General features: G+C 65.9%; 43 protein-coding genes, 1 tRNA gene and 1 pseudogene. 21 read left to right on the plus strand and 24 right to left on the minus strand.

The window, feature by feature from the left end; genetic code table 11:
- Nucleotides 1-216 (minus strand): response regulator (locus MK313_RS08515; RefSeq protein ID WP_287780862.1); only part of this gene is annotated, 216 nt, incomplete at its 3' end.
- Nucleotides 217-373: 157 nt separating this feature from the next.
- Here MK313_RS08515 and fliI point away from each other — a divergent pair.
- On the plus strand, nucleotides 374-1,702 hold the full coding sequence (gene fliI / locus MK313_RS08520) for a flagellar protein export ATPase FliI (RefSeq protein WP_287780863.1): 1,329 nt from the start codon (nucleotides 374-376) through the stop codon (nucleotides 1,700-1,702).
- 8 nt (nucleotides 1,703-1,710) lie between these two features.
- Complete coding sequence (locus MK313_RS08525) at nucleotides 1,711-2,133, plus strand: flagellar export protein FliJ (protein WP_287780864.1); 423 nt, start codon at nucleotides 1,711-1,713, stop codon at nucleotides 2,131-2,133.
- Nucleotides 2,134-2,341: 208 nt separating this feature from the next.
- On the opposite strand, the gene MK313_RS08530 is transcribed toward MK313_RS08525, so the two are convergent.
- On the minus strand, nucleotides 2,342-4,216 hold the full coding sequence (locus MK313_RS08530) for an ABCB family ABC transporter ATP-binding protein/permease (protein WP_287780865.1): 1,875 nt from the start codon (nucleotides 4,214-4,216) through the stop codon (nucleotides 2,342-2,344).
- A gap of 327 nt (nucleotides 4,217-4,543) precedes the next feature.
- On the opposite strand from MK313_RS08530, the gene MK313_RS08535 reads away from it, so the two are divergent.
- The 3 genes from MK313_RS08535 (at nucleotide 4,544) to MK313_RS08545 (ending at nucleotide 7,351) form a co-directional block, all read left to right on the plus strand.
- A complete protein-coding gene (locus MK313_RS08535) occupies nucleotides 4,544-5,473 on the plus strand; it encodes a DMT family transporter (protein WP_287780866.1) in 930 nt (309 codons plus the stop codon).
- 33 nt (nucleotides 5,474-5,506) lie between these two features.
- Entirely contained in the window at nucleotides 5,507-5,878 is a 372-nt protein-coding gene (locus MK313_RS08540) for a hypothetical protein (protein WP_287780867.1), read from the plus strand.
- Nucleotides 5,879-6,109: 231 nt separating this feature from the next.
- The gene (locus MK313_RS08545) at nucleotides 6,110-7,351 is read left to right on the plus strand and encodes an MFS transporter (protein WP_287780868.1); all 1,242 of its coding nucleotides are present in this window, start codon (nucleotides 6,110-6,112) and stop codon (nucleotides 7,349-7,351) included.
- Between the two features lie 6 nt (nucleotides 7,352-7,357).
- Here the strand turns inward: MK313_RS08545 and MK313_RS08550 are convergent, their stop codons facing one another.
- From MK313_RS08550 to fliF, 10 genes are all read right to left on the minus strand, one after another.
- The gene (locus MK313_RS08550; RefSeq protein ID WP_287780869.1) at nucleotides 7,358-9,634 is read right to left on the minus strand and encodes a hypothetical protein; all 2,277 of its coding nucleotides are present in this window, start codon (nucleotides 9,632-9,634) and stop codon (nucleotides 7,358-7,360) included.
- Entirely contained in the window at nucleotides 9,631-10,434 is an 804-nt protein-coding gene (locus MK313_RS08555; RefSeq protein WP_287780870.1) for a MinD/ParA family protein, read from the minus strand. The genes MK313_RS08550 and MK313_RS08555 overlap by 4 nt, the downstream gene beginning before the upstream one ends.
- The gene (locus tag MK313_RS08560) at nucleotides 10,431-11,414 is read right to left on the minus strand and encodes a GTPase (RefSeq protein ID WP_287780871.1); all 984 of its coding nucleotides are present in this window, start codon (nucleotides 11,412-11,414) and stop codon (nucleotides 10,431-10,433) included. Before MK313_RS08560 ends, MK313_RS08555 begins: the two co-directional genes overlap by 4 nt.
- A gap of 87 nt (nucleotides 11,415-11,501) precedes the next feature.
- Complete coding sequence (gene flhA, locus MK313_RS08565; protein ID WP_008945685.1) at nucleotides 11,502-13,625, minus strand: flagellar biosynthesis protein FlhA; 2,124 nt, start codon at nucleotides 13,623-13,625, stop codon at nucleotides 11,502-11,504.
- Nucleotides 13,626-13,657: 32 nt separating this feature from the next.
- Nucleotides 13,658-15,049 carry a sigma-54-dependent transcriptional regulator gene (locus tag MK313_RS08570; RefSeq protein ID WP_287780873.1) on the minus strand — a complete coding sequence of 464 codons (1,392 nt, stop codon included), beginning with the start codon at nucleotides 15,047-15,049 and terminating at the stop codon, nucleotides 13,658-13,660.
- A gap of 54 nt (nucleotides 15,050-15,103) precedes the next feature.
- A complete protein-coding gene (locus MK313_RS08575) occupies nucleotides 15,104-15,985 on the minus strand; it encodes a motility protein A (protein ID WP_008945687.1) in 882 nt (293 codons plus the stop codon).
- 28 nt (nucleotides 15,986-16,013) lie between these two features.
- Nucleotides 16,014-16,364, minus strand: a complete 351-nt coding sequence (fliN, locus tag MK313_RS08580; protein WP_008945688.1) for a flagellar motor switch protein FliN — start codon at nucleotides 16,362-16,364, stop codon at nucleotides 16,014-16,016.
- Between the two features lie 31 nt (nucleotides 16,365-16,395).
- Nucleotides 16,396-17,178, minus strand: a complete 783-nt coding sequence (locus tag MK313_RS08585) for a FliH/SctL family protein (protein ID WP_287780875.1) — start codon at nucleotides 17,176-17,178, stop codon at nucleotides 16,396-16,398.
- A 24-nt stretch (nucleotides 17,179-17,202) separates the two neighbouring features.
- Nucleotides 17,203-18,219, minus strand: a complete 1,017-nt coding sequence (gene fliG, locus MK313_RS08590) for a flagellar motor switch protein FliG (protein WP_008945690.1) — start codon at nucleotides 18,217-18,219, stop codon at nucleotides 17,203-17,205.
- Between the two features lie 65 nt (nucleotides 18,220-18,284).
- Nucleotides 18,285-19,967: a flagellar basal-body MS-ring/collar protein FliF gene (gene fliF, locus MK313_RS08595; RefSeq protein ID WP_287780876.1), complete on the minus strand. Its 1,683-nt coding sequence runs from the start codon at nucleotides 19,965-19,967 to the stop codon at nucleotides 18,285-18,287.
- A 578-nt stretch (nucleotides 19,968-20,545) separates the two neighbouring features.
- Here fliF and MK313_RS08600 point away from each other — a divergent pair.
- The 4 genes from MK313_RS08600 to MK313_RS08615 all read left to right on the plus strand — a co-directional run bounded on the left by MK313_RS08600 (nucleotide 20,546) and on the right by MK313_RS08615 (nucleotide 24,825).
- Nucleotides 20,546-22,963 (plus strand): transketolase, encoded by a 2,418-nt coding sequence (locus tag MK313_RS08600; RefSeq protein ID WP_287780877.1) that lies wholly within the window; start codon nucleotides 20,546-20,548, stop codon nucleotides 22,961-22,963.
- A 113-nt stretch (nucleotides 22,964-23,076) separates the two neighbouring features.
- Nucleotides 23,077-24,195, plus strand: a complete 1,119-nt coding sequence (gene ald, locus MK313_RS08605; protein ID WP_008945693.1) for an alanine dehydrogenase — start codon at nucleotides 23,077-23,079, stop codon at nucleotides 24,193-24,195.
- Between the two features lie 78 nt (nucleotides 24,196-24,273).
- A complete protein-coding gene (locus tag MK313_RS08610; protein WP_008945694.1) occupies nucleotides 24,274-24,513 on the plus strand; it encodes a type II toxin-antitoxin system ParD family antitoxin in 240 nt (79 codons plus the stop codon).
- A gap of 6 nt (nucleotides 24,514-24,519) precedes the next feature.
- Nucleotides 24,520-24,825 carry a type II toxin-antitoxin system RelE/ParE family toxin gene (locus MK313_RS08615; RefSeq protein ID WP_287780878.1) on the plus strand — a complete coding sequence of 102 codons (306 nt, stop codon included), beginning with the start codon at nucleotides 24,520-24,522 and terminating at the stop codon, nucleotides 24,823-24,825.
- Here the strand turns inward: MK313_RS08615 and MK313_RS08620 are convergent.
- The 5 genes from MK313_RS08620 to MK313_RS08640 form a co-directional block, all read right to left on the minus strand.
- On the minus strand, nucleotides 24,822-25,427 hold the full coding sequence (locus MK313_RS08620) for a hypothetical protein (protein WP_287780879.1): 606 nt from the start codon (nucleotides 25,425-25,427) through the stop codon (nucleotides 24,822-24,824). The two genes, MK313_RS08615 and MK313_RS08620, sit on opposite strands and share 4 nt — an antisense overlap.
- Before the next feature lie 128 nt (nucleotides 25,428-25,555).
- Nucleotides 25,556-26,557 (minus strand): Hsp33 family molecular chaperone, encoded by a 1,002-nt coding sequence (locus MK313_RS08625; RefSeq protein ID WP_287780880.1) that lies wholly within the window; start codon nucleotides 26,555-26,557, stop codon nucleotides 25,556-25,558.
- Complete coding sequence (argF, locus tag MK313_RS08630; RefSeq protein WP_040708023.1) at nucleotides 26,554-27,480, minus strand: ornithine carbamoyltransferase; 927 nt, start codon at nucleotides 27,478-27,480, stop codon at nucleotides 26,554-26,556. The genes MK313_RS08625 and argF overlap by 4 nt, the downstream gene beginning before the upstream one ends.
- A gap of 10 nt (nucleotides 27,481-27,490) precedes the next feature.
- Nucleotides 27,491-28,663, minus strand: coding sequence for an aspartate aminotransferase family protein (locus MK313_RS08635; protein ID WP_287780881.1), 1,173 nt, complete (start codon nucleotides 28,661-28,663; stop codon nucleotides 27,491-27,493).
- Nucleotides 28,664-28,784: 121 nt separating this feature from the next.
- The gene (locus MK313_RS08640; protein WP_287780882.1) at nucleotides 28,785-29,621 is read right to left on the minus strand and encodes an ABC transporter permease; all 837 of its coding nucleotides are present in this window, start codon (nucleotides 29,619-29,621) and stop codon (nucleotides 28,785-28,787) included.
- 124 nt (nucleotides 29,622-29,745) lie between these two features.
- Between MK313_RS08640 and MK313_RS08645 the strand changes: the two genes are divergently transcribed.
- From MK313_RS08645 to rpmG, 3 genes are all read left to right on the plus strand, one after another.
- Nucleotides 29,746-30,339 carry a regulatory protein RecX gene (locus tag MK313_RS08645; protein WP_008945701.1) on the plus strand — a complete coding sequence of 198 codons (594 nt, stop codon included), beginning with the start codon at nucleotides 29,746-29,748 and terminating at the stop codon, nucleotides 30,337-30,339.
- Nucleotides 30,340-30,596: 257 nt separating this feature from the next.
- Entirely contained in the window at nucleotides 30,597-32,162 is a 1,566-nt protein-coding gene (locus tag MK313_RS08650) for a S41 family peptidase (protein WP_192813254.1), read from the plus strand.
- A 96-nt stretch (nucleotides 32,163-32,258) separates the two neighbouring features.
- Nucleotides 32,259-32,426, plus strand: a complete 168-nt coding sequence (rpmG, locus tag MK313_RS08655; protein WP_008945703.1) for a 50S ribosomal protein L33 — start codon at nucleotides 32,259-32,261, stop codon at nucleotides 32,424-32,426.
- A gap of 76 nt (nucleotides 32,427-32,502) precedes the next feature.
- On the opposite strand, the gene MK313_RS08660 is transcribed toward rpmG, so the two are convergent.
- A complete protein-coding gene (locus tag MK313_RS08660) occupies nucleotides 32,503-33,138 on the minus strand; it encodes a UbiX family flavin prenyltransferase (protein ID WP_287780883.1) in 636 nt (211 codons plus the stop codon).
- Nucleotides 33,139-33,269: 131 nt separating this feature from the next.
- Between MK313_RS08660 and MK313_RS08665 the strand changes: the two genes are divergently transcribed.
- The 3 genes from MK313_RS08665 to MK313_RS08675 all read left to right on the plus strand — a co-directional run bounded on the left by MK313_RS08665 (nucleotide 33,270) and on the right by MK313_RS08675 (nucleotide 37,554).
- A complete protein-coding gene (locus MK313_RS08665; protein ID WP_008945705.1) occupies nucleotides 33,270-33,440 on the plus strand; it encodes a YdcH family protein in 171 nt (56 codons plus the stop codon).
- A gap of 245 nt (nucleotides 33,441-33,685) precedes the next feature.
- The gene (acnA, locus tag MK313_RS08670; protein WP_040708026.1) at nucleotides 33,686-36,373 is read left to right on the plus strand and encodes an aconitate hydratase AcnA; all 2,688 of its coding nucleotides are present in this window, start codon (nucleotides 33,686-33,688) and stop codon (nucleotides 36,371-36,373) included.
- Between the two features lie 254 nt (nucleotides 36,374-36,627).
- Nucleotides 36,628-37,554 (plus strand): transglutaminase family protein, encoded by a 927-nt coding sequence (locus tag MK313_RS08675; RefSeq protein ID WP_008945707.1) that lies wholly within the window; start codon nucleotides 36,628-36,630, stop codon nucleotides 37,552-37,554.
- An 8-nt stretch (nucleotides 37,555-37,562) separates the two neighbouring features.
- On the opposite strand, the gene MK313_RS08680 is transcribed toward MK313_RS08675, so the two are convergent.
- A complete protein-coding gene (locus tag MK313_RS08680; protein ID WP_287780884.1) occupies nucleotides 37,563-40,283 on the minus strand; it encodes a PAS domain S-box protein in 2,721 nt (906 codons plus the stop codon).
- A 459-nt stretch (nucleotides 40,284-40,742) separates the two neighbouring features.
- Here MK313_RS08680 and MK313_RS08685 point away from each other — a divergent pair, with 459 nt between their 5' ends.
- The gene (locus tag MK313_RS08685) at nucleotides 40,743-41,303 is read left to right on the plus strand and encodes a bactofilin family protein (RefSeq protein ID WP_287780885.1); all 561 of its coding nucleotides are present in this window, start codon (nucleotides 40,743-40,745) and stop codon (nucleotides 41,301-41,303) included.
- Nucleotides 41,304-41,322: 19 nt separating this feature from the next.
- On the opposite strand, the gene MK313_RS08690 is transcribed toward MK313_RS08685, so the two are convergent.
- Nucleotides 41,323-41,398 (minus strand) — tRNA-Ala (locus MK313_RS08690).
- Between the two features lie 113 nt (nucleotides 41,399-41,511).
- Nucleotides 41,512-41,862 (minus strand): RidA family protein, encoded by a 351-nt coding sequence (locus MK313_RS08695; RefSeq protein ID WP_008945710.1) that lies wholly within the window; start codon nucleotides 41,860-41,862, stop codon nucleotides 41,512-41,514.
- A gap of 247 nt (nucleotides 41,863-42,109) precedes the next feature.
- On the opposite strand from MK313_RS08695, the gene MK313_RS08700 reads away from it, so the two are divergent.
- A complete protein-coding gene (locus tag MK313_RS08700) occupies nucleotides 42,110-42,973 on the plus strand; it encodes a universal stress protein (RefSeq protein ID WP_008945711.1) in 864 nt (287 codons plus the stop codon).
- 376 nt (nucleotides 42,974-43,349) lie between these two features.
- On the opposite strand, the gene rnr is transcribed toward MK313_RS08700, so the two are convergent.
- The 3 genes from rnr to dprA all read right to left on the minus strand — a co-directional run bounded on the left by rnr (nucleotide 43,350) and on the right by dprA (nucleotide 49,543).
- Complete coding sequence (gene rnr, locus MK313_RS08705) at nucleotides 43,350-45,629, minus strand: ribonuclease R (RefSeq protein WP_287780887.1); 2,280 nt, start codon at nucleotides 45,627-45,629, stop codon at nucleotides 43,350-43,352.
- Nucleotides 45,630-48,341, minus strand: coding sequence for a type I DNA topoisomerase (gene topA / locus MK313_RS08710; RefSeq protein ID WP_287780888.1), 2,712 nt, complete (start codon nucleotides 48,339-48,341; stop codon nucleotides 45,630-45,632).
- Nucleotides 48,342-48,403: 62 nt separating this feature from the next.
- Entirely contained in the window at nucleotides 48,404-49,543 is a 1,140-nt protein-coding gene (dprA, locus tag MK313_RS08715) for a DNA-processing protein DprA (RefSeq protein WP_287780889.1), read from the minus strand.
- Nucleotides 49,544-49,682: 139 nt separating this feature from the next.
- Here dprA and MK313_RS08720 point away from each other — a divergent pair, with 139 nt between their 5' ends.
- From MK313_RS08720 to MK313_RS08735, 4 genes and pseudogenes are all read left to right on the plus strand, one after another.
- On the plus strand, nucleotides 49,683-50,414 hold the full coding sequence (locus MK313_RS08720) for a vWA domain-containing protein (protein ID WP_287780891.1): 732 nt from the start codon (nucleotides 49,683-49,685) through the stop codon (nucleotides 50,412-50,414).
- Nucleotides 50,414-51,928 (plus strand): helix-hairpin-helix domain-containing protein, encoded by a 1,515-nt coding sequence (locus tag MK313_RS08725; protein ID WP_287780892.1) that lies wholly within the window; start codon nucleotides 50,414-50,416, stop codon nucleotides 51,926-51,928. Before MK313_RS08720 ends, MK313_RS08725 begins: the two co-directional genes overlap by 1 nt.
- A gap of 104 nt (nucleotides 51,929-52,032) precedes the next feature.
- Nucleotides 52,033-53,388, plus strand: coding sequence for a pentapeptide repeat-containing protein (locus MK313_RS08730; RefSeq protein WP_287780893.1), 1,356 nt, complete (start codon nucleotides 52,033-52,035; stop codon nucleotides 53,386-53,388).
- Between the two features lie 192 nt (nucleotides 53,389-53,580).
- Nucleotides 53,581-54,938 (plus strand): annotated as a pseudogene (locus MK313_RS08735) (hypothetical protein); the annotation flags it as partial.

Below are 54,938 nucleotides of genomic sequence, written 5' to 3' on the forward strand. Positions count from 1 at the left end.
CTCGACCTTCGCCTGGCGCAGCCGGCGCAGAACCTCATAGCCATCCATGTCGGGCAGCATGAGATCGAGAATGATGATGTCGTAGTCGTAAAGCTTGCCGATCTCCAGCCCGTCCTCGCCGAGGTCGGTTACGTCCACGATGAAATTCGCCGATTGCAGCATCATCTCGACGCTGCGGGCCACGACCTGATCGTCCTCGACCAACAGTACGCGCATGGCACTCTCCTTCTCCCGTCGTCACGGTTTTCTTCCGCGACAATAAGGAAAGGTTAACATGAAAAATTGAAGGGAACGTTAACGAATTAACAAATTCGCCCCGGCGCCGCCGCTGCGCTACAATGGGTGGCCGATCACGATGGGAGCTGGCAAGCCGATGGAATCGCCGCTGCGGCAATTGCGCGAAGAGCTGGAACGGGTGCCCTCATACACCATGTATGGCAGCGTCTCGGCGGTGCTGGGCATGATGGTCGAAGTGGCCGGCGCGTGCCGGTCGCTCTCCATCGGCGACCGCTGCCGGCTGGTCACGCGGCAGGGCCGGCGCGTGCCGTGCGAGGTGGTGGGATTCCGGGCCGAACGCGCGTTGCTGATGCCCTTCGGCACGCTTGATGGTATCGGCATCGGCTGCAAGGCCGAGCTGGAAAATGCCGAGCCCATGGTTTACCCGCACGAAGGCTGGCTGGGCCGCGTGGTTAACGCGCTGGGCGAACCGGTAGACGGCAAAGGGCCACTGCCGCAGGGCAAGATCGCGATCCCGCTGCGCAACCGCCCGCCCTCGCCGCATGCCCGCCAGCCGATTGGTGAGAAGATCGATCTCGGTGTGCGGGCGATCAACACCTTCCTGTCCACCTGCCGGGGCCAGCGCATGGGCATCTTCGCCGGCTCCGGCGTCGGCAAGTCGATCCTGATGTCGATGATGGCGCGCTTCACCCAGGCCGATGTGAATGTGATCGGACTGGTCGGCGAGCGCGGCCGCGAGGTTGGCGAATTCCTGCACGAACAGCTGGGGGCGGAAGGGCTGGCCCGCTCCGTCGTGGTGGTGGCGACATCCGACGAATCGCCGCTGATGCGCCGGCAGGCGGCGCAGATCACCCTGTCGATCGCGGAATATTTCCGCGACACCGACCGCGACGTGCTGTGCATGATCGATTCGATCACCCGTTTCGCCATGGCGCAGCGCGAAATCGGGCTGTCGACCGGCGAGCCGCCGGCCTCCAAAGGCTATACGCCGACCGTCTTCGCCGAGCTGCCGCGCCTGCTGGAGCGCGCCGGCCCCGGCATCGACAGGGGCAGCATCACCGGCCTGTTCACCGTGCTGGTGGAAGGCGACGACCATAACGAGCCCATCGCCGACGCGGTGCGCGGCATCCTGGACGGGCATATCGTGCTGGAACGCCAGATCGCCGAGCGCGGCCGCTACCCCGCGATCAATATCCTGCGCAGCGTCTCGCGCGCGCTGCCCAACTGCAACTCGCCGGAGGAGAACAAGCTGCTGGGCCAGGCGCGGCGGCTGATGTCCACCTATGAGGACATGGCCGAGATGATCCGCCTCGGCGCCTACCGGCAGGGCACCGATCCGGCGGTGGACGAGGCCATCCGCTATCACGAGCCGCTGGAAACCTTCCTGCGTCAGGACCCCTATGAGCGCGCCGGCCTGTCCGAAGGCTATGACCGGCTGGCGACGATCCTGGAAGCGGTGGAGTGAGCTAGGCCATGAAGGCGCTTTCCACGCTGATCCGCCTGCACACGCATCAGCTTGACGATAAGCGCCGCGCGCTGGCCGAGGCGGAACGCCGGCTGGACAATGCCAGGGGGCAGCGTGCCGCCCTGGACGAAGAGATGGTGGCGGAGAAGGAAACGGCCGCCAAGGGCGGGGAGGGGGCCTATACCTATGGTGCCTATCTCCAGGCGGCCAAACGCCGGCGCGAAGCCATCGATGCCGGGATCGCGGTGCTGGAAAAGGCGGCTGGCGAGGCCCGCGACGCGGTAGCCGAAGCCTTCGCGGAGTTGAAGAAATACGAGATCACCAAGGCTAACCGCGAACGCCGCGAACAGGAGGAGGCCAACCGCCGCGAGCAGGAGTTACTGGACGAGATGGGCCTCGCCATGCACCGCCGCAACAACGGCGAGGGCTAGGCCGTCTCCGGCGCCGCCGCTGCGGCTAATTCTCCTCCCGGCATTTCCCCCATTTTCTCCCCGTCATTCCCGGGCTTGTCCCGGGAATCCAGGTCTCAGCTTACTCGACCGACGATCCAGCAGATTGAGGCCTGGACCCCCGCAACAAGTGCGGGGGTGACGGTCTGAGGTAGGGGGAGAGTCGAGTGCGCCTTGCCGAGTTGTCCGCTCAGGCCGTCTCCGGCTTCGCCGCCGTCATATCCTCCACACCGGCCGGCAGGCCGCGGTCGAGATCGAAGCCTTCCTGCTGGCGCCGCCACATCGCGGCATAGATGCCGTCCCGGTCGATCAGATCGCGGTGCGCACCGCGTTCCACGATCTCGCCGGCCTGCAGCACGATGATCTCGTCGGCATCGACCACGGTGGATAGGCGGTGCGCGATGACCAGCGTGGTGCGTCCCTTGGAGACCTCGCGCAGCGCGCCCTGGATTTCCCGCTCCGTATGGGTGTCGAGCGCGCTGGTCGCCTCGTCGAACAGCAGGATGGCCGGGCGCTTCAGGATGGTGCGGGCAATCGCCACGCGTTGCTTCTCGCCGCCCGACAGTTTCAGCCCGCGCTCGCCGACCCGCGTGGTGTAGCCGTCCGGCAGGCCCAGCACGAAATCATGCACCTGGGCAAGGCGCGCCGCCTCCTCCACCTCCGCCGGTGTGGCGCCGGGGCGGCCATAGGCGATGTTGTAATAGATCGTGTCGTTGAACAGCACGGTGTCCTGCGGCACGATGCCGATGGCGGCCCGCAGGGAGGATTGCGTCAGCTCGCGCACATCCTGTCCGTCGATGCGGATGGAACCGCCATCCACATCGTAGAAGCGGAACAGCAGGCGCGAAATGGTGGACTTACCCGCCCCGCTCGGCCCGACGATGGCGACGGTCTTGCCCGCCGGCACCTTGAAGCTGACATCCTTCAGGATCGGCCGGTCCGGGCGGTAACCGAAGCTAACCTCGCGGAATTCCACAGTGGCGTTGGCGGTGACCAGATCGACGGAATCCGGCCGGTCCTTCACCTCGCGCTCGACGCCCAACAGGCGGAACATCGCCTCCATGTCGATCAGCGACTGCTTCATCTCGCGATAGACGAAACCCAGAAAGTTCAGCGGCATGTAGAGCTGGATCAGATAGCCATTCACCAGTACGAAGTCGCCGACCGTCATGCTGCCATTCTTTACGCCGTAACCGGCCATCACCATGACCGCGACCAGGCCGATGGCGATGATCGCACCCTGGCCCACATTCAGCAGCGACAGGGTGGTGCGGCTCTTCACCGCCGCGAATTCGTAGCGCCGCAGCGCATCGTCGAAGCGCCGCGCCTCATGCGCTTCATTGCCGAAATACTTCACCGTTTCGTAGTTCAGCAGGCTGTCGATGGCCTTGGTGTTGGCCTCCTGGTCGGTCTCGTTCATGGCGCGGCGGAACTTGATGCGCCATTCGGTGATCGACAGGGTGAAGGCGATATAGCCGGCGATGGTCGCGAAGGTGACCAGCGAGAACCAGAAATCGTACAGCACCCACAGGATGCCGCAGACCAGCAGGATTTCCAGGATCGTCGGCACGATGTTGAACAGCATGAAGTTCAAAAGGAACTCGATGCCCTTGGTGCCGCGCTCTATGACGCGCGACAGGCCGCCGGTCTGCCGGTCCAGATGGAAGCGCAGCGCCAGGTCGTGCAGGTGCTGGAAGGTCTTCAGCGCGACATTGCGGATGGCGCGCTGCGCCACCCTGGCAAACACGAAATCGCGTAACTCGTTGAAGCCGGAGGAGGCGACACGCACCAGGCCGTACAGGACCAGCAGGCCGACCGGCACGGAAATCGCCGCAAGGTCGGGATTGGTCAGCGCATCGACCGCCAGCTTATAGACATAGGGGATATAGACGGTGGCGATCTTGGCGATGACCAGGAACACGATGGCCACGATGACGCGCGCCCGCATGCCCGGCTCGTCCTTCGGCCAGAGATAGGGCGCAAGCGCGCGGATCGCCTTCGCGTCCGCCTTCAGGTCGGAACCGCTGCGCGCGGCGGATGCTGCCGCGCCATGGGCCTGGGTCATGTCGATTTCCGTTCGATGGGTTTTCTCCTAAGTGGGGCTTCGCGGCGGATTTGGATAGTGTTTTTTGCTCTGCGCGTCATGGTCGCTGCATGACGGATGCTAACTTGTCGTGACAGTAGAAGCCCCTCTCAAACCGTCATTCCCGGGCTTGTCCCGGGAATCCAGGCTTCGGCTCGCTTCGGCATCGATCCAGCAGGCTGAACCCTGGACCCCCGGTACAAGACCGGGGGTGACGATTGGAGTATGAGGCAACGCCTGCGCGTTAATCTTTCATGGCGGTCTGCCCCCGCCCTTTCCCTGCCGTGCCGGGCGTGGCACAAGGGCGCCATGACCGACAAGCCAGCCCCCCTGCTTTCCGCCGCCGAGACCGAGGAGCGCGCCAATGCGGCGGGCGCCCTGTTCATGCTGGCGTCGATCTTCGCCTTTTCGGTGATGGATGCGACCATCAAGTGGCTGGCCGTCACCTACCCGGTCATGCACATCGTGTTCTTCCGCAATTTCTTCGCCTTCATCCCCATCGCACTGATGCTGGCCGCCCGGAAGGACCGGCTGGCGGCGCTGCGCACGCGCAACTGGAAGGGCCATCTGATCCGCGCGGCGCTGGGGCTGACCTCGATGATCCTGTTCTTCAACGCCTTCGCGCTGATGCCGCTGGCTGAGGTGGTGGCCATCGCCTTCTCCGCGCCGCTCTTCATCACCGCCCTGTCGATGCCGCTGCTGGGCGAGCGGGTGGGGCCGCGCCGCTGGTCGGCGGTGGTGGTCGGCTTTATCGGCGTGCTCATCATCCTCCGGCCCGGTACGGAGCTGTTCCAGCCGGTTGCCTTCCTGCCGCTGATTGCCAGCCTGTTCCTGGCGCTGGCGATGCTGCAGGTCCGGCTGCTGACACGCACCGAGACCAATATCGCCCTGATGACCTACATGACGACGGCCGGCGCGCTGGCGACGGCGCCCTTCCTGCTGTCTGGCTGGGTGCAGCCGACCGGGTTCGACTGGGGGCTGTTCGTCGGCATGGGGATCATCGGCGGCACGGCGCAATATCTGCTGACCCAGGCTTTCCGCAAGGCGCCGGCCTCGCTGATCGCGCCGTTGGAATATTCCGGCATTCTGTGGGCCGGGCTGTTCGGCTACTGGCTGTTCGGCGAGCTGCCGGACCGCTGGGTCTTTGTCGGCTCGGCCATCGTAATCGCCAGCGGGCTTTATATCCTGCACCGCGAGACCAGGCTGGGCCGCTTGCGGCAGAAGCCGCAAAAAGGGTAATATTCCTGCCGAATACAGGGGTTGGGGGATCGCATGACAAAAATGCCGGTGCGGCTGTTCTCAGCGCCGTTGTTCCTGGGCGGAGCGGTGCTGTTGGCGGGCCTGTCCCTTGGCGGGCCGGCGGAGGCCGTATGCATCCGCAACCAGCTGACCGAGCCGGTGCGCGCCACGCTGGCCGGGGCCTATGCCTGGGAAGCCAGAATCATGCCCGGCTATGAGCTGTGCACCGAACGCACGCTGGATGCCGCCAGCGTCGAACGCGCCAAGGGCACGCGGCTCGCCATGTCCATCGTTTCCGACGTAACCGCTGGCCGGCGCTACTGCGACGGCTCGGTGAAGCACGCCGCCCTTGTGATGCTGTATGTGGAGCGCGATGGCCGTACCATGCGCTGCGATGCCTATTGAGGCGATTACCCACTCAATTTGAAAAAGAGTATGTCGCGCCCGGTACTGTTTCGCCCGGCGTTTTGATTTCATAGTGCCGCCAGTTTCGGGGCCAGTTTTAGGGCCCGTTTCGGCGGCGGAATTGTCACCACCACAGTATGGGGTGCATTCCGGCCATTCCGGCTGACCGCTAGTTGCGGCCGGCAGAACCGATAAGATTAGTTTGGGATTTTCTTCGCGGGGGAGCGGACGATGTCGGAAAAGATGGTGGAGTCGGGACGGGGCTGGCAAATGCCGTTGTTCGCCATCCTGCTGTGCGGCAGCCTGATCGTTGCGCTGTCCTTCGGGGTGCGCTCCGCCTTCGGCATTTTCATGGTGCCGATCTCCGGCGAGCTGGGCTGGGGGCGCGAGATCTTCGCCCTGTCGATTGCCTTGCAGAACCTGCTCTGGGGTCTGGGGCAGCCCTTCGCCGGCGCGCTGGCCGACCGGTTCGGCCCGATGAAGGTGGTGATTGGCGGCGGCCTGCTCTACAGCGCCGGCGTCCTCATCATGTCGGTATCGACCACGCCGATGCTGTTCCACCTCTCGACCGGCGTGCTGGTCGGCTTCGGCCTGTCCGGCACCGGTTTCTCCATCGTGCTGGCCGCTGTCGGCAAGGTGGTGGCGCCGGAGAAGCGCTCCTGGGCGCTGGGCATCGTGACGGCGGCGGGTTCTTTCGGCCAGTTCGCCATGGTGCCGCTGGGCCAGGCCTTCCTGTCCGCCTATGGCTGGCAGACCACGGTGCTGATCCTCGGTATCAGCTCGCTGGCCATGCTACCGCTGGCTGGCGCCTTCTGGGGTATCGGCCAGCGTGGCGGACTCTCGGCCGGGCCGGCCAGCACCCAGAGCCTGGGCGAGGCGCTGCGCGAGGCCAGCCGGCATCGCGGTTTCCTGCTGCTGACCGCCGGCTTCTTCGTCTGCGGCTTCCATGTCGCCTTCATCGCCGCGCACCTGCCGTCCTTCGTCATCGACCGGGGGCTGGACCCGCGGATCGGCGCCTGGGCGCTAGGCCTGGTCGGGCTGTTCAACGTCATCGGCTCCTACACGTCGGGCGTGCTGGGCGGCAAGTACAGCAAGAAGTACCTGCTGAGCATGCTCTATGTGACGCGCTCCGCCGTCATCGTGCTGTTCATTTCCTTCCCGATGACCGAGACCACGGTGCTGATCTTCGCCGCCGCGATGGGCCTCTTGTGGCTGTCCACCGTGCCGCTGACCTCCGGCATTGTGGCGCAGGTGTTCGGGCCGAAATACATGTCGATGCTGACCGGTATCGTGTTCTTGAGCCACCAGATCGGCAGCTTCCTTGGCGTGTGGGGCGGCGGCTACCTGTATGACACCACCGGCTCCTACAATGTCGTCTGGTATTGCTCGATCGCGCTCGGCATCTTCGCCGGCATCGTGCACTGGCCGATCGACGAACGCCCGCTGGACCGGCTGTCGCCCGCCAAGGCGTAAGAAACGCTACGCCTCGATCTCGCTGTGCACCTCGATGATCTCGTTGTGCTCGACGAAGGGCAGGGGCGGGAAATGCGGCGTCGCCTGAAAGCTGACCTGGCCTTTCAGGCCGACCCGCTCGGCGGTTTCCTCGAACAGCCGGACGATCTCCGCCTTGATGTCGCGTGGCAGGGCGCGGTGGGTGCGCACGATCAGGTCCAGCCTTTCCGTGCGGGCCAGCCCGTCGAGCTGCAACGCGCCCAGCTTGCTGAGGTCGAGGTCGATGAGGAAACGGTGGCCTGATCCGCCCTCCGCGCCGCCGTCGCCTTCCTCCGTGGGATCGCGCATGAACAGCCGGATTTGCTGCAAATCGCGCCCGTCGAACAGCGGGATATAGAAGCCGCGCCATTCATTGCCGGCGGCATCGGTGCCAGTGCGTGTCATCTGCCCCATATCGTCGCTGAGGCGCGACAGCAGCGGGCTGCGCCCGTCGCGCCCACCCAGCGCGCGGGCCGTCTGATCGCCCATCCAGCTCCGCACATCGCCGCCGCGCAGCGCCGCCATGAAGAACAGCAGGGCGCCGGCCAGCTGCGGGCCGGGCTGCGGGATGGCCGTCTGCAGCAGGGTCTGGGCCAGGGCGGGATTGGTCTGCGACAGCTGGACGAAGGCCTCATTCAGGGCCGGCCACGCTCTGCCAAGGCTTGCTGGCTGTCCTCCTGCCGCCGCCGTTCCGGTGGCGTTGCCCGGTGGCAGGCCGAGGGCCGCGCGGGCGGTGGCTTCCGCATTCCCGAGGGCGCTGGGCGACAGGCCCAGCGTGACGCCGGTTCCGGTTGGCAGGCCCTGCGCGCCCGGAATGGTGACAAGGCCGAAGCTGGTCTGCAGCAGCGGCTGGCCTGCCGCCGTGCTGCCGACGACCGTGGCGGTAATGGTCGCGCCGCCGGTGGGCAGCGGCTGCAGGCCGGGGGGTGGGGTGGGCGTCTGGCCCGCTGTCGCCTGACCAGCCTGTGTTACTTGCCCCGCTGCCGCACCCTGTACTGCTCCCTGTGTCGTTTGTCCTGCTGTTGTCCCTTGTGCCTGCGCCGGTTGCTGGATGGCATTCACCGTGACGGCGATGGTGCTGCCGGCCGGCAGGGCCTGCAGGATCTGGGCGGCGGGCGCGCCAGCGGGCAGCGCCGTGAGGCTGGCGCTTGTCGAGGGCGCGGTCAGGGAGGGGGGCAGCGCTGGCGTCTGGACCGGCTGACCCGCCGGGGGCGGTGTCGGGCCGGCTGCGGCGGGCGCGCCTGCTGACTGAGTTGCGGCTTGTGGCGTTGCGGCTGGCGCTGCTGGTGCCGCTGCTGTTGGCGCCGAAGGCGTAGTACTGCCGGCCTGAGTGGGTAGCGGCGCGGATGCCGGCGGCGTTGCAGGAGTGACGGTGGATGCCGGTGTCGGCGTGCCAATTGCGGGTGCGCCAGTCGTGGGAATGGTGGTGTTCGCGGGCGTCGTTGCCGGCGCGGTCGTAGCCGGAGGCGCCCCGGTAGCAGCTTGCGCTGCCTGCGGGGCTGCGGCCTGTGCTGGCGCGGGCTGCGCAGGCGCGGCCTGCGTTGGCGTGGTCGGGGAGGCTCCCGGAATCGTCTGCCCCTGGACCGGCGTCTGCCCCTGCGCCTGGCCCTGGCCGGTCAAGGTCTGCACCAGCAGGGCCTGGACCGTCTGCCCGGCCTGCAAGGGCTGCGGTGGCTGGGTGCTGGCCGCAATGACGGGGGAGGAGGCGACGGAAACCGCCGGCTGCTGGGCTGCCGGTTGTGCCCCCTGCTGGGGAGCGGGCGTTGCCGTTCCGGTCTGCGGTGTTCCGGCCGGGCTGGCGGGTTGCGTGGGTGTGCCACCCGGTACCTGCCCCGCACCCTGCGCCGGTACGGAAGGTGTTTGTGCAGCCGGCTGCTGGCCTATCTGCTGGCCCGGTTGTTGTGCCGGTTGCTGGGCAGGCTGCGCGGGCTGTTGCGGCAGCGGCTGCTGAGTAGGTTGCTGTGTAGGGGCCGCCCGTCGGTCAACCGACAGGACCACCACCTGCTGGCTGTCGCCGACGGCGCGGACCTCCATGGTCAGCGCTGTGCCGGGCCGGAAATTGGCCGCCGTGCGCAGTGCCACGGCCCCCTGCTCGGTGCGGACGATGAGATTGCCCTGCTTGTCGCGGCCTTCCACCGTGCCCTTGACGACAGTGCCCGGATCGGCCGCCTTCAGCGATTCCGGCGCATTGACCAGCGTGCCGACGGTCGCCGCCGGCGCCGTACCGGCGACTCCGACGGGCGATGTCGGCGGGACGAAGCTCATTGCGGCTCCAGCAGGCTTTCCAGCAGTTTCTCGACGTCACGGGCAGCGTCGCTGTTCGGCGAGCGCAGCAGGATCGATGTCTGGTTGCGAATGGCGTCGGCAACCTTGCGGTCGCGCCGGATGATGCCGGCCAGCGGCGGCGAGGCCTTCAGGAAGCTCTGGCAGGCCTTCAGCAGTGTCTGATAGGTGCGCTGCCCCTCGCCGACCGAATCAACCATGTTCACGATGATGCGGACATCGGCGTTGGGGTCGCCCTGCAGGGTCAACTTGATGAAGGCATAGGCGTCGGTCAGCGCCGTCGGGTCGGCGGTGGTGACGACCAGCGTCGTGCCGGCCCAGCCGGCCAGCGTGCGCACCGTGCGGTCGATGCCGGCCCCCAGATCCAGCACCACCCGGTCATAGCCGAGGGCAAGCTGCTGCAACTCCTCGCCCAGATGGGTGAGGCGCGGGACGGGCAGGGCGGCAAGGCTGCCGGAGCCGGAGCGGCCGGCGATCACTGAGAAGGAGGCTTCGGGATGCGGGGTGATGGTCTGGCTCAGCGTCGCCTTGCCTTCGATGAAGGCGCCAAGATCGCGCTTGGCCATCAGCCCGAGCTGGACATCGATGTTGGCCAGCCCGAGGTCGCCGTCGAACAGCAGCACGCTTTCGCCGCTGAGCGCCAGCGCATGGCTCAGTGTCACCGACAGCCAGGTCTTGCCGACCCCGCCCTTGCCGGAGGCGATGGCGACCATGTTCTGCGTCTTGCCCAGGGCACGGGGCAGGCGAACCGGGTCGGAAACGGGAGGTATGGCGTTGCTCATGCGAAGACCCTGTCACCAAATGCCGGGGTACTGATCCCCCTTTCCTGAGAAAGCAACAAACGTGCCAGCGAAACCGGGTTCAGAGGCGCCAGCCCCTCGGCCACGCGCGGCGAGGTGCTGACATGGGAGAAGCGGAACTGGCCGATTTCCGCGGCCACCAGCATAAAGCCAAGACGGCGCGCGAGATCGAGCCGCGTGGCGATCAGTCGGCTGGTGCCCAGCGTCTTGAACATCTCGGCAATTTCTGCCGCCTCATGCACATCGCCGCCACCGGGCAGCACCAGCATAGGATCGGCCTCGGCCGCGTCGATCAGGTTCTTCAACTCCTTGAGCTCGGCCGGGTCGAACGGATTGATGCCGGCGCTGTCGATGAGCTGCAGATATTTCCCGCGTTCCGCGCAGTAGCGTTTCAGGTCGCCCGGATTGTCCGCCGTCTGCAGCTTCAGTTTAAGAACGGAGGTCAGTGCGGAAAGTTGCTCCACGCCGCCGGCCTTCACCGTATCGGTGGTGATGACCCGCACCGTCCGGCGCGCCAGCACGCAGCGCGTGGCCAGCTTGGCGACGGTCAGGGTCTTGCCCGCACCGGGCGGGCCGATCAGCATGATCGGGCGGCGGAAATCATTCTCCGGCATCGGCGCGAAGCGGAACTGGCTGTCCAGCGCGCCGGCCAGCGCCAGTGCCGGATCGTCGGTGTTGAGGCCGGAGGCCGCGCGCAGCAGCCGGTCGGCCAGCCGCCCCGGCACGCTGTGCTGTTCCATCGCCTCCGAGAGAATATCGCCGAGGTCAGCCACTTCCGGGCTGTGATGATGATGGTCGTCCAGCGGGTCCAGATCTTCCACGATATCAAGCGCGGCGGTGACGCGCACACCACCTTCCTCGCCCTTCTGGGTGGAAACGATGATGGCATCCTCGCCGAGTTCGTCGCGGATGATCCGCATCGCCTCGGCCATCGACGGAGCCTTGAAAGTCTTAAGACGCATGCTTCGTCCTGGCCCTCCGGTGTGCCGGCCGCCTGTTCCTGATCACGCTATCCGGGATAGCGCGAGGGGCAGCCTGACACGCCAATCTCATATCTGTCCCAGGGTCTTGATCTTGGCCTTGGGGTGAATCTCGCTCTGCGACAATACCACGGTCGCCGGTCGGAACCGTTCGATTATCGACCGCACATAAGGCCGAATGGCCGGGCTGGTCAACAGTACCGGCGCCTCGCCCAGTGCCGCCAGCTGCTCGAAGGTCTGGCGGATGGCGCCGATGAACTGCTGCAGCTGGCTGGGTGGCATGGAAAGCTGCTTGTCGTCGCCCTGGCCGACGATGGATTCGGCGAAGGCCTGCTCCCAGTCCGGCGACAGGGTGACGATCGGGATATGGCCTTCCTCGTTGACATACTGCTCGCTGATCTGCCGGGCGAGGCGGGAGCGCACATGCTCGGTGATCATGGTGATGTTGCGCGTGTAGGTGCTGGCCTCCGAAACGCCCTCCAGAATCGTCGGCAGGTCGCGGATCGAAATCCGCTCCGACAGCAGGTTCTGCAGCAGGCGCTGCAAGCCGCCCACGGAAATATGCGTCGGCACGATGTCGCCGATCAGCTTCTGATGCTGGCCCGACAGCTCGTCCAGCAGTTTCTGGGTCTCGGTGTAGGACAGCAGGTCCGCCATGTTGTCGCGGACGATCTCGGTCAGATGCGTGGTGATGACGGTCGGCGGATCGACAACGGTATAGCCGCGGAACATCGCCTCCTCGCGGTGGCTCGGATTGATCCACATGGCCGGCAGACCGAAGGTCGGCTCGCGCGTGTTCTCGCCTGGCAGGTCGATCTTCTGGCCGCGCGGGTCCATCACCAGCAGCATGTTGGGGCGGATATCGCCGCGCCCGGATTCGATCTCCTTCACCCGGATCATGTAGGTGTTGGGCGGCAGCTGCAGATTATCCTGAATGCGCACGGAGGGCATGATGAAGCCCATCTCGCTGGCCAGCTGCCGGCGCAACGCCTTGATCTGCTCCGTCAGGCGCTGGCCATCGGTGCTGTTGATCAGCGGTAGCAGACCGTAGCCCAGCTCCAGGCGGATCAGGTCGATATGCAGCGCCGTGGAGATCGGCTCCTCGGCGACCGGCATCTCCGCCGTCTCGGTGGCGACGGCCTCGGCCTTGCGCAGCGTCTCGGCCTTCTTCTGGCGGGTCAGCAGATAGGCGGCGCCGCCGGTGATTGCGGCCAGCAGCGCGAAGGGCAGGAAGGGCAGGCCAGGCAGCACGCCCAGCACCAGCATCAGGAAGGCAGACAGGCCGAGCGCCGTCGGATAGCCGCCCAGCTGCTTCATCAGCTGCTTGTCGGCAGTGCCCGGCGTCCCCGACTTGGAGACCAGCATGCCGGCGGCGGTGGAGACGATCAGCGCCGGAATCTGGCTGACCAGCCCGTCGCCGACGGTCAGCAGCGTATAGGTCTGCGCCGCCGCGCTGAAGCTCATGCCCTGCTGCGCCACACCGATAATCATGCCACCGATGACATTGATGAAGGTAATCAGCAGGCCGGCGATGGCGTCGCCGCGCACGAATTTAGAGGCACCGTCCATGGCGCCGAAGAAGCCGCTTTCCTCCTCCAGCTCCTTCCGGCGGGTGCGGGCCTCGTCCTCGTTGATGAGGCCGGAGGACAGGTCGGCGTCGATCGCCATCTGCTTGCCGGGCATGGCGTCCAGGCTGAAGCGCGCGCCGACTTCGGCGATACGGCCAGCACCCTTGGTGATGACGATGAAGTTCACGATCACCAGGATGCCGAACACGATGACGCCGATGACGAAATTGCCGCTCATCATGAAGGAGCCGAAGGCGGCGATCACATCGCCCGCAGCCGTCGGCCCGGTATGGCCTTCGGCAAGGATCAGGCGGGTGGAGGCCAGGTTCAGCGCCAGCCGCAGCATGGTGGCGATCAGCAGCACCGTGGGGAAGGCGTTGAAGTCCAGCGGCCGGTGAATGAACATCACCGTCATCAGGATCAGGACCGAGAAGGTGATCGACAACGCCAGCGCGATGTCGAGCAGCCAGGTCGGCATGGGCAGGATCAGCACCGACAGGATGCCGATCATGCCCAGCGCAACGGCGATATCCGGGCGGTTTACAATGCCGCCATAGCGGCCGAGCAGCGCCTGTATGCCGCCGCCGGAGCCTCCGCCCGAATCCTGTTGCGAGGTGTCAGCCATGCCTCAGCCCGTCATCCAGTGGCGGTGCGGCGTCATGCGGTTTCCGCTTCTCCGGGCATCGGCACAGGCACGCCCTCTTCGGTATATTGCCGCAGCTTGTTGCGCAGGGTGCGGATCGAGATGCCCAGGATGTTGGCCGCATGGGTGCGGTTGCCCAGGCAGTGCTTCAGCGTGTCGATAATCAGGTCGCGTTCGACATCGGCGACGGTACGGCCGACCAGCTTGCCAAGGCCGAGCGCTTCCACCGTGGAGCGGGTGTCATCGTCGCCATCATCCGTCGCGGCCTGGAAGGAAGGCACCTCGGCGACCGGGGCCGTTCCCGGCTGTTCGCCGGTCAGCATGATCGCCTCCGGCCCGATCTCGGTGCCGCTGGCCAGCAGCACGGCGCGGTGCAGGGTGTTTTCCAGCTCGCGCACATTGCCCTTCCAGTGATGGCCCTGCAGCCGCGCAATGGCCTTGGCCGACAGCGGGCGAATGTCGATGCCGTTGGCTTCCGAATATTTCTTCACGAAATGCTCGGCCAGAACGTGGATGTCCTGCGGGCGCTTGCGCAGGGGCGGCAAGGCCAGGTTGAAGACGTTCAGGCGGAAATAGAGGTCTTCGCGGAAATTGCCGTTCTTCACCTCCTCCTCCAGATTGCGGTTGGAGGTGGCGATCAGCCGGACATTCACCTTCACCGGTGTGGTGCCGCCGACGCGGTCGATCTCGCGCTCCTGGATGACGCGCAGCAGCTTGGCCTGCAGGCGCGGGTCCATCTCGCTGATCTCGTCCAGCAGCAGGGTGCCGCCATTGGCTTCCTCGAACTTGCCGATGCGGCGCGCGACGGCGCCGGTGAAGGCACCCTTCTCATGGCCGAACAGTTCGGATTCCAGCAGGTTCTCCGGGATGGCGGCGCAGTTCAGCGCGACGAATTTCTGGTCGGCCCGGCGGCTCTTGCTGTGCAGGTAGCGGGCCATCACCTCCTTGCCGGTGCCGCTCTCGCCGGTGATCAGTACGGAGGCGTCGGACGGGGCGATCTGTTCGGCCAGCTTGATGACCTGCGCCATCGCCACATCCTTGAAGATGACAGCGTTGGATTCCTCGGCGACGGCCTCCAGCACGGCGGCGATCAGGGCGGCGTCCGGCGGCAGCGGCACATATTCCTTGGCGCCGGCCTTGATTGCCCTCACGGCGGTATCGGCATCGGTGCCGATGCCGCAGGCAACCACGGGAATCGTGATGCGTTCCGCCTTCAGGCTCTCCATGAAGCGGGCAATCGGCAGCCTGACATCGATCATCACCAGGTCAGCGCCCTGGCCGGCGCGCAGCGCCTGCAGCCCCTTATCGATGGTATCGGCGTGGCTGACCTTGGCACCGCGGGTCAGCGCGATCTGGCTTGCGGCCGTCAGATGCCCTTCAAGGGCGCCGAGAATGAGCAAACGCATACCTAACTCTCCATTGACCCCGGTTGCCCCCGGAAGGGCCTGGGATGCCTTCGTTCAGTCGAACAAATCGATGCGCTGCGCGGGCGGCAGCACGGTATTGATCTGCATTTCCGTCCGGCGCGGATGCTCCTGCCGGGCGATGGAGGCGGCGCCGATCAGATAGATTTGCGAGACCATCTGATCCTCGCCCATGTTGCGCTCCAGCTTGGAGGCCAGCGGCGCGAACACCATGTAGGCCAGCACCGCGCCATAGAAGGTGGTCAGCAGGGCGACAGCCATGGCCGGCCCGATGGAGGACGGATCGCTGAGCCGGCCCAGCATCTGCACCAGGCCGACCAGCGTGCCAATGAGACCCATGGCCGGTGCGACTTCCGCCGCCTTGCGCAGCATGCCGGCGGTCTGTGTCTGGCGCATCGCGGTGGCCGCCATCTCCTGGCGCATGATGCGCTCCACCTCATCAGCCGGGGAGCCATCGACGACCATCTGCACCGCCTTGTGCAGGAAGGGTTCGCGCTGCATCTCCGACAGCCCGCTTTCCAGCGCCAGCACGCCCTTGGCGCGGGCGATCTCCGACAGGTGCAGCATCCAGACAGCGGCCGACTGCGCGTTACGCGCCGGGCGCAGCAGCACATTGCCGATCACCTCATGCGCGCGCAGCGCATCACGCAGCGAATAGCACACCAGCGTCACGGCGAAGGTGCCGCCAAGCACGATCAGCACCGACGGGATATCGAGAAAGGCGGCGGATGAACCGCTGATGCTCATCGCCGCGAAGATCATCCCGAAACCGCCGACCAGGCCCAGGATGGTCGCGAAATCGACGACCATGCGCGATCCGGGCGGCACGAGATCGGCCCGGTTCGTCGCCATCCTGATACCGGCAGCGGGCGCAGCCCTTCCGGCGGCGGCTTCCGTCTTGCTGGAAACATCCGACATGCACGAAAATCCTTACGTCAGATGCGGATCAGCTCGACCGGTCGGACTTGATGATTTCCGTCATAGTCACGCCCAGCCGTTCATCGACAATGACCACTTCGCCGCGTGCGACGAGCCGGTTGTTCACATAGATGTCGATGGCTTCGCCGACCTTGCGGTCCAGTTCGACCACCGCGCCGCGGCCTAGCTTCAGCAGCTGGCTGACCTGCATGGTGGCCTTGCCCAGCACCGCGGAGACCTGGACGGGAATGTCATAGACCGCCTCCAGATCGCGGGCGGAACGCTGGATATCGTCGTCCTGACTGCCGCCATCATCGTCGGCGAAGGGCTGCTCCTGACCTTCCAGTTCGGAGAGTTCGAGATCGTCGTCGTCAGCCATGTCTGTCTCCCTGGCTATGCGGCTTTAGGGGCTATTCGGCCTTGGGGCCGGGCGTTTCGGGGGATGGCTCGTCGCCGGTCGGGGCCGGCATGTCGTCAGCCATCTCTTCGGGTGTTTCAGTTTCGGGCGGTGGGGAAAGCTCGCGCGGCGCGCGCCCCAGCGTGCGTTCCATCGCGGCGCTCATCCGCCGCCAGATGTCCCGCTGCAGCCGTTCCGCACCGCCTTCGGACCATTCCAGCCGGCAGTCGCCTTCCGAAAGCTCGGCATCCGGGCGGACCGTGATCTGGCCCTCGAAGGCATTGTCGGCGGCGATTTCTGTCATCCTTGTCTGCACCTGTTCGGCCAGATCGGGATGGACGCGCACGATGATGCGCGGCTCGTCGCGCAGGGAGCCGAACACCTCGGCGATCATCGCCTCGATCTCCGCCATGCCGCCGCTTTTTGCCAGGGTGGGCGACAGCTGGCGGACCATCGTATAGGCCAGCTCGGTCAGGTCGGCGGACAGCGCATCCAGCGCCGCCCGATGCGCAGTCTGCAACTGCCGGAAGCGGTCGCCGACACTCTGCCAGCTGTCGGCAAGCCGCTGCTCGACGCCGGTCATCGCCTCGGCGCGCCCCTGTTCGACGCCGCGCTGGAAGCTGTCAGTGGCGACCTGGTCCAGCTCTTCCTGGCTGTAGCTCGGCGGCGGCGGTTCGGCGGCTGCCTCGGCAGCTTCCTGTTCCGCCTTCTTCTGCGCCGCGCGCTCGGCCTCACGCCGGCGCTTCAGCTCCGCCGGGTCGATGTCGAAGTCGCGTTCGAACAGGAAGGGTTTCATGCCGTGTGCTGTGCTTCCGGGTCGTTAGTAGATCAGCTGATCGTCGCCGCCGGACTCGGCGATGACGATTTCGCCACGGTTGGCGAGGTCCTTCGCCAGCTGCACCATGTAGGTCTGTGCCTCCTCGACCTCCTTCAGGCGCACCGGGCCCATGCCCGCCATGTCTTCGCGCATCAGCTTGGCGGCGCGTTCCGACATGTTGGAGAAGAACAGGTCGCGCAGGTCCTCGGTGGAGCCCTTCAGAGCAAGGCCCAGCTTGTCCTTCTCCGCCGTGCGCAGCAGGGTCTGCACGCCGCCCGGATCGAGCCTCGCCAGATCCTCGAAGGTGAACATCAGCGACTTGATCTTCTCCGCCGCGTCGCGGTTGCGTTCTTCCAGCGCCGTGACAAAGCGCGTCTCTGTGGCGCGGTCCAGGCTGTTGAAGATTTCCGCCATCATCTCGTGCGGATCGCGGCGGTTGGACCGTGCGAGGTTGCTCATGAACTCGGTGCGCAGCACGCGCTCGACGTCGTTCAGAATGTCCTTCTGCACCGATTCCATGCGCAGCATGCGCATCACCACTTCCATGGCAAAGTTTTCCGGCAGCAGCGCCAGCACCTTGGCGGCGTGCGCCGGGTTGATCTTCGACATGACCACGGCGACGGTCTGCGGATATTCGTTCTTCAGATAGTTCGCCAGCACCAGCTCGTTCACATTGCCGAGCTTGTCCCACATGGTGCGGCCGGCCGGGCCGCGGATTTCCTCCATGATGTCGCCGACCCGGTCGGGGTCGAGGACCTTGGAGAGCAGGCGTTCCGTAGAATCGAAGCTGCCGACCAGCGAGCCGGTGGAGGAAATCTGCTCGGCGAACTCGACGAACAGCCGTTCCACGATGTTGGAGCTGACGGTGCCGAGATTGGCCATGACCTGGGAGACTTCCTTGATCTCCTCGTCCTCCATCAGGGCGAAGATCTTGGCGGCATGCTCCTCGCCCAGGCTCATCAGCAGGATCGCTGCCTTCTCGGGGCCGCCCAGCGAGCGGTAGTCTTCTCTTACGCGCATCGTCTCATTCTCCCGGCCGCGGCCTGATGTCACGCGGCCTCATGGTTGCCCATGGCCAAACGGGGTCAGTTCTGTTCCTGGTACATCCAGTTGCGGATGATCGAGACCGCCTCGTCCGGATGCTTGTCCACGATCTCGCCGATCTTGCGCAGCGAGGAGGCGCGCACGCGGCCCTCGACACGGCTGATATCGATCATCGTGTCCAGCATATCCTCCTCTTCTTCTTCCGGCAGGGCCAGCGCGCCCATGCCTTCCGGCGCCATTTCCATGCCGGGCATGCCAGGGCCGGCCAGGGCGGCGGTCGCACCGGACTGGTCGCGCAGCATGCCGGTCGGGCCGCTGAGGATCGCACCGGCGGCCGGCAGCGATTCGAACAGGCGGCTCAGCACCGGGCGGACGACCAGCAGGATGACCAGCAGGCCGACAACCGCCAGCACGATGATCTCGGCAAGCTGCAGGAAGTCGTTCTTGGACAGGCCGAACAGGGTGGAATCCGCCCCCACGCCGATATCGTCCAGCGGCGCGAAGCGCATGTTCACCACTTCGATCTGGTCGCCGCGATTGGCATCGAAGCCGATGGTCGAGCGCACCAGCGCCTCGATCTGCTGCAGCTGCTGCTCGTTGCGCTCCTGATAGACCGGCTCGCCGCCATCGCCGCGTGTATAGGTGCCGTCCACCAGCACCGCCACGGTCAGACGGCGCACATTGCCGGTCTCCCGCACGATGTTCTGCACGGTGCGGGTGATCTCGTAATTGACGGTTTCCTCGGTCCGCGAATCGCGGCTGCTGGCGCCACCGCCGGGCTGGCCCTGCTGCGCTTCCGGCAGGTTGGTCTGCACGGTGACCGCCTGGTTGGCGCCGCTCTCGGTGCTCTCCCGGCTTTCATCCACATTCTGCGTGGAGCGCACGACCTGGCCGTTCGGATCATATTCCTCGCGGTTGGTGACGATGCGGTCGAAATCGAGGTCGGCATGCACCTCGGCGCGCACCTTGACATAGCCGACTGAGCGCTCCAGCAGCATCTCGATGGCGCGCGCCGTGCGGCTTTCGTAGGCGATGCGGCGTTCCTCGGCAGTGGCCGCCAGATGGTTCGGGTCGTTCGGGTCATCAACGCCGCGCGCCAGCAGGCTGCCCTTGTCATCGATGATCGACACCTTGGTCGGGGTCAGCCCCGGCACCGCCGCGCCGACCAGATACTGGATCGCCTTGATCTGCTCGCGATCGAGGCGCTGCGCGCCCTGCATGCGCAGCGCGATGGAGGCGCTGGGCTCCATGCGTTCGCGGCTGAACAGCTCGCGGCGCGGCATCACCAGATGGACGCGCGCCGAGCGCACGCCACGGATCGAGCCGATGGTGCGGGCCAGCTCGCCTTCCAGCGCGCGCAGCTGGTTGATGTTCAGGACGAAATTGGTGGTGCCGAAACCGTCGGACTTGTCGAAGATCTCATAGCCCATCGAGCCTTCGGTCGGCAGGCCCTGCTGGGCCAGCGCCATGCGCAGATTGTTGATCTGGTCGCCCGGCACGTAAATCTCGCTGCCATTCTGGCCGCGCAGCTCGAACTGCGCGCCGCTCTGCGACAGGTAGTTCACCACCTCGCGGGAATCGCCTGGCTCCAGTCCGGAATAGAGCAACTGCATGCTGGGCGAGGCCAGGCGGCTGGTCAGGAAGAATAGGAAGGCGATGAGGGCAACCGCAACGCCGCCGAGAACGGCGAGGCGCACAGCACCGAGATTTCGGAAGAATTGCATAATTGGGTTCACGGTTCGCCCTTCCTCGCCGCTATGGCCCCTTGTCTGTTCCCCATATCGGGGGGAGCCTGATCGTCTCTGACCCTGCCATCGCCGGGATGACCCGGCTTCAGTTCTGGCTTTGCTTTCCCGGTCACGCTTTCCTGACCGCCGCGCCCGCTCTCGTGGCTCTTGAGGGGCGCTCGGTCGCGTTATCCAGCCGCGATATCGGTGATCCAGACGGCTGCAGATCCGGTATTCAGCAAATTACCTAAAATTTTAATTATAATGAAGTGATTTGCGTGCCCCACGAACCAGCTTTTGCTGATTTTACCCCAACTGTTGCAACTAGGCAACTTTTGCCTAGAGCAGATATAGCAGATGAATCAGTGAAAGAACAATCCTTTATGGGGCGTTTCTTGAATATTGCATGAATTCAGCGCGACAAGGATTCCGGTCGGAAGGGAGCGGCAGCTATCCTGTGACCATCGGATACGCATTGGAGGGGGGCCGCTGTCTCTGGTCTTCACCGGCGGCTTGGGCCATATTTTGGCAGGCCACGGTCGAAGACCGCACAAAAGAGCGAGGGAGTGACGGGCATGGCGGGCAAGGCGACGCAACTGGCGCTGGTTTCCGGTGACAAGAAGGACGCGCCGGCAGACAAGCTTGCCTATCTGAAGGCGCTGGAGCGCCGCGTGCTGTGGCTCTCGCACTGGATGATCCATAACGCCAACCATGTCCGCCCGTCGCGCGACGGGCTGAAGGTCGGCGGCCATCAGGCTTCTTCTGCTTCGGTGGCAACGCTGATGACGGCGCTGTATTTCGATATTCTGCGGCCTGAGGACCGGGTGGCGGTGAAGCCGCATGCCAGCCCGATCTTCCACGCCATCCAGTATCTGATGGGCCGGCAGGATCGCGACGCGCTGGAGAATTTCCGGGCGCTGGGCGGCGCGCAATCCTACCCGTCGCGCACCAAGGACAAGGACGAGGTGGATTTCTCCACCGGATCGGTCGGTCTTGGCGTGGCAATGACGCTGTTTGGCTCGATCACCCAGGATTATGTGCGCCAGCATTTCCCGGAGCGGGAGAAGGCTGCCAAGCCGGGGCGGATGATCGCCGTGATGGGCGATGCCGAGCTGGACGAGGGCAATATCTACGAGGCGCTGCTGGAAGGCTGGAAGTACGACATCCGCAACACCTGGTGGGTGATCGACTATAACCGCCAGAGCCTGGACGGCGTAGTGAACGACCAGCTGTTCCAGAAGATCAAGGGCTTCTTCGCCGCGGTTGGCTGGAAGGTCGTGATGATCAAGTATGGCAAGCTGCTGGAGGAGGCGTTCAAGAAGCCCGGCGGCGAGGCCCTGCGCAACTGGATCGACGATTGCCCGAACGATCTGTATTCGGCGCTGGTCTTCAAGGGCCAGAATGGCGATCCCAGCGGCTGGCGCAAGCATGTGCTGGCGGATCTGGCGGGTCATAACGGCATCCCGCAATTGCTGGCTGAATATGACGATGAGGGCCTGCACCTTCTGATGACCAATCTGGGCGGCAATGACATGGAAGCCGTGCTGGAAGGCTTCGCCCAGGCCGAGGATGACACGCCGCACTGCTTCATCGCCTACACGATCAAGGGCGCGCAGACCCCGCAGGCCGGCCACAAGGACAATCATGCCGGGCTGATGAGCGTGGAGCAGATGGCCAGCTTCAAGAGCCAGATGGGCATCGCCGACGGCGCCGAATGGGAGGCGCTGGACGACCGCGATCTGCCGGTGGCCAAGCTGCGCGACTTCATCGCCAAGGCCCCGTTCAACCAGCCGGGCAGCCGGGTGAAGGAGAGTGCGCGGGTCGCTGTGCCCGATGACTTCCCCACCGTGAAGGCTGACAGGATTTCCACCCAGGCCGCCTTCGGCCATATCCTGAACGCGCTGGGTAAGGGGCGCAGCGACCTGGCAGGGCGGATCGTCTCGACCTCGCCGGACGTCACCGTCTCCACCAACCTCGGCGCCTGGGTGAACCAGCGCGGCATCTTCAGCCGCCGGGCGCGCGACGACATCTTCCGCGCGGAAAAGGTGGTCTCGGCGCAGAAATGGGCGCGCTCGCTGACCGGCCAGCATATCGAGCTGGGCATCGCCGAGAACAATCTGTTCATCATGCTGGCCGCACTTGGCCTTGCCGGGCCGCTGTTCGGCGAGAAGCTGCTGCCGGTCGGCACGCTGTATGACCCGTTCATCGCGCGCGGCCTCGATGCGCTGAACTATGCCTGCTACCAGGATGCGCGCTTCATGCTCGTCTCCACCCCGTCGGGCATCACCCTGGCGCCGGAGGGCGGGGCGCACCAGTCGATCTCCACACCGCTGATCGGTATGGGCCAGCCGGGCCTGACCTATTTCGAGCCGGCCTATGCCGACGAGCTGGCGGCGGTGATGCGCTGGGGCTTTGGCCATATGCAGGCGGCGGATGGCGGCTCGCTCTATCTGCGGCTCTCGACCCGAGGGCTGGAGCAGCCGCAGCGCAGCCTCGATGCGGATTTCGCAGCACAGGTGGTGGCCGGCGCCTACTGGCTGGTCGAACCGTCGCCGGACTCGGAGGTGGCCTTGGTCTATTGCGGCGCGGTGGCGCCGGAGATCATGGAGGCGCACTCTGCGCTGGCCGAGGATATGCCGGGCCTCGGCGTGCTGGCCGTCACCTCGCCGGACCGGCTCTACAGCGACTGGAACCGGCAGACCGAGGCGCGCCGCAAGGGCCAGAAGGTACAGCCGACGCATCTCGACAGGCTGCTGGCACAGGCGCCGGCGGCAGCGCTGGTCACGGCGCATGACAGTCACCCGGCCGCCCTGTCCTGGATTGGCGCGGCGGCAGGGCGTCCTGTGCATGCGCTTGGCGTTACCAAGTTCGGCCAGTCCGCCGATCTGCCCGATCTCTACCGCGTGCACGGGCTGGATGCGGAGGCGCTTATCGATGCGGTGGCGACGGCCTGCCTGGGTCGTATCGGGGGGCGTCTCGGGGGAAGTCTCTAAGCAAAGGGTTGCATACTCTATCGACCGCTGCCCTTGGCATTCAGCAGCCGGAATGCTACCCATAACCTGTAACTGATCCTTACAAATAAGTCAGAACAAGGGAGCTGCCTGCCATGCTTGTCGGTGTGCCGAAAGAGGTGAAAATCCACGAATACCGGGTCGGGCTGGTGCCGGCCTCGGTGCGCGAACTGGTCGAGCATGGCCATCAGGTGATGGTCGAGACCATGGCCGGGCACGGCATCGGCTTCGACGATGCGGATTACGAGGCGGCGGGCGCCAGCATCGCCGGCAGTGCTGCGGACATCTTCGCCAAGGCCGACATGATCGTGAAGGTGAAGGAGCCGCAGCCCGCCGAATACAAGATGCTGCGCGAGGGGCAGGTGCTGTTCACCTACCTGCATCTGGCGCCCGATCCCGAGCAGACCAAGGGGTTGATGGAGTCCGGCTGCATCGCCATCGCCTATGAGACGGTGACCAACCAGCGCGGCGGCCTGCCGCTGCTGTCACCGATGAGCGAGGTTGCCGGGCGCATGTCGATCCAGGTCGGCGCGCACTGCCTGGAGAAGGAGCGTGGCGGTGCGGGCGTGTTGCTGGGCGGCGTGCCGGGCGTGCCGGCGGCCAAGGTGACCGTGCTGGGCGGCGGTGTTGCCGGCACCAATGCGGCGCGCATGGCAATGGGCATGGAGGCGCATGTCGTGGTCATCGACAAGAGCCTCGACCGGCTCTACCAGCTTGACGAGCGCTTCGGCTCCGAGCTGCACACCATCTTCGCCACCCGCGACGCCATTGAGCAGCATGTGCTGTCCAGCGACCTTGTCATCGGCGCGGCGCTGGTGCCCGGCGCGGCAGCGCCCAAGCTGGTTACCGCCGACATGGTGAAGCGGATGAAGCGCGGCTCCGTGCTGGTGGACATCTCCATCGACCAGGGCGGCTGCTTCGAGACCTCGCGCCCGACCAGCCATGCCGAGCCGACCTATGTGGTGGATGAGGTGGTGCATTACTGCGTTACCAACATGCCGGGTGCCGTTGCCCGCACCTCCACCGTGGCGCTGAACAACGCGACCCTGCCCTTCGCGCTGGCGCTGGCCGACAAGGGCTACCGCAAGGCGCTGGCGGACGACGTCCATCTGCGCAACGGCCTGAACATCCATACGGGGCGGGTCACCTACAAGGCCGTCGCCGACGCGCTGAAGCTGCCCTACACCCCGGCTGAGGACGCGCTGGCGCTGTAGCAGCCTGAGAATTGAGCCCTGAGAATTGAGCGGAGTACCAAATTCTGGTACTCTGCTGGCGATCAGGAGGCTTTTGCCATGTCCCGCAATACATCGGTATCTCTGGGCCCGCATTTCGCGGCTTTCGTTGACCGCCAGGTCGATGAAGGCCGGTACGGTTCCGCAAGCGATGTCATTCGCGCCGGCCTGCGCTTGCTGGAAGAGCGCGAGGCCGGCCTTGCCGCACTTCGGGCCGCCCTCATGGAGGGGGAGGAAAGCGGTGTTGCCGCGCCGCTGGATATCGAGGCGTTTCTCGCCGACCGGCGGCAGGACCGATAGGCCGGTATGGCTTATGTCCTGACGCCGAGGGCGCGGCGGGATCTGGCGGATATCTGGCGGTTCACGAACGGACGATGGGGCGAGGCACAGGCCGACGCCTATGTCCGGCAGATTGCCGAGTGTTGCCAGCGCCTCTCAGAAGGGGCGCTGATCGGCAGCGACGTCTCTGCGATCCGGCCCGGCTACTGGAAATTCCGGGTCGGTTCGCATGTGCTGTTCTACACAAAACCTGCGGAACAGCGTTTGGAACTCGTCCGCATCTTGCATCAGCGGATGGACATCACCGCCATCTTTAGCGCACCCCGACTCTAGCGCAGGAATCGGCCGAGATGGGTCTGGACGTTGCGGGTCAGCGTGGCGTCCAGATCGCGCAGGGTGGTCTCGGTCAGCTCGTACCAGGCGCGTTCGCGGTCATTCAGCGTGATGTCCTCCGGCACGGTGCGGCTCCGCTGGACGCGCGCCTCCGCCATGCCGATCCGCGATCCGCGGTTGTCGAGGATTTCCAGCACCGCTTCAGCGGTCGCCGTGTAGCGCTCCGCCTGCTCGTTGGTGAAGGTGCCGCGCAGGCCGGTGGTGGTGCGCAGCTTCTCCTCGACGATGCTGGCTTCCTTCACGCGCAGCACCGCCCGGTTGAACTGGGTGCCGGAGGCCGTCAGCCGGTCGCTCGCCCAGCGTTCCATCGTGCGGCCGGGATTGACCGGCACCAGATGCTCGACATGCGGACGCGACAGCGGCTCGCGATATTCGTTCACCACCTCGATGGAGCCGACATCCAGCCCGATCTTCTGCCCGCCCTGGAAGGTGATGTCGGCATAGCGCGGCGCCGGGTCGGGCGTGGCGCAGGCGGCCAGCACCAGGGCCAGGAAGCCGATGGAGAAGAAGTCAAGGGAGCGTGACAGGGTGGGGCGGAACATGGCGGATTCCTCAGAGATTCGCGGGCATCTGCGCGGCATCGGGCGTGGTTGCGGGGAACCTCTCCGGCGCGCGTTGGGCCAACAATGGGGTGGCGGCCCTGTTCTGGCAAGATGCGCCGTGAGGCACGCTAGTGCCGGGTCGCGTCCGCCAGCGCATCCAGATCGGAATCGTCGTACCGGTACGCGCGATTGCAGAACTGACAGGTAACGACCACGGCGCCGTCCGGTTCCTTCATATCGTCCAGCTCGGCACGCGGCTGGGCGCTGAGCACGGCATCGACCCGCTCGCGCGAACAGCGGCAGCGGTCAGTCACGGCATGCGGCTCGAACACCCGCACGCCATCCTCGTGGAACAGCCGGAACAGCAACTCATGCGGCGACAGCTCCGGGGCCAGCAACTCCTCGTTCCGGGCGGAACTGGTCAGGATGACGATGCGGCGCCAGCCATCCTCCGCCTCATCCTCGGTCAGCGACTGCCAGATGCGGTCGGCCTCACTGGCGCTGCCGCCCTCGGCCGGCATGCGCTGTACCATCAGCCCGGCCGCGCGCCATACGCTGCCGCCACCGGGCAGGGCGACGCGCTCGCAGGCGGTTTTCAGGCAAGTCTCGATCTGCTCGGAATCGCGGAAATAGGTATGGGCGCAATCGGCCAGCGTGGCGCCCGTCAGTTCGACGATGCCCTGATAGCGGTCGGTATGCGCGCCCTGATCGACCGTGAAGGCGAGGTGGCCCGCCCCCAGCAAACCCGGCACCGATCGTTCGATGCCGGCGCCGCTTTGCGCGCGTGCCGCTGCCGCCGAGGCGAAGCGGTCAGCATCGAACTGGGCATAGCCACGAAGATGCCCATCCGAGGTGACGTCGGCCACCAGCAGGCTGATCGGCCCGTCGCTCTGGATCTGCAGGGTGAAGACGCCGTCATATTTCAGCGCGCCGGCCAGCAGCACCGCCAGCGCCAGCGCCTCGCCGAGCATGCGGGCGACCGGCTCGGGGTAGTCGTGTCGCCGCAGCACGGCATCGACCTCACCGCCCAGCCGCGCCATGCGCCCGCGCAGGCCCAGCGATTCGATCTGGAACGGCAGCAGCATGTCGTCGGTCATGCCCGGCATGCCGCCGCCGGCATATGCCGTCACGTCAGGCACCAGCGCAGGATGCCCTTCTGGCCATGCAGCCGGTTTTCCGCCTCATCCCAGACCACGGATTGCGGCCCGTCGATGACCTCCGCCGAGACCTCCTCGCCGCGATGGGCAGGCAGGCAGTGCATGAAGATGGCCTCCGGCTTGGCGTGGCGCATCAGCTCCGCATTCACCTGATAGGGCTTCAGCATATTGTGGCGGCTGCCCGCATCCGCGTCGCCCATCGACACCCAGGTATCGGTGACCACGCAATCGGCCCCCGCGACCGCCTTCTCGGCATCGTGGGTGACAGTGATCCGGGCACCCTGCGCGCGGGCCCACTCGATCAGGCCGGCATCGGGGGTCAGCATTTCCGGGCAGGCGATGCGCAGCTCGAAATCGAACCGTGCAGCGGCATGAATCCAGGAGGCGGCGACATTGTTGCCGTCGCCGCTCCAGGCCACGACCTTGCCCTTGATCGGCCCGCGATGCTCCTCGAAGGTCATCACATCGGCCATGATCTGGCAGGGGTGGCTGCGGTCGGTCAGCCCGTTGATGACCGGCACGCTGGCATTGTCCGCCAGCTCCTGCAGGATCGCCGGGCTGAAGGTGCGGATCATGATCGCATCGACATAGCGCGACAGCACGCGCGCCGTATCGGCCATGGTCTCGCCACGAGAGGACTGGATGTCTGCGGTGTTCAGCAGGACGACATCGCCGCCCAGCTGCTTCATGCCGACCTCGAAGGACACGCGGGTCCGGGTCGAGGGCTTCTCGAAGATCATCGCCAGCGTCTTGCCGGCCAGCGGCTTGTCGGCTTCCTCGCCGGCTTTCAGCGCTTCCTTCATGGCACGGCCGCTGTCCAGGATCTGCCGCAGGGTGCCTGTGTCGATCAGGTCTAGATCGAGAAAGTGCTTGGGTTGGGTCAACAGCTTGTTCATCGTCCGGTCCTCAGCCCGCCAGCTTGCGGGCGGCCTTTTCCATCATCTCCATCGCCTCGCCGACCTCGGTATCGCCGATGGTCAGCGGCGGCAGCAGGCGCAGCACATTGTCGGCGGCGCCGACGGTCAGCATGCCTTGCTCGCGGAAGGCGGTCTGCACGTCGCCGTTCGGCATCACGCATTTCAGCCCCAGCATCAGGCCGGCGCCGCGCACCTCCGCGAAGACGGTGGGGTGGCTGGCGACCAGCCCTTCCAGGCGGGTCCAGAAATCGCGGCCGACGCGCTCCACCTGGGCCAGGAAGGCCGGGTCGTTCACCACGTCCATGACTGCATTGCCGACCGCCATCGCCAGCGGATTGCCGCCGAAGGTGGAGCCGTGCGTGCCATAGGTCATGCCCTTGGCCGCCTTCTCGTTGGCAAGGCAGGCGCCAATCGGGAAGCCGCCGCCGATGCCCTTGGCGACGCCCATGATGTCCGGGGCGACGCCGGCCCATTCATGGGCGAACAGCTTGCCGGTCCGGCCGACGCCGCACTGCACCTCGTCAAAGATCAGCAGCAGGCCGTATTCGTCGGCCACGGCGCGCAGCTGCCGCAGATAGTCCAGCGCCGCAGGGCGGATGCCGCCTTCGCCCTGCACCGGCTCCACGATGATGGCACCGGTCTCCGGCGTGATGGCGTTGCGCAGCTCGTTCATGTTGCCGAAGGGCACATGGTCGAAACCGCCAGCGACCGGGCCGAAGCCATCCAGATACTTCTTGTTCCCGGCGGCGGCCAGCGTCGTCAGGGTGCGGCCGTGGAAGGCTCCCTCGACGGCGATGATGCGCACACGCTCCGGCTGGCCATTGGCAGAATGGTACTTGCGCGCGACCTTGATCGCGCACTCCATCGCCTCGGCGCCGGAATTGCCGAAGAACACGGTATCCGCGAAGGTCGAATCCACCAGCCGCTGGGCGAGCTTCTCCTGCTCCGGCACGCGGTACAGGTTGGAGACATGCCACAGCTTCTCGGCCTGCGCCTGCAGCGCCTTCACCAGATGCGGGTGGCAGTGGCCCAGCGAGTTGACGGCAATGCCGGCGGCAAAATCGAGATATCGTCGGCCGTCCGTCGCGTACAGATACGCCCCCTTGCCATGCGTAAAGCTGAGGTCAAGCCGGTTGTATGTGGGCATGACGGCAGGAAGCATCGATTTATCCCTTCCCATCGGTAAAAGGGTTGCAGCGCGACGGAATTTCGCGAAAGGGCGCGAGTATCCGCGCCCGCCCCGCCCATGTCAATTACAGTTGCGTTGCTTTATTAGGTAGCGCTCAAGCTTTCAGCTTGTAGCCGCTTTTCAGCATCGCGTAGCTGATCGCCAGCAGCACGAGGTTGCAGCCCGTCATGACCGCAATGCCGACCAGCGGCGGGGCGTCGGCATGGTCGATGAAGCCGTAGCGGAAGCCGTCGATCATGAAGAAGAACGGGTTCACATGGGCCAGCTCGTACCAGATGCCGGGCAGCCGCTCGGTCGAATAGAAGGTGCCGGACAGGAAGGTCAGCGGCACGATCACGAAGTTGGTGACGGCGGCGATATGGTCGAACTTGTCCGCCCAGATGCCGCCGATGATGCCCAGCAGCGACAGCAGCAGGGCGGCGGACAGCGCATGGAACAGCACATAGGCCGGGTGCGCGATGCTCACCGGCACGAACAGCCACATCGCCAGCAGGGTCGAGCAGCCGACCGCCAGCCCGCGCGTCACGCCGCCCAGCGCATAGCCGGCGGTCAGTTCTGCCGGCCCCAGCGGCGGCATCAGCGTATCGACGATGTTGCCCTGCACCTTGGCGACAACGAGGGAGGAGCTGGTGTTGGCAAAGGCATTCTGGGCAATCGCCATCATGATCAGGCCCGGCGCCAGGAATTCGGAGTAGGGGACGCCGCCGATGACCATGTCGCCCCGGCCCAGCGCCAGGGTGAAGACCAGCAGGAACAGCAGTGAGGTCACCATCGGCGCCGCCACCGTCTGCACGAACACCTTCAGGAAGCGCCGTACCTCCTTCTGGTACAGCGTCCACAGGCCGAGCCAGTTGACGCGGCCGATGGCCCTCGGGGTAACTCCCTTGGGTGCGCTGCTGGGGGTGATTTGGTGCGGAGCAGGATGCGACATGCTGGCTCTCGGTTGCGGGTCCGACAGAGACGGAGGCGCAGAAATAGTCCTTCCGGCCGTGCGGGACAACCCGTCCTGCCGTCGCCATCTGGCCGGAGCAGAAGGAAGATGGCAGCATGGCGGCATGACCGACAGCGCCCCCAAGCCGAACAGGCCGGCCCGGAAAATTCCTCGCAAGCCCAGCCCGGCCTCGCTGGAGCGCGCCGCCTTGCACTATCTGGAGCGATTCGCCAGCTCGGCGGAAAATCTGCGCCGGGTGCTGCTGCGCAAGGTGGAGCGGGCGGCCCGCCATCATGAGGATATCGACCGCGAGGCGGCGGCGGGCTGGATCGACGATCTGATCGCCCGCTATCGCCGCGCCGGCCTGCTGGATGACAAGGCCTATGCCGAGGCGCGCACCACCAGCCTGCACCGGCGTGGCGCATCGGCGCGCAAGATCAGGCTGAGCCTGGCGCAGAAGGGGGTGGCGGCGGACACCGTCGATGCAGCGCTGGAGGAGCTGGACGAACGGGTGGAAGGCGATGCGGAGATGCAGGCCGCCATCGCCCTCGTGCGGCGACGGCGGCTTGGTGTCTATCGTGCAGCCAGCGTGCGTGCAGACTACCGTGACCGCGACCTTGCCGCCCTGGCCCGGGCAGGATTTTCCTACGATATCGCGCGCCGGGTCATCGAGGCGGAGGATGAGGGCGCCCTCATGGCCCTGGCAGAGGCGGAATGAGCACCCCCGTCTGCGCGAAGCTGTGGTTTTTGCGGTAAATGCAGGAATCCTCTGGCCATCCGGTCTGGTTTGCGCGAACAATATTAGGAAGCGGCGTGCAGGCGCCTGACTATGGCGAATATAGCCTTTTCAGGTGGCTTGCTTCTTGCTTGGTGGTCATGCGGCCGGTGCGGCCCGATCCGAGGGTCAGCCGGCTGACGGTTGTTGGATGCCCATGAGGCTGTGTTTTGATGGTCGGATGCTTTAGGCGCGTGAAGATGATGGCGGTCGTTTCGACCGTGCTTCTGCTGACCAATTCCTGCGCCGGGCCGGCGCATATGGCGGAGCCGCCACGCGATTTCCTGGCCCGCGATGCCGCACGCGTTTTCACCGCCGGTTACGACAATATCGGCGAATATTATCTGGAGCCGGTCGATCTCGGCAGCCTGGCCGTGCATGGCATGCAGGGCCTGACCCAGCTCGACCCCAGCTTTGCCGTCACGCCGCTGAACGACCGGTTGCAGCTGACCGTTGGTCGGGCGGTGATCGGCGAATTCCCGGTGCCGCCGGAAAATGATTCTGTGCGCTGGGGGATGCTGACCGCCGCCGTTATCCTGGCCGGCCGCTCATCCTCTCCGGAACTGGCGAAGGTGGAACCGGAACGGCTCTACCGCACTGTGTTCGAGGCCAGCCTGAAGGATCTCGACCGGTTCTCGCGCTATGCCGACTACACGACCGCGCTCGATAACCGGGCCCAGCGCGAAGGCTTCGGCGGTATCGGTATCTCGCTGCTGCCGGACGACAGCCAGATCACCATCGCCAATGTGATGAAGGACACCCCGGCCGACCAGGCAGGGCTGCGTGCCGGCGACCGGATCACCAGGATCGATGGCCTGCCGACCGAGGGCATGAGTGTGCATGACGTGGTCAGGCACCTGCGCGGCGGCATTCACAGCCCGGTCGATCTGGGGCTGGCGCGGCCGCGCGGCCATGGCGCCGATGCCACGGTCGATACGCTGCATGTCACGCTGCGCCGTGCCCGTATCGTGCCGACCACGGTCAGCCTGGAGCGGGTCGATGATATTGCGATCATCAAGCTGCACGGTTTCAACCAGGATACCGCGTCGAGCCTGAGCCGCGAGATGGCGGAGGCCTGGCGTTCCGCCGGGGCAAATCTGTCCGGCGTGATCCTCGACCTGCGCGGCAATCCGGGCGGGCTGCTGGATCAGGCGGTGTCGGTGGCCGACCTGTTTATCTCCAATGGCCAGATCGTCTCGACCCGCGGCCGGCATCCGCACAGCCTGCAGCGCTATGACGCGCGCAGCGACGACATTGCGCAGGGGCTGCCGCTGGTGGTGCTGATCAACGGGGCCTCGGCCTCCGCCTCGGAAGTGGTGGCCGCCGCCCTGCAGGATAGTGGGCGGGCGGTGCTCATCGGCTCGCGCTCCTTCGGCAAGGGCTCGGTGCAGACTGTTGTTCGCCTGCCAAATGACGGCGAGATGATGCTGACCTGGGCCAAACTCTTCGCGCCGTCCGGCTATGCCTTGTCTGATTATGGCGTGCTGCCGTCGGTCTGCACCGCCAGCTATACCGACGATCCGGCGCAGGTGATCAGCGACCTCCGACGCGGTGCGGTGCGCCCGGCCAATCTGCTGGTCGCGCGCCGGGTGGTCTCGGAACTGGATTCCCGGCGCCAGCAGGAGCTGCGCGAGGCCTGCCCCTCGAAGCCGGCACATAACGAGAAGATCGACATGGATGTCGCCCGGCTGCTGCTGCGCGATGGCGAACTGCTGGGCCGCATGCGCGACATGTCGGTCATGGCGGTGGCGCTGAAGGCGGATTGAGCCGCGCCATTTACGCTGCATAAGGCTTGACAGGAAGTTTCCGGCCTGTATGTTCTCGGCCTCTCACGCAACCCAAGCGAAATGGGATCTGCCGTCATGGCGAAGTCGAACACTCTGCTCATCAAGCTCGTCAGCAGCGCCGACACGGGCTTCTTCTACGTTGCGAAGAAGAATCCGCGCACCATGACGGGTAAGCTGGAACTGAAGAAGTATGATCCGAAGGTGCGCAAGCACGTCGTGTTCCGCGAATCGAAGATCAAGTAAGCGCGTCCATCCGCGCTTTCTATGAAAGGCCGCCTTCCGGGCGGCCTTTTTCGTTTTCTGGGTCGTTTCTGGGTACTTACACGCCCTTGCGGTGGCGCCGCGGCTTCTCATCGGACGGCACCTCGCCCCAGCGGCGGACGGCACCAACCTCCAGCCCGAACAGGTCCAGCACGCGGCCGACGCTGTGATCGACCATGGCCCCGATATTCTCCGGCCTGGCATAGAAGGCCGGGACCGGCGGCGCGATGATCCCGCCCATCTCGGTCACGGTCAGCATGTTGCGCAGGTGCACGGCGGTCAGCGGCGTTTCGCGCACCATCAGCACCAGCCGGCGCCGTTCCTTCAGCACCACATCGGCGGCGCGGGTCAAAAGGCCCGAGGTAACGCCGCTGGCGATCTCTGCCAGCGTCTTTACCGAGCAGGGGGCGACCACCAAGCCCAGCGTGCGGAAGGAGCCGCTGGAAATCGCCGCCCCGATATCCTCCTGCGGGTGCCAGTAATCCGCCAGCGCCTGAACGTCGCGCAACTTCCAGTCGGTCTCGTGCGCCAGCGTGATCTCCGCTGACCGGGACATGACCAGATGCGTCTCGACCGGATGGTCGCGCAGCAGCTGCAGCAGCCGGATGCCGTAGAGGACACCGGATGCGCCCGAAATACCGACGATGAGGCGCTGCTTTTCGAGAGGCTTTTCCAAGGAGCTTTCCATGGTCATCACCTAGCGCGGAACCGTGCCCGGGTCCAGCCTGCCGAATAGGGCGGAAAGCCCGATTGTGACGCTTGCACAGGAGGCGTACCATACCCACGTCGAGTTTGTAGAGTTCCTGCGAACCAAGGAGGTTGGATATGGCAACAGCCGATAGCCGGATCGACGCCCTGAAGGTCAAGCATCAGCAGATCGACAACACGCTCCAATCCGAAGCCAGCCGACCGTTTCCCGACGACAATGCCATCGCCTCGCTGAAGAAGGAAAAGCTGAGGCTCAAGGACGAAATCACCCGACTGACGCGCCATTAGCGCAGCGCCTGGCCCCTGAAGGGGCCGAACGCTCCTTCAGGGATGCCGACCCGATATCGGAATACGCGATTTCGCGCATAACGGACTTGCGGGAATGCCGCCAAAACAGTACCGGTAGCGCGTAATCCCGTCGCGTTCGGCTGGACTCTGCCGGACAGTCCGTTAATGTCTCGCCCGACGCTACGCAAAGGATCGCGGAAGCGGTATTCTATGCCGTTATCCGCCCCGATCCGCAGCCATGGAGAATCGCGACCGTGACAGGCACCGACACGCTGAAAACCCGCCGTACCCTGGTGGTTGATGGCGATGAGTACGAATATTACAGCATCGAAGCGGCCCAGAAGGCCGGGCTGGGCGATGTTTCCCGCCTGCCGATGTCGCTGAAGGTTCTGCTGGAGAACCTGCTGCGCTACGAGGATGGCCGCACCGTCACGGTCGATGATGTGATGGCCATGGGTGCCTGGCTGAAGGAGCGGAAGTCCACGCGAGAGATCGCCTATCGCCCGGCCCGCGTGCTGATGCAGGACTTCACCGGCGTGCCGGCAGTGGTCGATCTGGCCGCGATGCGCGATGCCGTTGCCGCGATGGGCGGCGATCCGCGCACAATCAACCCGCTCTCGCCGGTCGATCTGGTCATCGACCATTCGGTGATGGTGGATAATTTCGGCACGATGACCTCCTTCGAGGAGAACGTCGATCACGAGTTCCAGCGCAATGGCGAGCGCTATGCCTTCCTGCGCTGGGGCCAGAAGGCGTTCGACAATTTCCGCGTGGTGCCGCCGGGCACCGGCATCTGCCATCAGGTGAACCTGGAATATCTCTCGCAGGTCGTGTGGACCGGCAAGGACGGCAACCGCACCGTCGCCTATCCCGACACGCTGGTCGGCACCGACAGCCACACCACCATGGTGAATGGCCTGGCCGTGCTGGGCTGGGGCGTGGGCGGCATTGAGGCCGAGGCGGCCATGCTGGGCCAGCCGGTGTCCATGCTGATCCCGGAAGTTGTCGGCTTCAAGCTGACCGGCAAGCTGCGCGAGGGCATGACCGCGACCGACCTGGTGCTGACCATCACCCAGATGCTGCGTGCCCGGGGCGTGGTCGGCAAGTTCGTGGAGTTCTATGGTCCGGGCCTCGACAATCTGTCGCTGGCCGACCGTGCCACCATCGCCAACATGGCGCCGGAATATGGCGCCACCTGCGGCTTCTTCCCGATCGACAAGGAAGCGCTGCGCTACCTTGCCTTCACCGGCCGCGACGACAAGCGCGTGAAGCTGGTCGAGGCCTATGCCAAGGCGCAGGGCATGTGGCGCGACGAGAAGTCGCCCGATCCGGTCTTCACCGATTCGATGGAGCTGGATCTGGACACGGTGCAGCCCTCGCTGGCCGGCCCGAAGCGCCCGCAGGACCGCGTGCTGCTGTCCGACGCGGCGGCTTCCTTCGGCAAGGCGATGGCGGAAATCGGCGCCAGCGGCAAGCAGGTGCCGGTGAAGGGTGCCGACTACAAGCTGGAGGATGGCCGCGTGGTCATCGCCGCGATCACCAGCTGCACCAACACCTCGAACCCGTCGGTGCTGATCGCCGCCGGCCTCGTCGCCCAGAAGGCGCTTGCGAAGGGTCTGAAGGCGAAGCCGTGGGTGAAGACCTCGCTGGCGCCGGGCTCCCAGGTGGTGACCGACTATCTAGAGGCCGCCGGCCTACAGAAGTCGCTGGACCAGGTGGGCTTCAACCTGGTCGGCTATGGCTGCACCACCTGTATCGGCAATTCCGGCCCCCTGCCGGAGCCGATTGCGAATGCCGTGGATGAGGGCGACCTGCTGGTCTGCTCCGTCCTGTCGGGCAACCGCAATTTCGAGGGCCGCGTGCACCCGCAGGTGAAGGCAAACTATCTCGCCTCGCCACCGCTGGTCGTCGCCTACGCGCTGGCCGGCACGATGAAGCTGGACCTGACCACGGAGCCGCTGGGCACCGGGTCGGATGGCAAGCCGGTGTATCTGAAGGACATCTGGCCGTCGAACAAGGAAATCCAGGACGCGATGGAGAAGTCGCTGACCGCCGAGATGTTCAAGCGGCGCTATGCGAACGTCTTCCAGGGTCCCGAACAGTGGCAGGCCATCGATACGCCGGAAAGCCTGACCTACAGCTGGGATGACCGCTCCACCTATGTGAAGAACCCGCCCTACTTCAAGGGCATGTCGAAGACTGTGGAAGGCGGTTTCTCGAACGTCTCCGGCGCCCGCGTGCTGGCGCTGCTGGGCGATTCGATCACCACCGACCACATCTCGCCGGCGGGGTCGATCAAGAAGGACAGCCCGGGCGGCAGCTACCTCATGGAGCATGGCGTCCCGCCGGCGGAGTTCAACTCCTACGGCGCGCGGCGCGGCAATCACGAGGTGATGATGCGCGGCACCTTCGCCAACATCCGCCTGAAGAACGAGGCGGCCGGCAACACGCAGGGCGGTTTCGCCAAATATGTGCCGTCGGGCGAGGTCATGTCGATCTACGACGCCTCGATGAAGTATCAGGCCGAGGGCACGCCGCTGGTCGTGGTGGCCGGCAAGGAATACGGCACCGGCTCCTCGCGCGACTGGGCGGCGAAGGGCACCAACCTGCTGGGCATCAAGGCGGTGCTGGCTGAGAGCTTCGAGCGTATCCACCGCTCGAACCTGGTCGGCATGGGCGTGCTGCCGCTGCAGTTCAAGGATGGCGACACCCGCAAGACCCTGGGCCTGACCGGCGACGAGATCATCGACATCTCGGGCATCGGCACGGGCATCAGCCCGCGCATGGATGTGCCGGTGACGATCCGCTACGCCGATGGGCGCACGAAGCAGATCACCGCACTGTGCCGGATCGATACCGCCGACGAGGTCGAGTATTTCCGCAATGGCGGTATCCTGCACTATGTGCTGCGCAACATGGTGAAGGCGGCCTGATCGGCGTCATCGCCTCAATGAAATGAACAGGAGGGCGCCGGCTTGCCGGCGCCCTTCGCTTTTTTGCTTGTAGTGGCGCTGCGGGATTTACACTTCTTTAAAGTAGCCAGGATTATTATCCGCCTGATCCGGCCCGGAAATGCCGAGCCGGAGGCGTGAAGTGCCGTTTTTTCTTTATGTAGTAGGGGGAATAGGCTAACCCTACCATTCATAGCGGCTGACGCATTTATCCACCACCCATTGGCGACGCCCGCATGCAACATCTCACTGTCGAGCACAGCACCATCTATCGCTACGCGCGTCCCGTGCGGTTCGGCGAGCACCGGCTGATGTTCCGCCCGCGGGACAGCCATGATATCCGGCTGATCTCGACCGGCATCAAGATCACGCCACCGGCGGAAATCCGCTGGCTGCACGATGTGTTCAACAATTCCATCGCGATTGCCTCCTTCTCCGACATGGCGGACACGCTGGAATTCGTGAGCACCATCACGCTGGAGCATTATGGCGGCGATTATCCGGACCTGACGCTGGCGCCCTATGCGCGGATTTTCCCCTTCACCTATTCGGGGGAGGAGATGGCGGATCTCGGCCGCACGCTGGAGCGGCATTACGAGGACCCGGAGCATGAAGTGCTGGAATGGGCCCGCCAGTTCCTGAACCGGGAAGGCGAAACCCACACCTACGATATGCTGATCGCGATGAATTCGGCGATCAATGCGCGATTCTCCTACGCACGGCGCTACGATCTCGGCACCCAGCCGCCGCTGGAGACGCTGCGCAAGGGTAGCGGCAGCTGCCGGGACTTCGCGCTGCTGATGATGGAAGCGGTACGCAGCCTCGGCCTCGCCGCCCGGTTCGTCTCCGGCTATCTTTATGATCCGGTTCTGGATGGCGGCAGCGAGTCCATGGTCGGTGCCGGCGAGACGCACGCCTGGGTCCAGGTCTATCTGCCGGGTGCCGGCTGGGTGGAGTTCGACCCGACGAACGGGCTGATCGGCGGCGCCAACCTGATCCGCGTCGCGGTGGCCCGCGATCCGTCCCAGGCGGTTCCGCTGCAGGGCTCCTTTTTCGGTGCCGCCAGCGACTTCATCGATATGGAAGTGAAGGTGACGGTCACTGCCCGCCAGGCAGGGCAGGGGGCTTCCCCGACATCACGGCCGCTGGTGGCGACGCTCTAGAGGTTTCCTCAGTTCTGGGCGGCGGGCACGAAGGTGCGTTCCGCCGGGAAGCGGACGGTAACGGTGGTGCCGGTGCCCGGGGTGCTGTCCAGCACCATGCTGCCGCCATGCAGCTCAACCATCGACTTTGTCAACGGCAGGCCAAGGCCGGTGCCGTCATATTTGCGGTGCAGGCTGCTGTCGATCTGGGTGAAGGGCAGCATCGCCTTCTTCAGGTCGGCTTCGCTCATGCCGACGCCGGTATCGGCGACCTTCATGACAATCCCGCCCGCCTCAAGCTGAGCGGACAGCGTCACCGTGCCACCCGGCCCGGTGAATTTGATCGCATTGGACAGCAGGTTCAGCAAAATCTGCCGCAGCCGCTGACGGTCGCCCCGCAGGCCGGGCGTATCCGCCGGCAGCGACTGCTCCAGCGTCAGTTCGGCGCCCTGCAGGCGCGGTTGCAGAAGGCGCGTGCAGGATGCGAACAGCTCCGACAAATCAACCACCTCGTCGATCATGTCGATCTTGCCGGCCTCGGCCTTGGACAGGTCGAGGATGTCGTTGATGATACGCAGCAGGTGATTGCCGCTGTCATTGATGTCGGTCGCATATTCCCGGTAGCGCGAATCGCCCAGCGGCCCGAACAGCTCGTCGCGCAGGATTTCCGAGAAACCGATCACCGCGTTCAGCGGCGTGCGCAGCTCATGGCTCATATTGGCCAGGAACTCTGACTTGGCACGGCTGGCGGTCTCGGCGCGGTCCTTGGCCTCATAGAGCTGGATCTCGGTCATCTTGCGGGCGGTGACATTGGTCAGCGCGCCGACCGTGCGATAGACACCCTCCGGCCCGCGCAGCCCGGCGCCGCGGTCATGTACCCAGCGGATGACGCCATCGTCGCCGTGAATACGGTATTCGCAGGAGAAGCGCTGATTGACGCCCGCCAGATGCGCCTCCCAGGCATGGCGGTAGCGCGGCAGGTCTTCGTCATGCACGCGCTCCAGCCAGTGTGCCCGGGGGATCACCGCCTCGTCGCCGAGGATGCCCGCCACCTCCCGGAAGCGCGACGAGACAAACAGCACGTCGCCCTGGCTCTGCACCCACTCATAGACGCCCTCATTGGCGCCGGCCAGCAGCAGCGCGTGCCGCTCCTCGCTGCGCCGCAGGGCCTGTTCGGCCAGCTTGCGTTCGGTGATGTCGGTGGCGCCGCCGATCAGGCGGATGACACGGCCACTGTCCGGGTCGATGTCGGGTCGGGCATAGACACGCAGCCAGCGCATGACGCCGCTGGGGTCGATGATGCGGAATTCGTCGGTGGCCGGGTGCCCTTCCATGATGCGCTGCCGGCGCTGGCGCAGCATGCCGATATCTTCCGGATGGGCGTGGTTGCCCCACCAGACGTCCGGCACCTTGTCGGCCAGGGGGATGAAATTCTCGCCGCCCAGAGAGCCTGCGTGCCATTCCAGATTGGCCGTGCCGTCCGGGTCGATGCGATAGGAATAGACCAGGTCAGAGGTCAGCTCGGAGATCACGCGGTAGCGGTGTTCGCTGGCATCGCGCAGGGCCTCGTCGCGCTTGCGGCCGGTGATGTCGCGGCCAACCCCGCGATAGCCGGTGATTGTGCCCGCCTCATCGCGGATCGGCACGCCCGAGGCCTGGACCCAATAGCGCGCGCCATCCGACCCCAGGAAGGAATATTCCAGGTCCTGGAACGCCTCCCCGCGATCCATATGCGCCTGCACCTTCCCGACGAAGTCGGTGTCTGCGTCAATGGAGGCCAGCAGGTCGTGCCGGCTGTGTCCCAGCAGCGTTTCCTTCGACCAGTTGCGTTCGGCAAATGGTCCGGTCAGCCGGCGGAACTCCAGGAAAGTATAGGTCTGGGTCATGTCGGTTTCCCAGAACCAGTCCGCGCTGCACTGCGCGAAATCCTGGAAGCGCTCCTCGCTGAGCTTCAGGTTCTGCTCGATGCGGTAGCGTTCCGTGATGTCAGTATAGAGCGTCACAAAGCCACCATCGGGCAGCGGCGTGTCGCGGATTTCCAGCACCGTGCCGTTCGGCCGCCGGCGCACGAAGATTCGCGCCTTCGCCTCGCGTACGCTCGCCACCCGTTTGGCGACGATGGCGTCGATCTCGCCGCTGCCATGTTCGCCGCGTTCGGCATTCAGGCGCACCAGCTTCTCGAACGGATCGCCGATGGCGAACTGTTCCGGTGTCAGGTCCAGCAGCTCAAGGAACCGCTTGTTGAAGCTGGTCAGCCGCATGTCGCCATCGATGATGGCGATGCCCTCCGCCATATGGTCGAAAGTGGCCCGCAGCATCGCGGCATTGCGGTCCGACACGGCCTGCGAGCGCGCGGTGTCGGTAACATCCGTGCAGACGCCGCGATAGCCGGTAAACCGGCCTTGCGCGTCGAAGCGCGGGTTGCCGTTGGCGCGAATGAAATGCCGTTCGCCCTTCGGGTCGATATACAGGAAATTGAAGTCGCGGAACGGCTCGTGCGCATTGGCCGTCGCCAGCTGGCGCTGCCAGAGCGGCAGGTCGAAGGCCGCGTTCAGGACGTCGAAGACGGAACGGCCATAGACCTGCTCCGGCGGCAGGCCCAGCACTTCCAGGCCGCGGCTGGAGATCATCGTGAACCGGTGCTGCGCGTCGGTCTCGTAGATCCAGTCCGCGACCACATCCAGGAAGTCGCGCAGCCGGTTTTCCACGGCCTGCAGCTGGTTGCGCAGCAGGGCGTTCTGGCTCGCCAATTCATCCAGATGCGTTACCGGATATATCGATACCGACTCCGTCACACGAGGACCCTTTCGCCCGACCGCGGGCACAAATCAATGGCACCGGGACTCTGCCCGGAATCATACATGAAAGGGACAATAGACGGTATTTCTTAACAAAGACTTAGCCAAATAGATTGGGGTACCGCGCATTGTGACAGGGCTGCGGCAGCCGGCCATAAACTTGCCGTGCCACCCCCTTATCCCTGCCATTCCGGAGGCCTATCCGGGACAGGTCATGCGCCGCACGGGCCGGCAGTTCGCCCAAACAATGGCCGGGCGGCGGCAGGACATCATCATGCGAGAGAGGGAAGTGACATGCTGGATGCGCTGCGCCGTCGCAAGACGGAAGACAAGAACGATTCCGACGGAAGGCAAGAGGCTCAGAGCCCCACCCCGACCACCTCATCCGCCCCGACACAGAAGGCAACAACCATGGAAAACAGGAAGCCCGCCAGCCCGACGGGTGGTTACATGCCGGTACCGGATCGCCGACCGCCGGCCATCCCGAAGCCCTTCGGCGGTTCGTCCGCCGACAATGAGGAGGAGGGCAGCCGGCTGATCGTCGGCCGGAATATCCAGCTGAAGGGGGAAATCACCGCCTGCGACACGCTGGTCGTCGAAGGCCGGGTCGAGGCGTCGATGAACAGCCGCATGATCCAGGTGTCGGAGGCGGGCCTGTTCGACGGCGAGGCGACGGTGGAAACGGCGGAGATCGCGGGACGCTTCGAGGGCAGCCTGACCGCGCGCGAAAGGCTGCTGGTACGCTCCACCGGCAAGATCACCGGCAAGGTCCGCTATGGCCGTGTGGAGATTGAGGATGGCGGCGAGATCGCCGGCGAGATTGGCGTGCTGTCGACCGATGCCCGGGAAAAGTCCGGCGCCACACCGGCGTCACCAGGGACGAAATCGGGCGATGGGGCCGCTGCGTCGGCCCGGCCACCGGTGCCGAATGGCGCAGATTCTCCGCTTGGCGCAAAGGCCAGCGTCGGCTGATAGCGATGGTGCGGGAAAATGGTGGAGCCGAGGGGAGTCGAACCCCTGACCTCTAGAGTGCGATTCTAGCGCTCTCCCAACTGAGCTACGGCCCCGCCGGTGGGAAGCGGCGATATAAGAGAGATCGTCCGCCCCTGTCAAGCGCCCCTGTTAAGAAGGGCGGTGCGGCAGAATCCAAAGAACTGCCGCACCGCCGTTTTCACTGCCGTCAGACGGCGGCGACGACGCCGATCTCGACCCAGAAATCCGGGGTGGCGAGGTTGGATTCCACGCAGGCGCGCGCCGGAGTGTTGCCCTGTGCAACCCAGGCATCCCAAACCGCGTTCATCTCATTGAAGAAACGCATGTCGGTCAGCCAGATGGTGGCGGACAGCAGCTTCGTCTTGTCGGTGCCGGCCTCGGCCAGCAGCGCGTCGATGCGGTCCAGGATGTTCTTGGTCTGCTCGGTGACCGACTTGCCCGGCGCATCGATGGCGACCTGGCCGGCGAGATAGACGGTGTTGTTATGAATGACGGCCTGGCTCATCCGCGGGCCGGCCTGGAGGCGCTTGATGCTCATGTCGCGTATCCCTTGCTTGGTGATGGAACGGCGGGCGGCGCCGGGAGGCGCCATGCCGAGGAAAGTGGCCGCATGGTGCGTCAGGCCGGCGCGCCATGCAACCGCTGTCGGGAGTATGCGCGCATGCATGTGGCGAATTCTCCGGTGATGCGTCGGACGAATGGCGATATGCTTCCCCTAACCCCATGTGGGGATTCCATGTGGGGAATGGCCGGGGAACGGACCAAAACAATCAAGGAGCGGCGACATGACCTTTCGCAACATTCTGGTGCCGATCGAGGATAGTGCACTGCTCCCCTCCATGCTGCAGTGCGCCTTCCTGACGGCGAAGCGCTTTGCCGGCAGCATTGAGGGCATGCCGATCCGCCGTGCCCTGCTGGAGGTGGTGGCCGTCGGCCCTGACGGGTTCGTCGGCGCGACCGCGCATCTGGTCGAGGATTTCGAGCGCGACGAGGCGACCCGCGCGCAGCGTTGCAAGGACAAGTTCACCGGCTTCATGAAGGATCACGGCATCACGCTGGTGGAGCCGCTGACCGCGATGGAGGACGTTACGGCAAGCTGGAACGAGCAGGGCGCGCCCGGCGATGCCGTGGTCGGCAATCGCGGTCGCCTGTTCGACGTGATCGTCGTTGGCCGGCCCGCCCGCGACACGTCCACGCCGCGCATGAGTACGCTGGAGGCCGGGTTGTTCGACAGCGGCCGGCCGCTGCTGATCGCCCCGCCCTCGGCCCCGCAGGCGCTGGGCGAGACCGTCGTGATCGCCTGGAACGGCAGCACCGAGACGGCGCGCACCATTGCCTTTGCTGATGCCTTTCTTAAGGCGGCGAAGAAAGTCGTCGTGCTGTCGGTCGAGGGCGCCATGGTGCCCGGCCCAACCGGGGCGGAGCTGGCGCAGTACCTCACCCGCAAGGGCATCGCCGCCGAGCACAAGGACATCCTGAACCCGGACAAGCCGGCCGGCGAGGTGATGCTGCGCGAGGCGATGGCAGCGGGTGCCGACCTGCTGGTGAAGGGCGGCTACACGCAGAGCCGCGTGCGCCAGATGATCTTCGGCGGCGCCACCAGCCATATCCTGGCAAACGCCGAGATCCCGGTCTTCATGGCGCACTGAGCGGGCTGGAGAGGTTTTTGAAGCCCCCTTGTAAACCCTCTCCCCTTGCGGGAGAGGGTGGTGAGCGTCAGCGAACCGGGTGAGGGGCGGCTCATTGAGCTGCCCTATGCTTCGAGACGTCTGCTCCAAGTGCCTTGGCGCAGACTCCTCAGCATGAGGTCACCAAGAGGCGTCGCCTTTTTTCCAACAATGACCTCGTCCTGAGGAGCGCGCTTCAGCGCGCGTCTCGAAGGACATGGGTGGAAAGCTGTTCCCCCTCACCCAGCTTCGCCTAATCTCGCCATTCGGCTCGATAAGGCTGCGCAACCCTCTCCCGCGCAAGGGGAGAGGGGTAAACAGGCTTAGGGGAGAGGGAAAGTTAGCGCTTCCGCGCTTTCTACCGCCCGCGTTTCGGTGCCTTCTTGCCACCCTGCCGGCCGCCCTTGCCGCGCGCGGCTGGCGGCTTGCCGCGCTGCATCTTGCGGACGGATTTTTTGCCGGTCAGCGGGCCGCCGGCAGCGCCTTGGGTGCCGCCGCCCAGCAGCTCGAACAGCAGGCCACCGGTCACCTGATCAGCCTCCGCCAGCCGCACCTCGACCCGGTCGCCCATGGTCAGCGTCAGCCCGCGTGCCCGGCCGATCAGCCGGTGATGCGCCTCGTCATGATCGTAATAATCCGCCGGCAGGGTGCGGATCGGGATGAAGCCGTCCGCCCCGGTCTCGTCCAGCGTGACGAACAGGCCGAAGCGCGTCACACCGTTGATGCGGCCCTCGAAGCTGGCGCCCACCCGGTCGGCCATGAAGGCGGTGACGAAACGGTCGATGGCGTCACGCTCGGCATGCGCGGCGCGGCGTTCGGTGATCGAGATATGCTCGCCCATCTCGTTGAAGCGCGGCAGTTCCTCGTCAGACAGGGCACCGGTGCCGAGCTTCAGGCCGCGGATCAGCGCGCGGTGCACCAGCAAGTCGGAATAGCGCCGGATCGGCGAGGTGAAATGCGCGTAGCGCTGCAGGGCCAGGCCGAAATGCCCCAGATTGTCCGGGCTATAGACCGCCTGCGCCTGGGAACGCAGCACGAGCTGGTTCACCATCTGCTCGTTCGGGCCGCCCTTCACCTGCCGCAGGATGCCGTTGAACTGCTTCGGCGTCATGACCTGGCCCCGGGCGAGGTTCACCTCGATGCCGTGCAGCACCTCGCGCAGCCCCTCCAGCTTTTCCGGGTCCGGTTCGTCATGGACGCGGTACATGCAGGGCAGGCGTAGGCTCTCGATGGTCTCCGCCGCGCAGACATTGGCGAGGATCATGAATTCCTCGATCAGCTTGTGGCTGTCGAAGCGGTCGCGCAGACGGATCGCTGCCACCCTGCCATCCTCGCCCAGCACCACCTGCCGTTCGGCGAGGTCCAGCTCCAGCGTGCCGCGTGCCCGCCGTGCCTCGTCCAGCGCCTTGTAGGCGCCGTAGAGCGGCTTCAGCACGCTGTCCAGCAGCGGGGCCGTCGTCTCGTCCGGGCGGCCGTCCATGGCCGCCTGCGCCTGCTCGTAGGTCAGCCGTGCGGCGGAGCGCATCAGCCCGCGCACGAACCGGTGCTTCAGCTTCCGGCCCTTCGCATCGACCCACATATGGACCGCCATGCAGGCGCGGTCCTCGTGCGGGCGCAGCGAGCACAGATCGTTGGACAGCGCCTCCGGCAGCATCGGCACCACCCGGTCGGGAAAATAGACCGAATTGCCGCGCTCGAAGGCACTCTTGTCCAGCGCGTCGGCGGGACGGACATAATGCGCCACGTCGGCGATGGCGACCATAAGGTGCCAGCCGCCGGGATTGGCCGGGTCGGGATCGGGCTCGGCAAACACCGCGTCGTCGAAGTCGCGCGCATCCGCACCGTCGATGGTGACCAGCGGAATGCCGCGCAGATCCTTGCGCTTGCCCAGTGCGACCGGCTTCGCCTTTTCCGCCTGTTCCAGCGCGGCGGCCGGAAATTCCGTCGGGATGTCGTTGGTGTAGATCGAGATCAGGCTGATCGAGCGCGGATTGCCGGTCGAGCCCAGCAGCTCGATCACCTTGGCGCTGTGCAGCCCCAGGCGCGGCGCGCGGATGATCTCCGCCAGAACCAGGTCGCCCGGCTTGGCGCCGGCGGCGTCGCGCTTTTCTATGCGGTATTCCTGGCGGTGCTTGCGGTCGGTCGGGCGCAGCACGCCGCCATCGCCGGACAAATCATAGACGCCCAGCACCCGGTTGGCCGGCCCGCCAAGCTTGCGGATGACGCGGCCTTCATAGAGGTTCGGGCCGACGCGGCGCAGCCGGGCTAGCACCCGCTCGCCGGTGGCGACGGACGGGCTGCCCGGCCGGTCCGGGGCCAGCAGGATGCGCGGCGGCTTGCCGGGCTCCTTCCAGACGGCGGGCGCGCCGACCGGCTCGCCATCGGAATCGATCTCCGTCACCTCGACCACGGCGATCTCGGGAAGGCTGCCCGGCTTCGCCACTTTGCGCTTGCGGCCCCGGTCGATGGTGCCGTCCGATTCCAGCTCGCGCAGCACCTTCTTCAGCAGCATCCGGTCATTGCCGGTGATGCTGAAGGCCCGCGCCACCTCGCGCTTGCCGACCGGCACCGGGCTTTCACGGATGAAGGTGGCGATCTGCTCGCGCGTGGGGAAGGAGGGGGGCGGTTTCTTCGCCACCTAGTCGGCCTTCCAGGGCGGAGACTGCCCCTCATCGCCGGCGGCATCAGCTTTCTTTTTTGCGGCCGCTGTTTTTGCCGGTGCCTTCTTTGCCGCAGCCTTCTTTGCCGCAGCCTTCTTTGGCGCGGCCTTCTTCGCAGCGGGGGCTTTCTTGGCGGCGGCCTTTTTCGGTGCCGCCTTCTTGCCCTTGGTGCCCCCCTTGGCGCCCTTGGCCGGCCCCTTGGCGGCCAGCAGCTCGATGGCCTGGTCGAGGGATACGGCGTCGGAGTCCATGTCCTTCTTCAGGTTGGCGCGCACCCCGTCATGCTGCACATAGGGGCCGAAGCGGCCCTTGTGCAGGGTGATCGGCTTGCCGGTCTCCGGATGTTCGCCCAGCGCCTTGGCGGCACTGCCCTTCTTGGTGGCCAGCAGATCCATCGCGCGGTTCATGCCGATGGTCAGCACATCCTCGTCCTTCGGGATGTTCACATAGGTCGAGCCGCGTTTCACATAAGGGCCGAAACGCCCGATGCCGGCGCTGATCGCCTCGCCCGATTCCGGGTCGGCGCCGATCTCGCGCGGCAGGGAGAGCAGCGACAGCGCGCGCTGCAGGTCGATATCGGCGGGCGAGACGCCCTTGGGCAGGGAGACCCGCTTCGGCTTCTCCTCCTTGCTCACCGCCTCGCCCAGCTGGATGTAATAGCCGTAGGGGCCCTTGCGCACGGTGACCGGCAGGCCGGTGCCGGGCTCGCTGCCCAGCTCCCGCGTGCCGCCATCGGGCAGGCCACCCTCGGCGCCGTCGCCATCGCCCGGTACCGCCAGCGGCCGTGTGTAGCGACATTCCGGATAGTTGGAGCAGCCGATGAAGCCGCCATTGCGGCCCAGCTTCAGCCCCAGCCGTCCGGTGCCGCAGGTCGGGCAGGCGCGCGGGTTCTTGCCATCGCCATTGTCGGGGAAGAAATGCGGCCCCAGATCGGCGTCCAGCGCGTCCAGCACCTGGGTGATGGTCAGTTCCCTGGTGCCGTCGATGGCGCTGTGGAAATGGTTCCAGAAGTCGCGCAGCACCTGCTTGTAGTCGATGCGCCCGCCGGAAATGTCGTCGAGCTGGTTCTCCAGCTCGGCGGTGAAATTATACTGGACGTACCGTTCGAAGAAGTTCGACAGGAAGGCGGTCACCATCCGGCCACGGTCTTCCGGCACGAAGCGGCGCTTGTCGAGCCGGACATAGTCGCGGTCCTGCAGCACCTGCAGGATGCTGGCATAGGTAGAGGGCCGGCCAATGCCCAGCTCCTCCAGCTTCTTCACCAGGCTGGCCTCGGAATAGCGCGGCGGCGGCTGGGTGAAATGCTGGCTCGGCGTGACCGTGCCCAGGCCCATCGCATCGCCCTTCGCCATCGGCGGCAGCAGGCGGCTCTCATCATCCTCGGCCGGCTCGTCCCGGCTTTCCTGATACAGCGTCAGGAAGCCGTCGAAGGCGACGATGGAGCCGGTGGCGCGCAGGGTGACCTTGCCGTCCAGCGTCGTGATGTCGGCCGCCGTCTGGTCCAGCAGGGCGCTTTCCATCTGGCTGGCGACGGTGCGCTTCCAGATCAGCTCGTACAGCTTCAGCTGGTCGCCTTCCAGCGTGCGGGCAACGTCCTTCGGCCGGCGGAACAGGTCCGTCGGGCGCACCGCCTCATGCGCTTCCTGGGCGTTCTTCGCCTTGGTGGAATAGGCGCGCGGCACCTCGGGGACGTATTTGTCGCCATAGTCGCGGCCGATCAGGCTGCGCGCGGCCCCCACCGCCTCACGGCTGATCTGCACGCCGTCGGTCCGCATATAGGTGATGAGGCCGACCGTCTCGCCGCCGATATCCACGCCCTCATAGAGGCGCTGGGCGACCTGCATGGTGCGGCTGGCGGAGAAGCCCAGCTTGCGCGAGGCTTCCTGCTGCAGGGTCGAGGTGGTGAAGGGCGGCTGCGGGTGCCGCTTGACCGTCTTCTTCTCCAGCTCGGCGACGGCATAGCGGCCCTGGCCCGCCTCGATGGCGGCGACAGCCCGCGCGGCGGCGGCCTGGTCCTTCAGCTCCATCTTGCCGAGCTTCTTGCCGTCCAGCTGGGTCAGGCTGGCGGTGAACTTGTCGCCGGCCTTCGTCGTCATCTCGGCGGCGACCGACCAGTATTCCTGCGGCCGGAAGACTTCGATCTCGGCCTCGCGCTCGCAGATCAGCCGCAGCGCGACGGACTGAACGCGGCCCGCCGAACGGCTGCCCGGCAGCTTGCGCCACAGCACCGGCGACAGGGTGAAGCCCACCAGATAATCCAGCGCGCGGCGCGCCAGATAGGCGTCCACCATCTCGCGGTTCAGCTCGCGCGGATTGGCCATCGCCTCCAGCACGGCATTCTTGGTGATCTCGTTGAAGGTGACGCGCTTCACCTCGACGCCCTTCAGCGCTTTGCGCTGCTCCAGCACCTCCTTCACATGCCAGGAGATCGCCTCGCCCTCGCGGTCCGGGTCAGTGGCGAGGAACACGCGGTCGGCGCCCTTCACCTCCTTCAGGATTTCCTTCACATGCTTTTCGGAGCGCCCATCGACTTCCCAGATCATCTGGAAATCGCGCTCGGGATCGACCGACCCATCCTTCGGCGGCAGGTCGCGGATATGGCCGAAGCTGGCCAGGACCTTGTAGTCGCCGCCGAGATACTTGTTGATCGTCTTGGCTTTCGCGGGGGATTCGACAATGACAAGATTCATGACAGGGCCGCGTAGCCTCTTTTCGTTTACGGGTCGGGCCGGCACTGGCTCACATCCCGTTTTCAGTCGGTCGTGAACCGCAACGAGACCTGGTTGCCCGGATGACGTTCCAGCCGTCCCGCGAGGTCAAGTTCAAGCAGGATCGTCAGGACGATCGATGCTGACAATTGGCATTGGCGGATCAGTTCGTCAACAGCGACGGCGGAAGGCCCTAGGAGTTCAAGGACTTGTTCACGGGCTTTGGCGACCGTTCCGTCGTCCGCGCCGGCAACCGGCGGCAGGTCGAACAGGTCGGGCTCGCGCTCGCCCAGTGGCCGGCGCAGCATCGGGGCCATCGCCTCGATAATGTCGGCGGCGCTCTCCACCAGCGTCGCGCCCTGGCGGATCAGCCGGTTCGCCCCCCGGCAGCGCGGATCGAGCGGCGAGCCGGGCACGGCCATCACCTCGCGGCCCTGCTCGCCGGCAAAGCGCGCGGTGATGAGGGAGCCGGATTTCTCCGCCGCCTCGACCACCACGATGCCATAGGACAAGCCGGAGATGATGCGGTTGCGGCGCGGGAAATGCCGCGCCGTGGGCTGCGTGCCGGGCGGGGATTCGGCGACCAGCAGCCCCTGTTGCCAGATTTCCTCGTACAGGCCGGCATTCTCCTCCGGATAGATCACGTCGATGCCGCCGGCCACGACCGCCGCCGTGGCATGGCCCAGGGCGCCGCGATGTGCCGCCGCATCAATGCCGCGCGCCAGGCCGGATGCGACGAGATAGCCGGCCTCGCCGAGGTCGCGTGCCAGCCTTTCCGCCAGCGTGCGGCCATTGGCCGAGGCGTTGCGTGCGCCGACGATGGCGATGGCCGGCCGCTCCAGCAGATGCACATGGCCGCGCACAGACAGCACCGGCGGGGCGTCCGGCACGGCGGTCAGCGCCTGCGGATAGTCCGGGTCAGCCAGGGTCAGCAGACGCGCGCCCAGCTTCTGCAGCGCCGCCATCTCGCGTTCCGCTGCCGCCCGGCTGGCGACCGCCAGCGGCTTGGCGCGGCCGCCCTGGCGGGCCAGCTCCGGCAAGGCCGCCAGCGCCGTTGTTGGGTCGCCGAAGCGCGCGACGAGCTGGCGGAAGGTGACCGGACCGACATTCTCCGTGCGGATCAGGCGCAGCCAGTCCAGCCTTTGTTCGGCGGTCGGCGGGGAGGGCAGTGCGCTGCGGGTCATACGCCAGCATGAGCGGGGCGTCGCGGCGTCGTCAAGCAAAGGTTGTGTGGTCTCATTATATACACCCTTATATGCAGCCATTGAGGGTGCCTGAGCTATCTTCTTCAATTTATCGGTGCCGTTGTGGTATCCTCGGCCCATGGCGCAAGATATGGTGGTTGCCCCCGGCTGGCGGATCGATAAGGCCATCGACGCGGAGTTCGTCGAGCTGGTCGGTGATGTCCGCGATTTTGCCGATAACCTGGAAACGCGCTGCCCGGTCGTGCTGGTGCTGGACTGCTCTGCCTCCATGGATGGCGCGCCCATCGCGGAGCTGAATGCCGGCATTGCCGCCTTCCTGTCCGACATATCGGCCGATCCGCTGACAAGGCTGCGCCTCGACCTTGCCATCGTCACCTGTGGTGGCGGGATCGGTGTCGCCAAGGGCTTTGCGCGCACACAGGATTTCACTGTGCCGGCGCTGGAGGCGGCAGGCGACACGCCGCTGGGCGGGGCACTGCTGGTGGCACTGGACATGATTGAGGCACGCAAGCGGCTCTACCGTGAGGCGGGTGTGCCCTATCACCGGCCCTGGCTGTTCGCGCTGAGCGACGGCGCGCCGACCGATGGCGAAGTATGGCGCGACGCGGCGGCGGCGATCCGGCAGGGCGAGCGGGAGAAGAAGCTGGCCTTCTTCGCGGTCGGGGTGGAGGGGGCCGATTTTGCGCTGCTGGCTGAATTGTCACCGCCCGACCGGCCGCCGCTGAAGCTGAAGGGCGTGCGATTCGGTGCGCTGTTCCGCTGGCTGTCCAGTTCGATGCGGCGGCTCTCCACCGCGCGGGTCGATCCCGACGATATCGACCTGCCGCCGGTCGAGGGCTGGGCCTGCTGATGCCGGTCGATGCCGCCACCGGCCTGCCGGTCGTGCTGGGATCGGTGCTGGCCGAGGGCGGGGAGGGCCGGCTGTGTGCCACCGACCGGCCGGGGTTGGTGGCGAAGCTCTATCATCGGCTCTTGCCGGAGCGTGGGGAAAAACTGGCGGCGCTGCTGCGCCATCCGGCGCGGTCGGTGGAGGGCGTGGCCTGGCCGGTCTCGGCGCTACGGGACGAGGCGGGGCGGACCATCGGCTTCCTGATGCCCCGCATCGAGGGCGCGCAGCCGCTCACCGTGCTGGCCAATCCGCGGCTGCGCCTCGCGCAGGCACCCGGCTTCACCTGGTATCATCTGCATGTCGCCGCGCGGCGGCTGGCCGGTCTGGTGGGGCGGCTGCACGAGGCCGGGATCGTCATCGGCGATCTGAAGCCGGAAAACCTGCTGATCGATGCCCGTGCCCGGCTGACCCTGATCGATGCCGATTCGGTACAGTTCAGTCTGGCCGGCCAGGTGCATCGCTGCGCGGTCGGGGCGGAGGGGTTCGTTCCGCCGGAGCTGGTCGGCCAGGATCTGGCCGCCATCGACCGGAGCCAGAGCCATGACCGCTTCGCGCTGGGTGTGCTGATCCACATGCTGCTGCTGGGGCACCACCCCTTTGCCGGCATCTGGCAGGGGCCGGGTGACCCGCCATCGCTCGATGGGCTGGTGCGGGCCGGACATTATCCGGGGCTTGCCATCAGCCCGCAGCGGCCGGGGCCGTTCGCGATGACGCCGAACGCGCTGCACCCGGCACTGCGCGGGCTGATGCGGCGCTGCTTCGTGGACGGGCACCGCCGGCCGGAGGCGCGGCCAAGCCCGGCGGAATGGGGAGCGGCACTGGACGAGGCGCTCGGCGATCTGGTGCTGTGTGCCGACGATACCGGGCACTTCAAGGCCGCATCTGCCGGGCCGTGTCCCTGGTGCGCGCGGCGCGTGGCGCTGGGCATCGACAGCTTCCCTGCCTCGGACGCCGCGCCGGACCTGATTGCCGGCGATCTGCGCAAGGCGTTGCAGGCTGGCGACCTGATGCGGCAGGCCTTCCTGTGGTCACACCATCCGCTGCTGTGGCAGCACAAAGAGTTTGCAGGCGAGGCCGACCGTCTGGGCCTGATGGCGGCGGCGCTGCCGGCGGTTATGCGGCTGAAGGCTGTGCTGGAACGCTCCCCCGACGATGCCGAGGCGCTGGTCGCCGCCTGGCACCGGCTGCCGGACCTTGATGGTAACCCCCTGCTGGAAGCGCTGAGGCTGCCGGATGGCCTGCCGCTGTCACAGGCCGTAGCCGAGGCAGAAGGGCGGCTGGAACGGCTGAAGCGGCTGCGCAGCAGCTTCGCCGCCGGGCCGCCGACGCCGGAAACGGCGCCCGACCTGGTGGCGGCCTACCAGATGGCGGCGGATGCCTTCGGGCCGGACAGCCGATTCCTGCGGCCCTATGCGAGCCGCGCCGAGGCTGCCGCCGCACTGATCGGGGAAAGTGCCGCTGGCGGCAAAGCGTGACTTCCCGCCAAAGCACGGTAAAATCATCCCCAATACCCAAGAGCGGCTACACATGCCGCCAACGGCTGCCTCCGCCCGGCGGAGGGCAAAGACAGGAACCGACCATGTCCAGTGCCGGCGACTTGAAGAGCAATGGCGCCATGTCCCGGCAGCGCTATACACAGGACGAGCTGGTGCCGATCCTGCAGCGGCACAAGCATTTCCTGGAGCGTAAGCGCGGCGGCATCCGGGCCAATCTGAAGATGGCCGACCTGTCCTATCTGGATTTCACCGGGGCCGACCTTTCCGATGCTGATCTGACCGGCGCCCGGCTGATCGGCGCCACGCTGAAGAACACCAAGTTTCACGGATCGGTGCTGTTTGCCGCAGATCTGTCGGAGGCTGACCTGACCGGCGCTGACATCAAGAAGTCGGATCTGCGCGGCATCCGCATGCGCAAGGCCAAGCTGATTGGCGCCCGGGTGATCGAATCCGACCTGCGCGACGGGATGCTGTTCCAGTCCAGCAAGGGCGAGCTGACGCCGATGGAGAAGGAGACCGGCACCGCCGCCGATGCCCGTTCCATCAATGCGCGCAGCGCCGACCTCAGCGGCTCCAAGCTGTCCAACGCCTTCATCATGCAGAGCGACCTGACGGACGCCATCATGCGCGGCGCCAAATTCATCCGCGCCGACATGTCGAAGGCGAACATGACCGGCTGCAACCTGCTGGGCGCAGACCTGTCGCACGCCAACCTCGAAGGCGCGATCCTGCATGGCGCGATCATGAGCCAGGCGACGCTGCTGTCCACCAACCTGAAGGATTCCGACCTGATGGGCGCAATCCTGGACGCGGTCGATCTGTCCGTCGCCAAGACTGACAATGCCCGCATGGCGCGCCGGCTGGAGAATGCCTCGGTCAGCCTGAAGAATGCCGTCGAGGAGCATGTGCTGTGGATCGACAGCGGCGGGCTGGAAGGTAAGCGTGTCGATTTCTCCGAACTCGACATGACCGGGGAGAATATCAGCGACCTCAACCTCGCCGGCGGCAAGTTCACATTCGTCGTTCTGAAGAAGGGCAATATGGCGAAGGTCGGCTTGATGATGGCCGATCTGTCCTTCGCTGACCTGCGCGAGACCGATCTGTCCTATGCCGATCTGCGCGGCGTGAACCTGTCGCGAGCCACCCTGTCGGGCGCGAACCTGACCGGCGCGCGCCTCGGGCCGGTGCCGATCGAGGGGGCGACCATCGGTTACTGGCCGTCCAAGCTCAGCCATGCTCGGCTGGACAAGTGCGATTTCTCCGGCGCCGACCTGTTCGCCGCCGATCTGGAAGGGGCTGACCTCACCGGCGCCAACCTGCGCGGCGCCAACCTCAGCGATGCCGTGCTGCTGGACGCCAACATGACCGATGCCGACATTCGCGGGGCCAAGCTGAATGGCGCCGATGTGCGCGGCGTGGTCGGCCTGCCGCGCGGCTAGAACCCGGGTATCCGCTCGGCAATATTTGCCGCTCAAGGGCCGGTCAGCGAGCAGAAAATGCCGGGATACACCTGCCCGGGGCGCAACTTGCCGGCCGTCCCGTCCATTTAACCAGCTGAAAATAAAGCGTTTTTGTAACTGGCCCGCGCCTTGCTGCTGGAAGTCCGACTTTCATGTGCGAGGTGCGACCCGATGGACCTGCAGAAGACCGACCGGCTTTATAGCGAGGCTGCCTCCTCCCTGTTCGCCCGGCGCGAGACGATGGCTCGCGACGAGGCGGAGCGCAGCGATGCGTTTCGCAGCTTCCTGAAGGACGCCGAAACACGCCGGGCGGAAGAGCGGCAATCGGCAAATCGCCGCGAGGATGTGGCGGCTGCCGGCCGTGAGCCGGCCCGCGCCGACCGCACTACGGATCGTGCCACCGACCGCGCCGAGGATCGTGCTGACCGCAAGGCCGACCAGCGGGCAGAAAAGCGTGCGGCGGCGGCAGCGGCGGCCAACGCCACCCCGCCGGCCGAGCGTCCGGCGGCTACGGCACCTGCCCAGGCCTCGGAGCAGCCCCAGGACGCAGCCGTTGAGGTTTCGCAGGAAATGACGCAGCCGAGCGATACCAAGGCCGCTGACACCAGCGATAACGCTGCCAAGGCTGCGGGCCAGAACACCACAGTTCCTGAATCGGCGCCGGCGGAGACGCAGCAGGCTGGTGCACCTGCGGTGACGGATGCCGCCGAAATGCCCGGCGACATGCCGGAGGTTCCGGAAAGCACTCCGGCCCCGGTTGCGGTTGCTGCTGACGGTACTGGCGACGGCGAGGCCACGCCGGCCGAAACTGCCGCAAAGACGGTTCAGGCGCCAGCTCCCGTCGCCGATCCGGCCGGGCAGAAAAAGGCGAAGGCGGAAACGGGGGCCGAAACTAAAAATGCGACTGGCAATGCAGCAGCCGGCACGGCGCAGGCTGCTGTGAAGGCCAGCGCTGGTGCTCAGAACGCTGGTGCTCAGGTGACTCCCGCCGCGACTGACGCTCAGGCCGTCGCGGTGGATGCTGCCGCTAGTGATGGCGCAACGAAGACAGTTCAGACGACGGCGCAGAATGCGGCCGTGCCGACGGTGGCAGGCGAGGCCAAAGAGCAGCCGGTGGAGACCGCGTCAGCCGACGCTCGTCCCACCGGTACGCCGCCGGTTCAGTCCCAGCCTGCAGAGCAGGGGACGCCGGCCCAGGCGCAGAATGGCGCCGCTACCGCCGCAGCTACCATGGGTGCCGCTGACGGCACGCCGGAGCCGGGCCTCGAATCCCTGGCGGCGGATGCCGGGCGGAGTGCGCGTGGCGCGGGCGAACCCGCAGCACCTGCTGCCTCTGGCCAGGGCGCTGGCACGCCGGCTGGTGCATCCTCGTCCGGTGGTGCGCAGGCCAATGCCGGCGGTGACGGCAACGCCAATGGCCAGGGCAACGGCCAGGCCGCCGGCCAGAATGCTGCCGCCAAGCAGCCGCAGCAGGCCGCCGGCGCGGAGCGTCCGGGCATGGCCGGGACCACGGCAAATGACAGTTTCAC

Source organism: Oceanibaculum sp. (genome assembly GCF_022449305.1).
Lineage (GTDB): Bacteria > Pseudomonadota > Alphaproteobacteria > Oceanibaculales > Oceanibaculaceae > Oceanibaculum > Oceanibaculum indicum.

What these genes read in the sequence shown, in the direction of transcription:
- fliI (WP_287780863.1), top strand. Translation starts at nt 374, where the DNA reads ATGGAATCGCCGCTGCGGCAATTGCGCGAAGAGCTGGAACGGGTGCCC.
- MK313_RS08525 (WP_287780864.1), top strand. Translation starts at nt 1,711, where the DNA reads ATGAAGGCGCTTTCCACGCTGATCCGCCTGCACACGCATCAGCTTGAC.
- MK313_RS08530 (WP_287780865.1), bottom strand. Translation starts at nt 4,216, where the DNA reads ATGACCCAGGCCCATGGCGCGGCAGCATCCGCCGCGCGCAGCGGTTCC.
- MK313_RS08535 (WP_287780866.1), top strand. Translation starts at nt 4,544, where the DNA reads ATGACCGACAAGCCAGCCCCCCTGCTTTCCGCCGCCGAGACCGAGGAG.
- MK313_RS08540 (WP_287780867.1), top strand. Translation starts at nt 5,507, where the DNA reads ATGACAAAAATGCCGGTGCGGCTGTTCTCAGCGCCGTTGTTCCTGGGC.
- MK313_RS08545 (WP_287780868.1), top strand. Translation starts at nt 6,110, where the DNA reads ATGTCGGAAAAGATGGTGGAGTCGGGACGGGGCTGGCAAATGCCGTTG.
- MK313_RS08550 (WP_287780869.1), bottom strand. Translation starts at nt 9,634, where the DNA reads ATGAGCTTCGTCCCGCCGACATCGCCCGTCGGAGTCGCCGGTACGGCG.
- MK313_RS08555 (WP_287780870.1), bottom strand. Translation starts at nt 10,434, where the DNA reads ATGAGCAACGCCATACCTCCCGTTTCCGACCCGGTTCGCCTGCCCCGT.
- MK313_RS08560 (WP_287780871.1), bottom strand. Translation starts at nt 11,414, where the DNA reads ATGCGTCTTAAGACTTTCAAGGCTCCGTCGATGGCCGAGGCGATGCGG.
- flhA (WP_008945685.1), bottom strand. Translation starts at nt 13,625, where the DNA reads ATGGCTGACACCTCGCAACAGGATTCGGGCGGAGGCTCCGGCGGCGGC.
- MK313_RS08570 (WP_287780873.1), bottom strand. Translation starts at nt 15,049, where the DNA reads ATGCGTTTGCTCATTCTCGGCGCCCTTGAAGGGCATCTGACGGCCGCA.
- MK313_RS08575 (WP_008945687.1), bottom strand. Translation starts at nt 15,985, where the DNA reads ATGTCGGATGTTTCCAGCAAGACGGAAGCCGCCGCCGGAAGGGCTGCG.
- fliN (WP_008945688.1), bottom strand. Translation starts at nt 16,364, where the DNA reads ATGGCTGACGACGACGATCTCGAACTCTCCGAACTGGAAGGTCAGGAG.
- MK313_RS08585 (WP_287780875.1), bottom strand. Translation starts at nt 17,178, where the DNA reads ATGAAACCCTTCCTGTTCGAACGCGACTTCGACATCGACCCGGCGGAG.
- fliG (WP_008945690.1), bottom strand. Translation starts at nt 18,219, where the DNA reads ATGCGCGTAAGAGAAGACTACCGCTCGCTGGGCGGCCCCGAGAAGGCA.
- fliF (WP_287780876.1), bottom strand. Translation starts at nt 19,967, where the DNA reads ATGCAATTCTTCCGAAATCTCGGTGCTGTGCGCCTCGCCGTTCTCGGC.
- MK313_RS08600 (WP_287780877.1), top strand. Translation starts at nt 20,546, where the DNA reads ATGGCGGGCAAGGCGACGCAACTGGCGCTGGTTTCCGGTGACAAGAAG.
- ald (WP_008945693.1), top strand. Translation starts at nt 23,077, where the DNA reads ATGCTTGTCGGTGTGCCGAAAGAGGTGAAAATCCACGAATACCGGGTC.
- MK313_RS08610 (WP_008945694.1), top strand. Translation starts at nt 24,274, where the DNA reads ATGTCCCGCAATACATCGGTATCTCTGGGCCCGCATTTCGCGGCTTTC.
- MK313_RS08615 (WP_287780878.1), top strand. Translation starts at nt 24,520, where the DNA reads ATGGCTTATGTCCTGACGCCGAGGGCGCGGCGGGATCTGGCGGATATC.
- MK313_RS08620 (WP_287780879.1), bottom strand. Translation starts at nt 25,427, where the DNA reads ATGTTCCGCCCCACCCTGTCACGCTCCCTTGACTTCTTCTCCATCGGC.
- argF (WP_040708023.1), bottom strand. Translation starts at nt 27,480, where the DNA reads ATGAACAAGCTGTTGACCCAACCCAAGCACTTTCTCGATCTAGACCTG.
- MK313_RS08635 (WP_287780881.1), bottom strand. Translation starts at nt 28,663, where the DNA reads ATGCTTCCTGCCGTCATGCCCACATACAACCGGCTTGACCTCAGCTTT.
- MK313_RS08640 (WP_287780882.1), bottom strand. Translation starts at nt 29,621, where the DNA reads ATGTCGCATCCTGCTCCGCACCAAATCACCCCCAGCAGCGCACCCAAG.
- MK313_RS08645 (WP_008945701.1), top strand. Translation starts at nt 29,746, where the DNA reads ATGACCGACAGCGCCCCCAAGCCGAACAGGCCGGCCCGGAAAATTCCT.
- MK313_RS08650 (WP_192813254.1), top strand. Translation starts at nt 30,597, where the DNA reads ATGATGGCGGTCGTTTCGACCGTGCTTCTGCTGACCAATTCCTGCGCC.
- rpmG (WP_008945703.1), top strand. Translation starts at nt 32,259, where the DNA reads ATGGCGAAGTCGAACACTCTGCTCATCAAGCTCGTCAGCAGCGCCGAC.
- MK313_RS08660 (WP_287780883.1), bottom strand. Translation starts at nt 33,138, where the DNA reads ATGACCATGGAAAGCTCCTTGGAAAAGCCTCTCGAAAAGCAGCGCCTC.
- MK313_RS08665 (WP_008945705.1), top strand. Translation starts at nt 33,270, where the DNA reads ATGGCAACAGCCGATAGCCGGATCGACGCCCTGAAGGTCAAGCATCAG.
- MK313_RS08675 (WP_008945707.1), top strand. Translation starts at nt 36,628, where the DNA reads ATGCAACATCTCACTGTCGAGCACAGCACCATCTATCGCTACGCGCGT.
- MK313_RS08685 (WP_287780885.1), top strand. Translation starts at nt 40,743, where the DNA reads ATGGAAAACAGGAAGCCCGCCAGCCCGACGGGTGGTTACATGCCGGTA.
- MK313_RS08695 (WP_008945710.1), bottom strand. Translation starts at nt 41,862, where the DNA reads ATGAGCATCAAGCGCCTCCAGGCCGGCCCGCGGATGAGCCAGGCCGTC.
- MK313_RS08700 (WP_008945711.1), top strand. Translation starts at nt 42,110, where the DNA reads ATGACCTTTCGCAACATTCTGGTGCCGATCGAGGATAGTGCACTGCTC.
- topA (WP_287780888.1), bottom strand. Translation starts at nt 48,341, where the DNA reads ATGAATCTTGTCATTGTCGAATCCCCCGCGAAAGCCAAGACGATCAAC.
- dprA (WP_287780889.1), bottom strand. Translation starts at nt 49,543, where the DNA reads ATGACCCGCAGCGCACTGCCCTCCCCGCCGACCGCCGAACAAAGGCTG.
- MK313_RS08720 (WP_287780891.1), top strand. Translation starts at nt 49,683, where the DNA reads ATGGCGCAAGATATGGTGGTTGCCCCCGGCTGGCGGATCGATAAGGCC.
- MK313_RS08725 (WP_287780892.1), top strand. Translation starts at nt 50,414, where the DNA reads ATGCCGGTCGATGCCGCCACCGGCCTGCCGGTCGTGCTGGGATCGGTG.
- MK313_RS08730 (WP_287780893.1), top strand. Translation starts at nt 52,033, where the DNA reads ATGTCCAGTGCCGGCGACTTGAAGAGCAATGGCGCCATGTCCCGGCAG.